Source organism: Chloroflexota bacterium, from assembly GCA_009840355.1.
Classification (GTDB): Bacteria; Chloroflexota; Dehalococcoidia; order Lucifugimonadales; family JADFKI01; genus Bin90.
Map to the genome: position 1 here is coordinate 115,344 of VXNZ01000023.1, position 57,671 is coordinate 173,014.

Below are 57,671 nucleotides of genomic sequence, written 5' to 3' on the forward strand. Positions count from 1 at the left end.
AGCTCATCTTCGTTCTCCTCGACGAGGCTGAAGTAGGTTATGTCCGGGTCGCAGTCGATGTACATCTGTATCGAGCCGATGCCGTATGGTCCGTCGCGCACCAGGGTGTACGGCACTTTGGGCCAGCCTAGCTCGCGGCTGACGAGGAATGTGGCGTGTTCGCGCTGGTAGAGCGTGCCGCTGGGGTAGTCGTAGAGCGGGCGCTCGCCGTCTCGCGGCTTGTATATGGCGCGGATGCACTTGCCATCGCCGGCGTCCAGATGCACCATAAAGGTGTAGTTGGAGCCGTAGGGCATGCGGTATCCGCCGATGACCTCGGCAGATTCCAGCAGTGGGATGGCGTCCGCTTCCGGCAGCTGAATCGGGACTGCATCCGAGCGCTGGGGTGAGGGTTGGCTGCGGCGTCTGCGTCTTCGTGAAGGCAAGGCGGAGCCTAGATGCGCGTCTATTCGATGCTAATGTTGGCGTGCCCGTTGACGCGGGGGCATGTGTGGCCAGTTATGTCTATCGGCCTGTGGCAGAGCGGGCAAATCGGCCTGCCGGACGCGCAGACTTGCAGCGCTTCGTCGGAGAAATCCGTCATCTGCTCGCGGTCCATCCAAATGCGGATAGTTGCTGCTTCCTCATTTGCATCCTCAAAGTCGTAGGCGTCGATGAGGAACATGCCGTTGTTGCCGTCGTGTCCGAGCGCGAGCTTGCCAATTCTAAACTCCAGGCGCGTCAAGCCCGGCGCCTCACGCTCAGGCGAAATGAAGCCGTCCGTGCCGGCATTCTCCGGTAGGTTGGCGATGAGCTGCTGAATGCCCATCGCGAGTTCGTATAGGTGTTCCTTTTCGAGCCACAGCACGGCGGTGCTGCTGTCGCTGTCCGCGAGAATGCGAAAGGTGCGCTGACCCGGCTCGCCGACCGAGTCCGCGTTCAGTCGGCTCAGATTGGTGAATTCCAGTTTAGGTTCTGCCATAGTAGTTCTAATCTTATTCGCTGCGCTAGAATGCCGCAAGGGGTTGACTCACTTGCTGGCAGGATGTGCGTCCCCGGCGCAGATTAGCCCATCTCCAGCAATTCCACCCAATTCCCATCCGGGTCTTGCAAATAGCATCCTTTCTTGCCGTCAACAATCTCGATGGGCGGGTTGAGTTTTCGCGCGCCGTTGGCGATGAGCCGCTCATACGCCGCGTCGATGTCGTCCACGACGAAGGCGATGTGCGACGCGCCGAATGCGTTGCGCTCGTGGACATGCGCGTCCGAGCCCGGCGGATGAACATACTCGATGAGTTCCAGCATATACTCGCCGTGCGTAAACTCGGCAATCTTGATGTGCGTGCCTTCGTAGCCGAGAATCTGCGAAATCGCGCTGCCATCACGCTCACGCCTGGGCAGCGGATTCAGCCCAATCACCTCTTCGTAGAAGCGCGCCGCGACATCAATGTCGCTAACGACAAAGCCGGTGTGGTGCATTTTGAGCAGCATTCTCTTTCCTTTCGCCTGAAGTTTCGGACACCGAGCAATGTAATAGGATGCACAGGATGGGCAGGATACGCCCCTACCCCACATGCCGCAGGTAGCGCTCCATTTCGCAGGCGAACCATAGCGCCATCGCGCCGCCGCGTTCGTCCCAGCCGAATATCGCGGGTCTGTCTAGGTACTCGCGCGTGCTGGACATTACGCCTGTGCCGGTGCACACATCCACCAGCCCGCCTTCGTCGTCGATGCGCTCCGATACGCCCTGCCACGCCAGCGCGAGCGCATCCGAGTACGATTCGTCGAGCCAGCCGAGCCGCATGCCGCGCGCCATCGCGTAGCCGACCATGCAGGTTACCGTCATCTCCTGATACGAGCCGGGGAAGTCGATTATCTGCCGCCACATGCCCGACGGCTGCTGATAGTCCAACAGCGCAGTCAGGTGCCGCCTGTGCTGCGAAACTAGCGCGTCGCGGTCGGCGTGGTCTTCCGGCAGGTATGTCAGCGTCTCGGAGTAGCCGAGCGCCGCGAATCCATTGCCTCTGCCCCAGTACCATGCGGCGTTGTCGCAGTGCCAGAACAGCCCGTCGTCTTGCTGCACAACGGCGTCCAGCAGAAACCGCGTCTGAATGTCGAGGTAGCTCGTATCGCCCCGTCCCAGGTTATTACAAACAGCCTGCGCTCTGCCCAGCACCGCGCCGTTGAAGAACATGTCCTCCACGCGGTAGTCGTCATCAGCGGCTGGCGGTATGCGGCTGGCGTTCACCGGGCGGAAGCGCTCGTCTGCTGCGCGAATCAGCAGGTCGTTGTAGTTCGCGTTGCCCGATGCGGCGGCGAGTTCGTCCGCATACACCAGCCCGGCAAGGTTCGCGCCGCCGCTGTTGTGCCCGAACACATCGGTTACGCTGCTGACGGCGTATCCCCTGACCATGCGCTCGATGTCCGCGACAGGCCCATCCCCGGGGTAATCCCCGTCCGGGTCAAGTTCGAATAGGCGCAGTCTGCCGCTCAGCGCGACGCCCTGCGTGTAGATGACCGGGTTCAGCTTGTGCCCGTATGCGCCGGCGAGAATGCGCGCCGCCTCGATTGGCGAGCGATTGCGCCGCTTGTCCATCTCACGGCGCGCGAGCGACGACGACAGCGCGGATGCCTGCGCGAATATGCGCCATAGCTTGCCTACTTCGGCTTCGACGGCGTCTGCCGGACAGGTCAAAGTGAGTGACGGTATGGGCGCGAGGTTGCTCGGCTTGCCTTCCGACAGAGCGGCGACGAGTGTGCCGTCCTTGCCCATCGGATACGCGCCGAGCGAGTTTGCGATGCGCTCGATAGGACCGGCGTATTCCCAGCGCACGCTGTACGCTTCGCGCACTTCCAGCACGACATCCGGCGCATGGAAAGCGACCCAGCGCCACAGATAGCGCGCCTCCGGGTCGTTATGGTCGTAATAGTAGTTGTCGCGCGGTGGGTAGTCTGTCGAAGGATTGCCACCCGCGCCGTTGCCGAGCAGCGTGCCTTGTTCATAGCCGTCCGGGTTGGCGCAAGGTATCGCGCTCAATGCCACATCGCGCTGCAATGACTCGCCCAAGCCGGCGTAAGACTCCAGCACGCGAAAGCCGTTGTCCACGCCCGCCGTCCTGCCCGTCAGCCCGCTAAGCAGCAGCACGCGGGTTCGGTCGGTGTCCGGCACATACGCATCCGGATGCAGCAGCGCCGGTATCTGCGTATCAGCGCGAGTAACCCCACAAGCGTCAAGAGTCCACAAATCAGGATATTCGCGCGCAAGTGCATCAATTCGTTCGGCAATACTCATCTTTCGGACACTCCGTTTCAGACTAGGACAATCTAAAGCAATAGGGATGTAGGGCAAAATCGCAGCGCAAATCTCAATCTCTAATCTCAATCCCCAACCGGCGGAAGGTGGTTTATCAGGGCGGCTAGGTAGCCGGCGCCGAAGCCGTTGTCGATGTTGACGACGCCAATGCCGGTGGCGCAGCTGTTTAGCATCGCGAGCAGCGCGGCTAGTCCGTCGAAGCTCGCGCCGTAGCCTACGCTCGTCGGCACTGCGATGACCGGCACTTGCACGAGACCGCCCACTACGGACGGCAGCGCGCCTTCCATGCCCGCCACGGCGACGACCACGCGCGCGCGTTGCAGCGACTGCATCTGCGCGAGCAGACGGTGCAGACCGGCGACTCCCACATCGAAGACTTGCTCAACATCGCAGCCCATCATCTCGGCGGTTACGACTGCTTCGCGCGCTACCGGCAGGTCGGCGGTGCCGGCGCCTACCACTAGCACTCCCGGCGTCTGCTTGCGCTCAGACTGATGCCGCCGGTCAACGACGATGCAGCGCGCCATCTCTTCGTAGCGCGCTTGCGGCACCTTGTCGATTACGGCGTCGAACGCCTCCGGAGACGCACGCGTTACCAGCAGGCGGTCGGAGCGCCGCAGCAGCGCCTCGGATATGGACGCGATGTGCTCGGGCGTCTTGCCCTGACCGAATATGACCTCCGGAAAGCCCTTTCGCAGCGCGCGGTGGTGGTCAACCTTGGCGAATTCCAGGTCCTCAAAAGGCAGGTCTATCAGGCGCGATATGACATCGTCTTCGCTGATGCCGTTCGCCTTGAAATCTTGCAGCAAAGCCCGTAGGCGTGTCTCGTCTATGGTTGTCCTCCGGCTATGGTTCGCCTTGTGCTGCGCCTAGCAAGCGACGAACCGTTGTCTCGCAGATGTCAGTGTGAGCATATCTGCGACAGTATTCTAACGCATTATAATGCGCCGCTTGACTGTCAGTAAAGAAACATGGCTGAGACGATTCCACAGAGCCCTAATGTCGTCATTCCAAACGCAGTGAGGAATCTGAAATTGTTGCATGCAAACCTGTTTCCGACTTTAGATTTCTCGCTTCGCTCAAAATGACAGGTATGAATTGCATTTGTGACATCGTCTTAACATGGATGACAGGATACATCCAGTATGTCCTGTTTATCCATATCAGTAAGCCCTACGACCACTTGACATCTACCCATAGTTCTTCCAAGCCGCGCAGGACTACTTGCTCTCTGTACACAGGTTCGGCGACCAGTTCAATGTCCGAGAAGCGATCGAGGACGGCGGAGAAAGCGGCGCGCGCCTCTAGCAAGGCTAACGGTGCCCCGAGGCAGTGGTGGATGCCGCGTCCGAATGCGATGTGGCTCTTTTCGTTGCGCCCGATGTCGAGTTTGTCCGGCTGCGAGAACGCGGCAGGGTCGCGGTTTGCGGCGCCTATCGCGCACAGTACCCGCTGACCGGCGCGGATGGGCTGTCCGGCGATTTCCACATCGTCGTGCACAAGCCTGCCGTCCAGCTGCACAGGGCTGTCGTATCGCAGCAATTCGTTGATTGCGGAATCCAGCATGTCAGGGTTGTCGCGCAGTCTTTGCAGCTGCACCGGGTTCTTCAGCAGCGCGTGCATGCCGTTGCCGATGAGGTTGCGAGTGGTCTCGTTGCCCGCGACGAGCAGCAGCACCAGCGTGCCGAGCATCTCTTCGTGCGTGAGCTTGTCGCCCTCGTCCTCGGCGTTCAGCAGCGCGGTAACCATGTCGTCCTGTGGGTCGCTGCGGCGCTGTTCGATGATAGATTCAAAGTATGCGTAAAACTCGTCGGTGGCGTGCTGAACACGGCGAATTTGGTCATCGTTCAGCGTGGGTTCGATGGTGAGCGATATGTCGTTCGACCAGTCATTGAACCTGTCCATGTCCTGCGCGGGAACGCCCAGCATCTCGGCTATCACGGTTACGGGCAGCGGATAGGCGAAGGCGTCTATCAGATCAAACCTGTCCTTGCCGTCTAGGTCTGCCAGCAGTTCGTCCACGATGCGCTGCACCCTTGGATGCAGCTCTCGCACCGAGCGCGGCGTGAACGCCTTGGACACGAGCGAGCGCAGCCGCGTGTGTTCGGGCGGGTCGTGGTGCAGCATGCTGCGGTATTCGTCCACGACGCCGTCGTTCTTGCGAAAGCGCCGGTGGTCGCGCAGAACCGTGTCCACATCGTCGTATCGGGTCAACACGAAACCGTTAATCAACCGCATGCGGTGAATCGGGTCTTTTTCGCGCAGGCGGTCGTAGGTATCGTATGGGTTGTTGCGAATGCTTGCCGAAGTTGGATCGTAGCTGACTCCGGATTCCATGCGCTCCCAAGCAAGCAGCGCCGGAGACAGCACGGGCTGCAGCGCGCGCCGAACGGGTCGGGGAAGAATAGCCATACAAGCCTCCAACTACAAACAACGGAATCGCCGGCAAGTATAGCACGCGCGCCGCTAAACCGCGCCCATGCCCCGCAAGCACACTAATTCGGGCTTGCTATAGCCCAGCATATCCATGTACACAACGCTATTATGCTGCCCTAGTATTGGCGCGGCAGTGGTATTTGCGCTGCGTTCTCCGTCCACTAGCCAGGGCAGCGTGGGGTGTTCGACTGTGACTGCGTTGGCGTGTTCGACTTGCGCGAAGAAGCTGCGTTCGCGCAGGTGTTCCCAGCTTAGGATGTCTTGCGGCGTTGCAACATAGGCGAACGCCAAGCCGCGGCGTTGCGCGCGCTCGAATATGTCGTGGCGGTCGTGGCTCATCAGCCAAGGCAGCATCAGCGCATCAAGTTCGTCGGCGTTTTCGCCTCTGCCCGCTCTGTCGCCAAAGCGGTCGGCGGCAAGTTCAGCGATGTCCATAAGCTCTGACATTTCGGGCCAGTTGTGGTCGGGACCTGCGATGACGCCGACATAGCCGTCTCGGCACGGATACGGTCCCCACGCGGCGCGTCCGTAACCGCGGTTGCCCGTGCGCCGGAAGTTGCTGCCGGTGTAGCTATACTGGCTGAGCGCGTTCTCCAGGATCGTCGCCAGATACTCAGAGATTGCCACATCTACATGCTGCCCGATGCCGGATATGTCGCGGTGCAGCAGCGCGCCGAGCGTTCCCGCGAATGCGTTCTGTCCCGCGCCGTACTGCGCCAGACGCGCCGCCATGCCCAGCGGTTCGCGCTCTGCGTCGCCAGTGATATACATCAACCCGCCCATAGCGTACAGGTTGATTTCGCGCGCGCCGTAGTTGCGGTATGGACCGGTCTGTCCAAAGTTCGATACGGATGTCATTACAATTCGCGGGTTTATGTCTGAAACGCTGTCGTAGTCCAAGCCCAGCCGCTGCATCACGCCCGGTCGAAAGTTTTCCACCAGCACATCCGCCCATTGCAGCAGGTGGCGCAATATCGGCTTGGACGCGCCGTGTTTCAGGTCGAGAGTGATGGACTTTTTGCCGGTGTTCAGGTACAGATACAGTGCGCTCTTCTCGCGGTGCGGCACATCGTCCGGGAACGGGCCAATGCGGCGCGAAGGATCGCCCACGCCCGGCCGCTCCACCTTGACGACATCCGCGCCTTGCGCCGCCATCAGCCGCGTGGCATACGGACCTGCGACATAGTGCGTTAAGTCCAGCACCTTCAGCCCGTCAAGCATCTTGATCTCCGTGCTGCCTTATCCTACCCATCCTGTCCATCTGTGTTAGTTCAGCATCATCAGTCGAACGCTCTTTCAAGCGCGTCCGCGATGCGGCCGAAGTCGTTCGCGGCGCGTTCGACATCGGTCTGCGCCGTTTCGAGCGTGTTGGCGGCGCGTGTCATGTCTTCGCCGGCGCGTTCTAGCGTTTCCTTTGCGCGGCTGACATCATCGCCCACGCGCTCTATGGTGTTTGTGATGCGCTCTGCGCTGTCGTCGAGTTCGGCGGCTAGGATGTCGAGCGAGTCGGATGTGCGCTTGAGCGATTCGGCGGTCTCACCAGCGCTGTTTATCGTGCGAAGGACGCCGGGCGCATTTATGACGACGATGATGAGCAGCAGATTCGCCAAGAACAACAGGAGCGCCAGCCCCGCCATCATTCCCCACTTCCAGTACAACTCCGGCTGCTCAAAATTCATCGTCGCCTATTCCTGCTCGTCCTGTCTATCCTGTTAAGCCGCATTATGCCGTACTTAGCCGTATTTGGGCAGCTACTGGACGGGTATTACGGCGCGCTTGTGGGACGCCATCGCGACGCGCTTGTCGCCTTCGTGCGCTTCTATCTGATATGTTAGGCGGTTGCGGTCCACTTCGGTCAGCTCGACGCTGATGACCACCGTGTTGCCGACGGGCGTAGGCGCGAGATGGCGCAGCCCGTCCACCGCGTATCCGACTGTCGTGTGTTCGGCGGGCATGTACGGCTCGGACTGCTTAATGCACGCGCCTTCCATCAGCCCGAGCAGTGCCGGTGTGGATAGTACATCCGCGCCCGGCTTGCCCATGCGGTTGGTCGTATGCTCAAGTGTAACCTCAATCTCCTGCTCAAACTTCTGCCCCGCCTCGAACTCTTCCATTGTCATTTTTTCGTTCCTTCCATTTTCAAATTGCCGATTTTCAATCTGTAAAGCGGCAATCTTCTATCCTGTCATATTCGCTTGCACTACCGGCTCGGCACATAGTAGTCGAAGACGGCACTTATTTCCACGCGCAAGCCGGGCAGTAATGGCGTTTCTAGCGCCATGCCTTCGGTGAAGACGCCGATGCGCTCGAATGCGACGGTGCGCGCGCGGAACACCACGATTGTCTTCGCTATCGGGTCGGCGAGCCAGTATTCACCTACTCCGAACTTTTCGTAGCGTTCGCGCTTCAGCGTGCGGTCGATGCGCTCGGTGCCGGGCGACAGCAGCTCAATGACCAAGCCCGGCGCGCCATGCAGCCCGTCGGAGTGGATTATGTGCAGCCGCTCGTTGGATATGAACACTATGTCCGGCTGCACCACATCGCCGTCGGACAAATATACATCAATTGGCGAGGCGACTACTCTGCCCAGCCCGTTCTCACGAACAAAGTCGCGCAGAATGGCAGCCAAATTCAATGAGGATTCCTGATGTTCATACGAAGGCGCCGGCGCCATGTACAACTCCCCATCGATTAGTTGGTAGCGGTTTTCGTCGTCTTCGGGAATGTCTAGGTAATCCCGAACTGTGAGCCGCACTTGCTGGTTTGGAACCATAGCCCGCCCTCTTACTGCACTGCTGCTTATACTGATGTATGGTGTTTTTTCTCGCCCCATTCCGGCCTTCCCCCCATGAATCCCCATGAAGATGGAAGGGACTACTTGGGCAGGAACATTTGTGGAAGAAATTTTAGAAAACTTCGATGCGCTTGAAGGCTTCGGCGTAGGTTACGCCTATGCGCTTGCCGACTTCGGCGTAGCGTGTGCGTGAGCGCACTTCGCGCAGTTCCCAGCCTTGTCCGACTTGGCTACGATGGCGGCTGAGCGCGTCTAGCTTGTCTTCGAATGTGTCCGTAACGTCAAGGTATGTGTCCGGGTCTAGCGAACCCCACATATACACTTCGCGCACCTTGTGCGGCTGCAAGCCTTCTTCGTTATGCTCCGGGAACGCCATCCTGTCGCGCGCGTACGGAAACACGCAGTTGAGCGTTACTCTGCCGCATACATAGTGGTCTTCGTGGCGGATGTACGGGCGGTTCGGATCCATAGTCAGCACGGTGTGCGGCGTGTGTATTTTTATCTGGCGTGAAATCTGCTCTCGCAGCTCGTAGGTATCGCTCAACCACTGGTCCGGATGCCGCAGGAACACGACCTCGGACACGCCCAACACTTTCGCCGCCTCGCGCTGTTCCACCTCGCGTATGGCGGCGAGTTTTGGCGATGTCATCTCCGGGTCGGAGCTGCCCTTGTCGCCGTTCGTGCAGACGACGAGCACAATCTTGCGACCTTGCTTCGCCCACTTGACTATCGTCCCGCCGGCTCCCGTTTCGGCGTCGTCCGGATGCGGCGTAACCACCAGCACAGTCGTCGTGCTGCGCGACAGGTCATGCGATTCGTCAGGGTTGGGATACGCCTGCGAAGCCTGGCTTGCGTTGGGATTAGAACTCGCTTGTGTCATTTGTCTCCTATATCCTCATAACATTGCGATGTGGACAGCGTCTTTTCTGTCGTTTATTGGCAAAGCGGATTGAGTGTCAAACCGTTTCTTTGCGCCGTGAACACTGCCATCTCAACATCTCTGGCGCTCCATCCATGCGTTGTAAGCATCTCACGCTTCTGTCCAAGATTCAGGCATTTCTAGTCCGTCCCTAAGATGTATGGTTTGTTATTCGCCCGAAATGCTGACTGACTGATGGACTGACACACTGACCGACTGAAAAACTAGCTGCCCTTGAACACCGGCGTGCGCTTTTCTTGGAACGCTTTGATGCCTTCAATGGCGTCGTCAGTGCGCTGCAGTCGGCGGTTGACGATGCCCGCGAGCCGCACGCGGTCTTCCAGCCGCATGCTCAAGCCTCTGACCGCCACTTCCTTGATGGCGCGCATCGGCAACGGCGCGTTCTGCAGCAGCTTCTGCACCAGTGCGTCCGTGCGTTCCATCAGTTCGTCGTGCGGCACGACCATGTTCACCATGCCAAGTTCGTATGCGCGGTCTGCGCTTATCAGGTCGCCGGTGAACAGAAACTCCAGAGCGAAGTTGAGCGGCACGCGCTGCGACAGCATGCAGGGGCCGCTGACCGAGCCGATGCCGCGTTTCGCCTGCGGCCAGCCGAACTGCGCCTGATCGGAAGCGATGCGAATGTCGGACGCTAACGCGATGCCGCCACCCTGCGCCAAGCAGAACCCGTTGATGGCTGATATTATGGGCTTGAATATCTCGGACTGATAGACATATAGGTCTTCGGTGGAGATTTCGGTGTCGTACAGCGCATCGCTGCGCCCGGACATTGACACGAGGTCGTGTCCGACCGAGAAGGCGCGGCCATTGCCTGTCAGAACCGCCATCCAAATGTCAGGGTTGTCGTTCACCTCGTGGAGCATCTGCCAGAGCATATCTCGCATCTCCACATCGATAGCGTTCAGCTTGTCGGGCCTATTGAGCGTGATGTAAGCCACTCGCTCCCGCAATTCAAACTCCACGACCGCCATGTTCGTACCTTCCTTTGCAATTCATCAGTCCAAATATCCGTCCAACCATCCGCATGTTCATAGTCAACCCACATGTTAGACTGCCACCTACCCATCCGCAAGTTGAGCCGCATACTGCCGATTCTGTCCATTGATATTTATCCCTCGCAGCCCCGCGACTTAACCTTGATACTGCGGTCAGGCTTCGCTACACTGAAAGGTGCTTATCCCTCGGAGAAAGGCTGGCAGCAAGCTTACATGTCCACCTCCGCATCAATGACAATCGAGCAGCGCAGAGAGGCTGTGCAGCGACTTCAGGTGCGTCTCGTGCGAAGCCTCGTTCTCTACGGAATGCTGCTCGTCGCAGCCGCCACGATAGTCGCCACCATATACTCGCCCGGCATAGACCAAGACCCGCGCCGTCTCATCGGATTGCTCGCGGTTGGCACCGTAACTGGCGGCTGTCTGTTTTCGCTCATCTTCCTGCTGCCCGTACTGCGCTGGATTGGTGCACGTCCGGAAGAGTCACGCATACTCCCAATATGGCTGCTGATAGGCTTTGCATTCGGCGTATGCGCGGTGTTTCTCACAGGCGCGTCTCAGCCGTTCGTCTTCGCCTTCTACACAAACGTCCTAGACTTCCAATCGTTAGGCAGGTTGTTGGACGACCTGATAGACGCCTTCTTCCGCGCGCCGCTGAGTTCGTTCACCTTTGGCGTATTCGCCTTGTATATCGGCGTGCTAATGTCGCCCGTCTTCGGCATCGGCGCGTGGATAATCGACATGTTCAACAGGATGAACTACCCTAACGCCTACTCCGACCCTTGGATAGAATCGCTAGGCGACAGGTTGCCCGCAACCCGCGGGTGGGCAACATCCGCCGCGCCATGGCTGTCCGTCATAGGGCCCTGGGCGCTCGCGGCAGCCGTAGGCGGCGCCGTCCTGCTATTCGCCGCCACCGGTCCCATCGAATTCTTGGCAAGGCTGCGGCTGGGGTAAGACCGATTGCTGGCGTCCGGCGACGCGTTGCCCCCACCATACTGCTAATAATCCTAATTTTCGTCCTTGCGTTCACGAGTGCTGTCTGCGTTAAAATAGTCGGATGAAAACTCACATTATTCGCCAGACTATTACCAAGCAACTTCCTTCCAAACTTCCGCCGCCGGCTGCGCTAATCGTTACCGTCGTCGCCGTGCTTGCGCTGCCCGTGCTTGCTTGCAGCGAGGAGCGCGTGCCGCCTCCGCCGCGCACTACGGTTACGCCGATTACTCGCGTGCTGCCTGCGCCTGCGCCGACTGCCGTTCCTACCGCTGCGCCGATGCAAGCAGCTATTGGTGGTGGCGCAAGTGGCGGCAGTGGTTCGGCCAGTACAGGCGCTGTTGGCAGTACCAACACGGACAGTACAGACACGGGCAATACGGGCACGACCGGCAACGCAACCGGCGCTAGCGGCATTACCGTCAGCGCGGGCAGTATCAGGACTGTCGGCGCGACTGGTGGCAGCGCTGCCGCGCCGTCGGAGGGCGCGGAGATACGGTCGCGGCGTTACCGGCAGCCCGGCTTTATTGGCGTTAGCACGGACGATGTGGCGCCGTTCACGAACATCGCGGAGCGAGCGATGGGCGAGCAATTCGCCGTTGCGAACGATCTGACGGGCGTGGCTATCTTCGACTATGACCGCGACGGCGACCACGACTTCTACATCACGCAGTCGCGCGGCAACCCGAACCTGCTGTTCCGCAATGACGGCGGCGATTCATTCACTGAAGTCGGCGTGCAGGCGGGCGTGTCCGCGAATGCGTCCAACAGCACCGGCGTCGTTACCTGCGACATCGACAACGACGGCTATCAGGACATCTACCTCAGCGCGCAGGGCATCATTGGCGACGGCTTGGACTATGAAGATGCGGTGTACGACTCCGCGCTGCGCGAAGCCGTCAGCGACCGCCTGATGCGCAACAACGGCGACGGCACTTTCACCGACATCACCGCCGGCGCGTTCGGCGACGAGGCGAACTTCCGCACCGGCACAAGCCCCGCCTGCGCCGACATCGACCGCGACGGATGGGTGGATATATTCGTCGCCAACCGATCTGACATGGACTCGGTGCATCCCGGCGTCTTAACGCGCGGCAACGAGAATGTGCTCTACCACAACGACGGCGACGGCACATTCACCGAGATTAGTGTGGATGCGGGTGTGCGGGGCGAACAGGTCGTAACCTGGGCATCGCTGTTCTTTGACTTCGACGACGACGGCGATCCAGACCTGTGGACGGCTGACGACGGCGGACCCGTGCGGATTTACCGCAACGATACCGAGAACAACCGCGTGCGCTTCACGCCGGTCGAGCGCCCGATGGGGCTGGACAAGCGCGGCAACTGGATGGGCTTTGCGCTCGGCGACTACGACGGCGACGCGGACTTGGATGTGTTCGTAACCAACATCGGCTACCATCCCAAGACTCGGCCGCTGCCGTTCGAGGGTGCGAGCGGCGACTGCTCCAGCGAGCAGCTGTATTCCGTTTCCACCTGCGCCCACTACCTACTGCGCAACGACGGCACGATGGTCGTCCCGCGTCTGGGTGAAGTCGGCTTCTTTCCGGATGTCGCGCCGACCGTGCCGATAGAACCGAATCGTGTCATGCCGCCCGATTCAATCGACCCGGGGCGGATATGGCTTGATTGGCGGGTGCCGACCGGTCTAGCGGCGTACGACTTCGGCTTTGGCGCGGTGTTCTTCGACATGGAAAACGACGGTGACCAAGACTTGTATTGGACCGGCGCCGCGCTCGGACGCGGCGAATCGCCGGAAGGTAGGTGGTTTCCATCGGCAGGGCGTATGCTGCGCGGCGACGGCGCGGGTAACTTTCAAGACATCACCGTGGAGGCGCGGCTGCTGAACATCAAGGATGTCGATTACGGCGTGCTAGACCCGCTCAGCGCGCAGTTCGACCGCGAGCGGCAGCGCATCGACACAGCGTACCACGAGAACGGCAAGGGCTTGGCGAAAGGCGACCTTAACGGCGACGGCTATATCGACCTTATCGGCACGAACAGCGCAGGTCCCATCTACCTCGACCCAAGCGCGGGAACTGACAGCGCGCTGGGCTTCGAGAACGGACCAACATTCGTTTGGCTGAACGGCGGCGGCGATAACAACTGGCTCGCGCTGCGCCTGCGCGGACGCATGGTCGAGGACGGCACGGGGAGCAACGCGGATGCCATCGGCGCGCGAGTCTTCGTGTCCACGACGGGCGCGGATGGCAGGCGGCAAGTGCAGACTGACGATGTAACCGCAGGCTCAAGCTTCCTGTCTATGTCCACGCTCGATCTGCACTTCGGCGTGGCAAACGCCAGCATCGCTGACGAGATAACCATCTTTTGGCCCAGCGGCGTCCGCCAAGTAATCCGCAACATCCCCGTCAACCAAGTGTACGAAATCACCGAACCCGCGCTGCCGCAGTAATCGTTGGACAGGATGGGGCGAATCTATTGCAATAGGCGCTCAATCCGCTGCGCTTGGCGCTCTTGGCGCTGGGCGGGTGTCCGTACTGTCTGAACCTTCCACGTCGGGCACTACGGACTCCCAATCGCCTATCAGGCGCTTGGAAGTGTCTTCCAGGGTCATTGTTACCACTGCGCCGGCGATGCTCATCGCCGCGGACACTGCGAATAGTACGTTGTATGAACCCGTCATGTCGAGCATTATCCCCGATACCCAGCTCACGAATGCATGCCCCATCTGCGCGCCGGACATTTGCCAGCCGTACACCGAGCCTATCGGACCGTTACCGTAGTACTGCCTGTTGATGACGAGATAGCCCGTCCATTCGCCGCCGAATCCGATGCCGAACAGTACCGCGAACAGGTAGAAGTGCCACCACTCGGTCGATACGAACAGCATCAAGACCGTCAAGCCCTGAATCATCAGACAGGTCGCCATTATCGGCTTTGTGCCGTACTTCTCCGCTATCATCGGAGTCAGCATTCGGCTTGGTATGCTGACCAGCGACAGGATGCTCAGAGTCAGCGCCGCTTCGGTGAAGGTTAAGCCCTTCATTATGGCGAACGGCACGACGAATAGCAGAATGATGCCGTGTCCCGCGCAGCCAAGACCGTGAATGGCGGGCAGATTCCAGAACGCCTTCGTACGCCGCACATGCTGGTTGAACACCTTGGCGCGCGCTCTTTCCTGTTCCGGCGAAATGCCCGAATCTTCGACGTCGCCAGCGCGCGCACCGTATGCCAGCGCGCCTACATCGGCGGGCTTGCTGCGGAATACCAGAGTCAGCAGCAGGATGAACGCGCCGGCGGCAAGTCCGAAATAAGTGAATGTGGTCTGCCAGTCAACACCTTGCACGAAATTAATGAGCAGCGGCGCCATCACTGCAGGCCCAATGCCCGACGCAGCCCAGAGCAAGCCTGTGGCGAGCCCGAGCCGCTGCCTAAACCAAGCGGACACCGCAGCCATCAGCGGCACCATGAAAATCGCTTGTACCGCGCCGCGCAGGATGCCGAACGACAGCCACAATTCCCATGGTGCGCTGACGAACGCCACCAGCACCATCACACAGCAGTAGCCCAGTGAGGCAACGATCATCATTTTGCGCGGACCGTAGCGCTCACCGAGCCAGCCAGCTACCGGCGACAGCATCGCGCCCGCCAAGAAGAACAGCGTGAACGACAAGCCCACGCTGGACGCGCTGAATCCGAACTCGCCGCGTTCATTCATCAGCGGCTCGACCAGAACACCTCCCGCGAAGTTCACCGACAGCGCGACCATCTGCACTAATGCCAGCGTCCCCACTACAACCCAAGCATAATGGAACGGCGCGCGATTGAGCAGGTTCGATAGAAGGTTGATAGTCAGCACGCTGTTCTGCCTCGATGGCGAGGCTGGTGTGTTGGGCATAGGAGTGTGGCGGCGTTCTTTCGGGAATTCGCTTGAAAAAAACCTTCACCCGCTTACGGGCGAAGGCTCAGCGTGGTGTCATTCCTCGTTCATGTTGGAATGGTAATGCACAGGTATGGTGCAAAGCAACGATAAGCGAGAATTGTCAGTTAGCCCGGCACGCCCGGCAGTTCGATTTCGTCTGCGAAGTGGCAGCTGGCGAACCTGCCCGGCGACACTTCCTTCAGCGGCGGCGCTTGCTCGCGGCAGAGGTCGCGGGCGAACGGGCAGCGCGGGTGGAAGTAGCAGCCGGACGGCGGATTCGCCGGGTCTGCGACTTCTCCTTCTAGCACCATTCCGCGCGACTGCACAGCCGGATTAGGCACCGGAACGGACGACAGCAGCGCCTGAGTGTACGGATGGCGTGGCTGCGTGAACAGGTCTTCCGTTGATGCGACTTCGACGATTTTGCCGACATACATCACTGCGACTCGGTGGCACAGGTACTGTACCACGCTGAGGTCGTGGCTGATGAACAAGTATGTCAGCCGCAGCTCGTCCTGCAAGTCCTGCATAAGGTTGAGGATTTGCGCCTGCACGGACACATCGAGCGCGGACACCGGTTCGTCCGCGATGACTAGGCGCGGGTTGACGACGAGAGCGCGCGCGATGCCGATGCGCTGCCGCTGGCCGCCACTGAAGGCATGCGGATAGCGCCGCGCATAATCGACGGAAAGCCCGACGAGCCGCAGCATCTCCGCGACGCGGTCTTCAAGCTCGGAGCCGCGCGCAAGGCGATTGACCCGCAGCGGGTCCGCGACCACATCGAACACGGTCATACGCGGGTTGAGAGATGCGAACGGGTCTTGGAATATGAGCTGCATCTCTTGGCGCAGCAGCCGCAGCGTCTCGCGGTCCGCGCCTGCGGTGTTAATACGATCGCCGCTCTTCATCGTGAACTGCACTTCGCCATCCGTGGGCTCGATGGCACGCAGGATAGCCCTGCCGGTAGTCGTCTTGCCACAGCCGCTCTCGCCCACAAGCCCGAAGGTCTCGCCTTCGTTCAGGCTGAAGCTAACATCGTCAACCGCCTTCACATTGCCTACGGTGCGCCGCAGAAAGCCTTCAAGTATCGGGAAATATACCTTCAAGCCCTCGACATCGAGTATCTGGCTGCTGCCGTTCTGTTCCGTACTCATCGACTAATCCTGCCGCCCGTTCCACCTAATATCCTGCTCATCCGGCGGAGAAGGTGGGTATGGGCATATTCCTATTAATCCTGTTCGATTGCCCCAGCACCCGTGGCGACAGTATTCGCGTCGTCTTCGTACAGCAGGCAGCGTACGGTGTGCCCTGTTTCGACCTCAATCGTCTGCGGCATTTGCACATCGCACACGCCCGGCATCGCCTGCGGGCAGCGTGGGTGGAACGGGCAGCCCGACGGTCGTATAAACGGCGGCGGCACGGTGCCGCTGATAGCCGTCAGGCGCGTTGTCTGTCGTTCTCGCCGCATCTGCGGGATGGACTTTAGCAACTCCTGCGTGTACGGATGCCTCGGGTCTCGGAATAGCGTTGCGGTGTCCGCGCGTTCCACGATTTTGCCCAGATACATCACGATGATTTCTTCCGCCATCTGCGCCACAACGCCGAGGTTGTGTGTGATGAGCATCATCGCCATGCCGAGTTCGCGCTGCAACGACGCCATCAGTTCTAGAATCTGCGCCTGCGTAGTTACATCCAGCGCGGTCGTGGGTTCGTCCGCGATAAGCAGCGACGGGTTGGACGACAGCGCCATCGCAATCATCGCGCGCTGCCGCATGCCGCCGCTCAGGTTGAACGGGTACGAATCGACTCGCTGCTCCGGATTGGGGATGCCGACCTTGCGCAGCGTGTCCGCGACAATCTCGCGCGCCTCTTCCTTCGTAACTTCCTGGTGCAGCAATATACCTTCTATAATCTGGTCGCCGACGGTGTGCACCGGGCTGAACGAGACCATAGGCTCTTGGAAGACCATCGTGATGTCGGCGCCGCGAATACGCCGCATGACATCGCCGTCTTGCGGAAGCTGCTGCAAGTCTATCTCTTCGTAGCCGCCGTCGCCGTTTTGCGTGGGACGATGGTAGATAATCTCGCCGTCAACGGTTCTGCCCGGCGGGCGGACGATACGCATAATAGACCGCGCGAGCACGCTCTTGCCGCAGCCGCTCTCGCCGACCACGCCCAGCACCTTACCCCGGTCGATACGCACGGTTACATCGTCAACCGCCCTCACCTCGCCCTCATCAAGGTAGAAGTAAGTCTTCAGGTTTCGTATATCCAGCAGCGTGTCGTCCATCGAATATCGCCCAGTCAAGAACACCGATCATCCGAAATAGGCCCGAAATATAGATAGACAATGCCGCGTTAGATTGCAGTCGCGGAATAGCCGGCAATTCAACCGGCAACCCTGTCTATATCGGTGAAACGGTGTTCGGTAAAATTACCCTTCTCGTATTGCGTATGGGTCGGCGGCGTCGCGTAGGCCGTCGCCCATGAAGTTTAGCGCCATTACGGCTATCAGCACGAAGACGCCCGGCAGCAGCAGCCAAGAAGCCTCGGCGACCGCCTGCAATGTCTGCGCTTCCTGAAGCAGCACGCCCCAGCTTATCGCCGGCTCGCGCAGCCCCAGTCCCAAGAAGCTCAGCGATGTCTCCGCTATGATGATGCCCGGTATCGCCAGCGTCGTTGCCGCGATGATGTGGCTCAGGAACGAGGGCAGCATGTGCCGGAAGACGATGCGTATCTCGTTCGTGCCATACAGCCGCGCCGCCAGCACGAAGTCCTCTTCTCGCATCGCCAGGAAGCGACCGCGCACCTCGCGCGCAAGGCGCGTCCACTCGATGAGCGAGATGATTATCGTGATGGCGAAATAGACCCGTATGATTGACCAGTCGCGCGGCACGGCAGCCGATAGCGCAAGCCAGAGCGGTATCGTCGGTATCGCGCGCACGAATTCAATGATGCGCTGTATCACGGCATCAGTTAATCCGCCGCGCAGCCCGGACAAGCCCCCAAGCATAGAGCCGAGGAATATGTTCAGCGCCACGCCCACCAGACCGATGGACATGGACACGCGCGTGCCGTACATCAGGCGCGAGAACATGTCGCGCCCCATCCTGTCCGTGCCGAGTGGATAGAACGGCTGCGGCTCCGTGCTGGTATCCACATTTAGCCCCATCAAGTGCCAGTCCGTTTCTATGAAACCGAACAGTTTATACTCGTGGCCGCGCACGAAGTAGTTGATGGTGTGCTTCGTTTCTTCGTCGGTCACCCACTCCATGCCAAGCGTTTCGGGGTTGCGCTCGCCCTTCAGCCCATTGACATAGGGCATCTGCGGAGTAAAGCCGTCGAAGAAGTGAATGCCTTGCGGCGGGATGAATGTGCGCGTTGCGAACTCTTGGCGCGGATCGTGTATCGCCAAGAACTCCGGGAACAATGCCACAAAGTAGAAGAGCAGTACCACGACCGTGGATGCCATTGCGACGCGGTGTCGGATGAACCGCCACCAAATCAGCTTCCACTGGGATGCAATGTATATCTGCTCGTCTTCAGATGGTCTCTGAATTGGGAGCGATTCCGTCTGTGCAGCCATCTCTTTTTCCCGTCATTCCTGCGAAAGCAGGAATCTAGGCTCCAATACGAATGCGCGGGTCCATCGCTGCCAGAACGATGTCCGATATAAGGACGCCGATGAGCGTCAGCGTCGTCAGTATTAGCACGATAGAGCCTGCCATGTACATGTCCTGCGACAGCAGGGCGCGCAGCAGCAGGGGACCAATCGTGGGCAGGCTCATAACGGTCGCCACGATAAGTTGGCCGGAAATCAGGCGCGGCAACTCAAGCCCCGCCGTGCTGACGAACGGGTTCAGCGCTATACGCACCGGGTACTTCAGCACTACCTTCCATTCCGGCAAGCCCTTCGCGCGCGCCGTCTCCACATAAGGCTTGTTCATCTCGTCCAGCAGGTTCGCGCGCACAATGCGGGTGAAGCGCGCCGTGCCGTCCGTGCCAAGTATAAGCATCGGCAGCCACAAGTGCTTGATCAAGTCTATGAACTTGCCTACACTCCAAGGCGCGGTGATGTACTCGTCCGAGAACAGCCCGGTCGCCTTGACGCCGAACCAGCTGAACGCGAACCACATGGCGACAAGCGCAATCATGAAGTTCGGCGTTCCCACTCCAAAGTACGATAAGAATGTGAAGAAATAGTCTATCACCGTGTACTTCTTCACGGCGGACAAGATACCGATGGGAATAGCAAGCGTCCAGGTGAACAGGATAGTGGCGACTCCGAGCAAGACGGTCATCGCCAGCCTTTCGTTGACAAGCTCCTTGACGGGACGCCTCCACTCGATAGACAGCCCCAAGTCCCACTGGATGATGCCATAGACCCACTTGAGGTACTGCACATATATGGGCTGGTTCAGCCCGTACTGCGCGCGCAACGCCTCGACCTCGCTCTCGTCGGCGAGTTCGCCCGTCGCCTGAAGCTGCGCGATGTAGTCGGTCAGGAAGTCGCCCGGCGGCGCCTGAATGATGGCGAACGCCACCACCGACATCAGAAACAGCATCGGTATGAATATGAGAAACCGGCGGACTATGAACTGTATCATGGGAGTGTGCCAGTTGAGGCTTTAACATGGATTAACAGGATAGACAGGATGAGAAGCCTATCCATCCTGTCTATCCTCTTTAGTTTCGGTTATTGATTATCGAGCGTAGAACCACTGCTCCGGGAAGCCCGTGTTGGGCGTTCGCAGAGGCCAGTCGTTGCCGGCCGCGTCGGGCACGTTACGCAGGTCGTTGTTCGTTACGATGACGCCCTGCACCATCGGGGACAAGCCCACGATGCCGATGTTGTACTGGTTCTCAACGATGGTCTTGTAGATTTCCTTGCCCAGCGCGTTGCGCTCTGCCGGCGGCAGACCGGGACCGCGCTTGTGCATCTCAAGCAATGCGACCGACTCGTCGGCGCATGGGTAGCTGTTAGGTCCGTCCGGATCTTGCAGCCACAGCGCGCAGCCCGGCCCGTGGAAGTTGCCTGCCGCGCCCTCTCTGGGCGATCGCTTGTCTATGGAGCTGAAGGTGAAGCCCGCCGTGTCCTCGTTCCACACCATAACCGCCCATTCGTTGGTCTGCCAGCGCGTGAAGTGCTGGCTGCGCGTGGTTACATTCACATCAGCCTTGACGCCTACGGCTTCCCAAGCGCGACCGACAACCTGCGCCGCGTCGGGCCAAGTGCCGAATGCGTCCGTAACGGTAACACTCATCACGATGCGCTCGCCGTTGCTGAGGCGGAAGCCCTCGCCGTCCTTGTCAGGGAACACACTGTCAAGCAATGCATTCGCCGCGTCCGGATCATATTCGGTGCGGAGTTGCGCGATGTCGTCGCCCGGATAGTGCGGGTGCGCCGGACCGGGTACGCCCTGACGGATCGTGCCAAGCCCAAGGAACTGAATCTCTTGGATTGCCTTCCTGTCGATTGCCAGCGAGAGCGCCTGACGGAACTCCTTCGTCCTTATCGCCTCGCCGGTGGGTCCGGGCAGGCTCATGTTAAAGAAGAACGCCACATCGGAGCCTGCGAAGGTCGGCCAGGTTCGCACCGTGTAGCCGCCCTGCTCTTCACCCTGCTTGAGCGTGGTGAACTGGTCGAGCTGGATGTGCCGACCCTGCATGTCGATGTCGCCCTGCACTGCCATCAGCGTGCCGACTTCCGTGCCACCCTCGGAGAGGGTCAGCTGGATGCCGTCAAGGTACGGGAGCTGGTTGCCCGCCGGGTCAACTGCCCAGAAGTACGGGTTGCGCTCGGACATCACCACCTGGTCGCCCAGTGGGTTCGTGAACTTCCACGGCGCGATGGTGGGCTTTTCAGGGTTCAGATTGTACTGCGTCTGGGAGTCGTAATACTGCGTCCAGCTCTCGAACTCGGCTGCTTCGGCGTTCGCCTGCGCGTCCGGGTTGTGGTCTGCGTGGAACTGCATCATATAGTGAGAAGGCGCCCAAGGAACATTCCTGGTCGAGCCGTAGCAAGCCTCGTCAGCCTGCGCCACTATCTCCAAGAACAGGAAGTTCGGCACGGGGAAGGTGAACTTGACTGTAACATCATCAACTTTGGAGATGACGCCTATCTCGTTGCCAATCCTCAGGAAAGGCGGGGAAGTCGGCGTCAGGTCTTCGTTCATAATGACATCTTCGTACTGGTACACGAAGTCGTCCGCAGTGAAGTCGTCACCGTCAGACCACTTCATGCCCTCACGCAGGAAGAAAGTCCATTCTGTGCCGTCGTCCGAGACTTCCCAGCCACGCGCGATGGACGGGACGAACGACAAGCCGTCCTGCGAGAAACGCGCCAGCGATGCGCGGGACAGGCGGAAGAAGTTGCAGCCGTCCGCAGGTCCGAGGTAGAAGCGCCTTACAACGCCGCCGTACTCACCGATGCCGTCCTGCAGGGTGGGGATAATCATCGGCTGCGAGGGGATGCGCTCCCAGACCGGGGGAAGCGTGCCAGCGGCTACTGCCGCCGCGAGGTCAGGGGATTCGCCGAGGTTCGACCGAACTACTTCGACTTCCTTCTCAACGATCTTCTGCACTTCGACGACCTTTTCGACAGGTACCTCGATGCGCTCGACCTTTACGACCTCTTTCTCGACCTCGACTTCGACTTCCTTGATTACCTCAATCTCTTCGGTGACGACCTTCTCGACTTCCTTCACCACTTCGACAGGAACTTCGACCTGTTCCGTCACCACTTTTTCGACTTCGACGACCTTTTCAACTTCGACAATCTTCTCCACGACTTGTGGTTCCGCAGCGGGCTGCGAGCTACAAGCCGCGAGGATTGCTCCCAATACGAACATTGCCGCCAAGAGCAACACTGACCGTTTCATCTCTGACCCCTCTCTCGTTTAGACTTGGCAACTCTGTTGCCGCCATCAATAAATATATCGGCCGCGCACATGCACGACCAATCACGCCGCCTTTTGAGACGATTGTGATAATTTGCCGTAGATATTAGGTATCACATCCCCAAATGTCAAGCATTCTGCCCCAAAATCACCTTGAAATGGCAGGATCGGGGCAAAATACGCCGCTACTCCTGATTCAGAGTAGGCGACCGCATCGGCGGGCCGTACTGCTCCGGCGTTAGGTGGATGACTTCCTTCCGGTACACCTGCACGCGGTAGGACAAGTTGTCGGAGATGTACAACCGTCCGTCGCCGGACACGGTTACGGACTTCGGCCGGCGCAGGTATTTTTGCTGTTCGATGTTGGACATGTCGCGCAGGCGGTTGGGCATCGCGTTCGTCAGCATATAGTCGCGCGCGACCTGAGAGAGCGTCGCATCGCCGAGGAACTTTTGCACATAGCGCGTCTCGGAGTTGAACAGCTGCACGCGGTCGTTGCCCCAGTCCGCCACATATATGTCCCCGTCGTCGTCCACAGCGACATCGGTCGGGCGGTTGAATTCGCCGTCGCCGCAGCCGGAGCCGCCGAACTTCGTGATGAACTCGCCGTCCGTGGAGAATACCTGCACACGATCGTTGCGCCAATCCGCGACATACACCGCGTCTTCGTCGTCAACATCGATGCCCCAGGGCATGTTCAGCTGCCCTTTGCCGCTGCCGAACTCGCCGAACGCGGTGATGAACTCGCCGTCCTTCGAGAACTTCTGAACGCGGTGGTTCATCGAATCGGAGACATACACATTCTCTTCAGAGTCGAACGCTATGCCGCATGCGCGGTCGAGCTGACCCGGCTCGCTGCCGGATTCGCCCCAGCACTTGACGAACTGCCCGTCCTTGTCGAACACGGTGATGCGGTTCAGGTATTCGTCCGAGATATAGATATTCTCGTCCGAGTCGGTGATGATGGATACGGGCCACATAAACTGCCCCTCATCCTTGCCTACCGAGCCGAACTGCCCGAGATCTTCGTCCGCGTAGTTATAGCGCCGCACCAGCGAAGCGTTATCCGCGCGGCACAGGACATACAGGCGGTTTTCATCGCCCAGCGCCACATCGATGGGATAATTCGTCAGTCTGCGCATTCCGAGCGTCTTATCAAAAGGAAACCCGCAGCGCAGCAATCCGTATGGTCGTGTTGTCATAGTGGTGCCTCCAAGTGGTGTCAAGCGTTTGCAGCTTGCAGTCGTCAGTTTGGGGCTACTTTAGCGTTGCGGGGGCGGGTTCGTCAACCGGAGGTGATAGAGAAGGAAGTATTGAGGAATTGGTGTTGAAACTAGAGTCAGACTATATGTTGCATAGGTCGTTCCGGCGCAATAGATTTCGATGACTGGAACGAACATCTCTATACTCGATGGTCGTGTACACCCGTCCTCGAATGCCGGGGATTATCTGGCGATCCCTGAAATCGTCCTGAAGTGCTCTGTCGTTTGTGAAGAGCAACCGTGCTCCGCTCACTATCGCAAGACCAAGAACATGCTCATCGTCGGACCTGCAATCGACTTGAGTCATCAACCTTTCAGTTTCCGCATTCACGTCTGAGTCGTCGATATAAATGGCAATCCCTGAATTCACCGCTTGTTGAAGCCACTGAGCGAAACGCCTATATCCACCAAGTTCACATAGTAGCGCGCCTCCAACTACTAACTTGCCATTACCACTACTCAGCCAGTCGAAGAAGTATTTTCCTGCTTCCGACTGGTTCTCGCCGAAGACTTCATCTCTAACATTGTTGTCGAGTATGGCACACATTTACAGTCCGATTGAGCGGCGAGTCTCTTCCATAAAGAACCGACGATAACTAGGCGGCGCGTCCAGTACATTACCGTTTTCGTCCAGCCTGATCGAGTGGATATGAACGTCCAGTTCGCCTTCTTCAAAAAAGAGTATGGACACATCCTCTGGTTTCAATCTGGTTTTTTCGTCACGCACGTCCATACGCACGCGGTCCAGAAGATGATCACTGTGAGTCTCAACTACCAACTGACGTCTTCCTTCGGCTACGATATTACAGAAGAGACTGCCCAACGCGGCTTGAGCACTAGGATGCAAGTGTACTTCCGGTTGCTGCAGCAGGAAAATCTGGGGCGAGTCTCTACGCATCAACTCCGTAATTACAGGCAAGGCTTGGCTAACTCCGTATCCCATATCAATCAAGTTCTTGTAAGGCCCCTTTAGCCTTCTGCTGCCAGATTTTCTGATCTGTACCTGAAAGGGTTCTCCTTCGCTTCTACCCAAAGACTTAATGTTTATTTCGTCAAACAATCCCGAAGATTGTCCGAATTCCTCAAGATTAGTTTTCAGACGGTTCCATTCGCTAGGACTGCGACGTGAGGTATTAGCAAGGTATGTGGGGATATACTCACCTTCTGGATCGCTCGAAGGTCGAACAGGATCGTAAGTACGGCGTGGACGAGAGCGAACTGGTGCACTTGCGAAAGGAAAAATTGTGGAATCAGGCGTTACCCATACCGGATTTAATGAGTCCGCCAACTCCTCAATTTGCTTCCTTTCCGAAGCTTCTATCTCGATAGATTCTTCGTCTTCAACCCGCCAAAAGCGAATCGCATCGAACGGTAACAAGTGAACTTCGTCCTGTGACCGAAAACGGTATTCGAAAAGGTGCTCTCCCTCTGTTTTTGGTGTGCTGTACCGGAAATGATACTGACCACGTTCGTGAAGGTGTACCTCTAGGTTTGCGTTTCCCTGAGTAATGCACCGCTTGATTGGAAAAGGTACCGCTCGAACCTCCTCAAATCGAGCGGAAAAAGACAGGCTTTCTTCGCTTTTCCTCTTTGATCGACGCCTTTGTGCATGAGGGCTATACTCAAATCCAGCTTCGAACGCTCTGACTCGCCCACCTCTTCCCCCGCGGTTGTGAGCAATGTCTCGGAATGTACCGAGATCGTAAGGGTCCTTCTGAAAATCGGGGGATTCGCTAAGAAACGCAACTTCCCAAAGAGCACGAATCAGCGCCAGAAATGAAGTTTTGCCGGTGCTGTTGTTCCCCACAAGAAGCGTCAGTGGAGCCAATCGCGCTGACTGGCGTTCTCTGAAACACCTATATCCTTCTACCGTTATCTTATCCATACACGGATTGTACCAATCTCTTAACCGTCTTGCATGCGAAAGGGCGGTCCCAAGACCGCCCCTCACTGACTTCTGATAACTAACCGATGAAAATAAGCACCCCTACGCCATCTGGTATTCCCGTGTGGACACGATTAGTTGCAACATGCGGCCTATGTGTTCGGCGCTGGATTGGCGGGCGATGTCGGTGTCGAAGCGCAGTTCGCCGGCGGCTTCGGCGTAGCGCAGAAGGCCCGCGCGCGTGTCGTCGCCGACTTCGACGGGACCGGCGAGTTCCAGCGAGCGCTCGACTAGCTCGGCGGGCAGGCAGGCGTCCCCGTCCGCGCCCATGCGCTCCACCAAGTCGTTGATGCCGGGCTTGCTGAGGTCGCCCACCTCGTTGACCGCGAAGTTCACCCGCTCGTTCAGCGTGCCGCCGTCAATCCATTCGTGCCCGGTGTGCCAGCCTTCTACCGTCGGTGGGTCGAGCAGCTGCTGTCCCATCAGCTTTGCCGTGCCGGAGTAGGAGACCAGACCCGGCGCAGGCTCGCGGTATGTGCCGACTAGCTTTATCACGCCGGTTATCAGCTCGATTGGGCTTTTTACCTTCTTGAAGCGCGCCTCTTTGAAGAAATCCGAGTTGAACATGGCGCTGAGCATCGCGCGGATGTCGCCGTTGGATTGCAGGTATGCGGCGACGAGCGTGTTGATTGCGTCTTGGTCGCGCGGCGGCACGGTGTTCCACGATGGCACTTGCGGCTCGTCCGCGACGAAGAAGTTGTACATGTGCCGCGCGATGAACCTCGCCGTCGCGGGCTGCTGCACGATGATGTCGATGATGTCCTCGCCGTTGAGGTTGCCGGACTGCCCCAGGAAAGTCTTGTCGCCTTCGTCGTGGTCTTCTTCGATGTACTTGAACGGCGCGGGGTAGTAGCCGTGCGGGTACAGCGGTATCGGCTGCTCGAATGTCCAGCCGGTGAACGCGCGTGAGGCGTCTTTGATGTCATGCTCGGTGTAGTTGCCCACACCCATCGAGAACAGTTCAAGCAGTTCGCGTCCCCAGTTTTCGTTCGGCTCGCCGTTATGGTTCTCGTTGTTGTCCAGCCAGAAAATCATCGCCGGGTCTTTGGCGAGTTCCAGCAATATGGTGCGCATGTCGGTCATGCCCACGCGCCGGAAGGTGTTTATCTGGTTCACGGCGGACATGACATGCTGGTTTTTGGTGATGCCTGTGGCGAAGACATGATGCCAGAACAGCGCGGTCTTCTCTTGCAGCGGGCGCTGCGAGTTGAGCATACGGAACATCCAGATACTCGCGTGGATAGGGTATCCTTCGCCGCCGAAGTATCTGTCGAGAATGTCTTCGTCCATGTCCGGCAGGCGTTCCGGGTTCACTAGGTCGTCCACGACGGCTTCGTAGCCCTTCGCCAAGAGCGCGTCCAATTCGCCGCGACTCGCGCCGAAGCCCGCGCGCCGCATCAGGTGTGCCATCTGTGCAAGTTCGTTGTTGGTCGTGACCGCTGTACCGTTGGCTTCCATCGCCCGCTCCTTCGCATAGTGTAATTGGCATGCCGATTATGTCAGTTGGCAGTATATCATGGGACAACCGGCAAGTAGGTCTTGAACTATCTGCCCACAGCCACCACCCAAACGTCCACGCCTCGCTTGGGGTTGCCGCGTGTTAGCACGTCGAACGCGGTGTCATTGACGAATATGAGGCTGTCGCCCTGTCTGATGCTGATCTGCAGGCCGTAGATCGCCCGAGAGTCGATGTCATCCGGTTCGTATGGCACTGAGAAGTCTATTGGAAAGCGCCCAGGATTTTCGATTGACTGAGAGGCGATCAGCGTCGAAGCGGCGTCCTGATAGGAAACATCACGCACTTGCACTGTCACTACTGCACCATCCGGTATTACGGGATCGCCGTCGTAAGTTATCGTGCCACTTACAGCGCTGCTCAGCAAACCACATCCCAACAGGCAGAGCATTGCCGCCACAACTAGGACAATGGCTATGACACCTCGCACGTCGCCACCCTCTCTATTTGGCGCTCTTGCCTGCCCCAGGCCATCCCCTCAATCTCAACTACTGCCTCAACTACCGCTCTACTTGTACGCCTGCCGCCTGCCTAAGTCGCTGTCAATCCGCCGTCCACGACAAGCTCTGCACCAGTGATGTAGGACGCCTCGTCGGAAGCCAAGAACAGCACCGCGTTGCCGACCTCTGATGTCAGCCCGACACGCCGCATCGGAACATGGTCCAGCAGAGGGCTTGGCGCGTCCGGGTTTCGCGCCGCACTTGATGAACGCATCGGCGGCATGACGCCCGGATGCACGGAGTTCACACGGATACCGTCTTGCGCGTACTGCACCGCCGCCGATTTGGTGACGATGCGCACCGCACCCTTAGACGCATTGTACCCCATGTGATTGCCTTGCTGCCCGACGATGCCGCTGATGGACGATATGTTCACGATAGAGCCGCCGCCCGCGTTCTTCATCTTGGGTATGGCGCACTTCATGCCCAGAAACACGCCCTTCGCGTTGATGTCCATGAAGGTGTCCCACGCCTCGGTGCTCATAGTGTCAGGATTGTGCGAGCCGCTGATGCCCGCGTTGTTCACCAGAATGTCCAGCTTGTCGAAGCGCGCGACCGTATCGGCGACGACTGTGTTCCAGTTGTCTTCGTCCGTAACATCCAACCGCATGAACACGGCATCGCCGCCTGACTCGGCAATCTCCGCCTCGACCTGCCGCCCTTCGTCTTCCATTACATCCGCGATGACGACTTTAGCGCCTTCGCGCGAGAGAATGCGGCACTCTTCGGCGCCCATCCCATTCGCGCCGCCCGTAATAATCGCAACCTTGCCCTCAAGCCGCATAGCGCACCTCAACTCACTTTACATCGATGGAGGGGATGGACAGGATAGTATCCCGTTAATCCTGTATATACATGTCAATTGCTTATGTCGCAGTCCAGCCGCCATCTACGACCAGTTCTGCGCCGGTGATGTACGACGCCTCGTCGGACGCCAAGAACAGCACGGCGTAGCCCACTTCTTCGCGCTCGCCGGTTCTGCCCATCGGTATGCCGGCGAGCATTTCGCTGCGGATGCCCGGCGTGTTCGCCGCTGATGTGAGCATAGGCGGCATTAAGCCCGGATGCACGGAGTTCACGCGGATGCCGTCTTGCGCGTATTGCACCGCCGCCGACTTGGTGACGATACGCACCGCGCCCTTGGATGCGTTGTAGCCCATGTGAACCTGCTTCTGCCCGACGATGCCGCTGATGGACGATATGTTCACTATGGAGCCGCCGCCCGCGTTCTTCATCGCGGGTATGGCGTGCTTCATGCCGAGGAACACGCCTTTGGCGTTGATGTTCATCAGCGCGTCCCAAGCGTCCACGCTCAAAGGATCGGGGCCGCTGCCTCTGCCAATGCCTGCGTTGTTCACCAGAATGTCGAGCTTGCCGTAGCGCGCCACAGAATCGGCGACGACCGCGTTCCAGTTGTCTTCGTCCGTAACATCGAGCCGCGCGAACACAGCATCACCGCCGGACTCGGCAATCTCCGCTTCGAGCTGCCGCCCTTCGTCTTCGAGTATGTCCGCGATGACGACTTTAGCGCCTTCACGCGCAAAAATGCGGCACTCTTCCGCGCCCATGCCGTTAGCGCCGCCCGTAATAATCGCAACCTTGCCTTCAAGCCTCATGAACGCACCTCAACTTACTTTACATCGATGGAAGGGATGGAGGAGATGGACAGGATAGTATCCCGCTAATCCTTTATATCCATGTCAGCTCCCGCTCGTCACCATGTCGGCTATGCGCTCGCCTATCATCATGGTTGTTACGTTTGTGTTGGCACGGATGCAGTCGGGCATTATGGATGCGTCCACTACGCGCAAGCCCGCTATGCCGTGCACTCGGCCGTTCTGTCCCACGACCGCCATCGGGTCGGACGCGGGGCCCATCTTGCAAGTGCCGGATATGTGCTGACCCGTCGTCGCCTCGCGCATCATGTACTGGTCCAGCGCGTCGTTCGATTCCAAGTCCGCATCCAGCGGTTCTATGCGCTCTTCGATGATGTCGTTGAAGTCCGGATGCTCTATCAGCTTCAGCGCCATGCGGATGCCCTCGCGCGAGCGCTGCCGGTCGAATTCTTCGGCGAAGTAGTTGTAGAACAGCGAAGGCTGCACATTGGCGTCCGCAGAGGCGAGTTTCAGCTCGCCCGAGCCTACGGCGAGGTCTAGGATGATGGACATTCGCACGCCGACCGGCACCATGCGATGCCCGCCTCTATCGACGCGCGCTGTGGCAAAGTTCGACATCGTGATTTTCATGTCGTTGCGCAGGTCGGAGCCGGTCGCGGTGTAGCGCAGCATCAGTTGGCTGCGCGGTGCGAGCGCCAGGCTTTCCAAGTCGATTTCGGGCTTGGTGCGCCATGTAACCCAGACGACGGGATGATCGCGCAGGTTCTGCCCAACGCCGGGCGCGTCGTGCACCACGGGGATGCCCATCTCGGTCAGATGCTCGGCGGGACCGATGCCGGACAACATTAGTATCTGTGGAGACGCGATCGCGCCGGTGCTCAGAACAATCTCGTCGCCGGTTACTACAAACCGCTCGCCGCCGCTTTCAACATCGACGCCTGTCGCGCGACCGTTCTCCACGATGATGCGATGCGTGGTGCAGTTCGGGCGAATCGTCAGGTTCAGCCGATGCCGAGACATGCCTAGATAGCCGATGTTCGTGCTCCAGCGAATGCCGTTCGGGTTGTTGTACGGCGTGGGGCCTATGCCTGTAACATCGGGGTTGTTCTGGTCCGGCCCGTCCGGGAAGCCCTCTGCCTTTGCCGCGTTGTAGAACGCAGTCTGCATGGGTGGCCAGGTCGTCGGATCCTTGAAGCGGTGCGCGATAATCGGGCCCTCCGTGCCGTGGAAGTCGTCGGAGAAGTCCATGTCCGTTTCGAGCTTGCGGAAGAATGGCAGAATCTTCTCATAAGACCACTGGTCGTTGCCGAGCGACGCCCAGGAGTCGTAGTCTTCGGGCATGCCGCGCAGGAACACTTGCCCGTTGATGGCGCTAGAGCCGCCGGTGACCTTGCCGCGCGGCACCATCATCTGGTCCGCGATGGGCGTGGGCTGCCCCCAGAACTGCCAATTGTGGTCGCTGGTCATCACATCGATGCCGGTTGCATAGCCGTTGCGCACTTCGTCGGGAAGCTGGTCTATCTCCGCGTAGTCGGGTCCTGCTTCCAGCAGCAGCACCGACTTGCTCGGGTCTTCCGATAGCCTGGTCGCCATAATCGAACCCGCCGACCCTGCGCCTATAACGATATAGTCGTACTGCATCGCATTTTCCTCCTATGCGTCGCGCCGCTTGCCGCCCGATTTGCTAGTAATTCGCCATCTGATTTGATGGCGAATATGAGCGGAGTACATGCGGGCGATAATATGTCAGGCGCAACACACTGTCAACCGCGTTTGCGCCCATGACGGGGCTACTTAACGGGGCTACTTAATAGGATGGACAGGATGGGTAGGATCGGAGGCAGGGGATTGAAAAATATGTTGTCAGCCACTCGTGTTTCAGGGATAATGCGGGCGTGGTATTATTAGGGTATAAAGCATATATTGCCACTAATGACAGTCTCGGAAGATGTGCAATCATTAATCGCGCGTTCAGCGCAATTGGGAGGATGCTTAATGTTGGCGAAGCACAAGCGATTCACGGCTCTTGCAATGCTCATCGGCGCTATCGCGCTGCTGGCTATGGCTTGCAGTCAGCCCGCTCCGGCGGCTCCGGCGGCGCCTGCGGGTCCGTCTGCTGACGAGATTCGTGCAATCATTCAAGAAGAAGTGGCGAATGTACCGGCTCCCGAGCCTATGATGATGCCTGAGCCGGCGCCCGCCGGACCGTCTGCAGAAGAGATTGCTATGATGGTGCAAGAGGCGGTCGAGGACGCTGTCCCCGAAGGCGCGGACGCTGCCGAAATCGGCGAAATGGTCGAGAGCGCGGTTATGATGGCGCAGGAAGACTCGCTGTCCGGCGACGACATCGAAGATTTGGTGTCGATGGCGGTGATGGATGCGGTTGAGTCGCAGCCCGAGCCGCTCAGCGCCAGTGAAGTCGAGGCTATCGTGGCGGCTGCCATATCCGCCATTCCTACGCCTGAACCTATGATGATGCCAGAACCCATGATGATGGGTCCGTCCGGCGATCCCATCAAGATTGGCACCCTGTTCTCCTACACCGGCGGTCTCGCGCCTTACGGACCCGCAATCCGCAACGGCTCCGACCTCGCAGCCGAGCTCATCAACGACGCAGGCGGCGTTCTTGGCAGGCCCGTAGAGCCTGTGCATCGCGACAGCGGCAGCTCGGCGCAGGTCGCGACTGACTCCGCTCGCGGTCTCATCACGACAGAAGGCGTGCAGGCTATCGTTGGTGCGCTATCCAGCGGCGTTACCATCCCTGTAGCGCAGTCCGTTACCATCCCCAACAACACCATACTAATGTCGCCGGCGAGCACATCGCCCGCCATCAGCGTGTTGGAAGACGGCGACTACGTGTTCCGCACCGCGCCGTCAGACGCGGCGCAGGGCGTCATTCTGGCGCGGCTGGCGCACGAACTTGGCTACGAATCTGCGGCGACTATTTACATCAACAACCCGTACGGCGAAGGTCTGTCGCGCGTGTTCACCGAGCACTTCGAGGCTGCGGGCGGCACGGTTACCGCGCAGGTACCGCACGAAGACGAACTGCCTACATACTTGTCCGAACTCGAGAACGCCACCGCAGACAGCCCCGATGTGCTGGTAGCCATGAGCTACCCAATAGCGGCTGAGGTGTATCTGCGCGAGGCAATCGAAGGCGGACTAATCGACACATTCCTGTTCGTGGACGGCACGAAAAACCAGGACATGTTCGACAACCTGGCTCAGGAAGGGCTGAACGGCATGTACGGCACCGCACCCGGCGGCGAGGAGAGCGATTCCAAGGCGCTGTACAACTACCTGTCGCAAGAACGCTTCGGCGAAGAGCCGGGCTTGTTCAGCGGCGAGGCGTTCGATGCGATGGCAATCATCGCGCTCGCGGTGGAGAAGGCAGGCACTTACGAGTCCGAAGCCGTGCGAGACGCGCTGCGTGAGGTCGCAGCGCCGCCCGGCATTATCGTCGGACCGGGCGAGTTCGCCTACGCCATCGAGCTGATACAGGCTGGCGAGGACATCAACTACGAAGGCGTCTCCGGTTCGCACGACTTCGACGCGAACGGCGATGTGTTCAACACCATCGAAATCTGGATGATCGAAGATGGCACGATAACCTCAACCGGCCGCTTCGAGACGCCATAATCTATAACATGTCAGGCAAATAAATAGCCTGTCAGACGGACTAGGCGCACACTGGCGCACATAATATGGGTACTGGGGGCTGTTCTTCCGAGAGCAGTCCCCAAGTGCTATACTGCGAAACAATCCCATCCTCCCCATCCTGTCCATCGATGTAAATTACATAGAAAGGAAGCAAACCATGACACTCACAGCCCTGCCCGAAAACCCAGCCGACCTGCGCCGTATGATGCGCGACGGCGACTTAGTCCAGCCCACGAGCGGCATGGCGCCCGGTCATGTGCAGGCGAATCTCGCCATCTTGCCGCGCGATCTCGCCTTCGACTTCCTGCTGTTCTGCCAGCGCAACCCGCGTCCCTGCCCACTGCTCGAAGTGGTGGAAGCGGGCGAAGTCGAGCCGCGCGAGTTTGCCCCCGGCGCGGACATCCGCACCGACCTGCCGCTCTACCGCGTCTATGAGCACGGCGAGCTGACCGCCGAAATCACCGATTTGCGCGAGTTCTGGCGCGACGACCTCGTGTCGTTCCTGCTCGGCTGCAGCTTCTCGTTCGAGACGGCGCTGATGCGAGTCGGCATGGAGATGCGCCACATGACCTGCGGCACGAATGTCCCGATGTTCATCACCAACATCGACGCGGCATCGGCGGGCGCGTTCAGCGGGCCGATGGTCGTGTCGATGCGCCCCATCCCGCAGGAGCAGGTCGTGCGCGCGGTGCAGGTAACGTCGCGCTTCCCCGCAGTGCATGGCGCGCCGGTGCATGTCGGCGAGCCGGCAGCTATCGGCATCGGCGACATCTACGCGCCCGACTTCGGCGAGCCGGTCGAGTTCAAAGACGGCGAGGTGCCTGTGTTCTGGGCATGCGGCGTAACCCCGCAAGCCGTCGCCATGAACGCCAAGCCGCCCCTGATGATTACGCACGCGCCGGGGCACATGTTCATCACTGATAAGATGGATGAGGATTTGGCGGTGATTTAGGCTTACATCTGAATTCACACTGGTGAACAGCAGAGCATATCAGGAAACAACAATGTCGAAATGGACAAAGAATGTCGGAACGCCTGAGCACCCCGTGTCGTACCTGCACGAATATGCCGTAGCGCTCATTTGGGATAGGCTCAGTGCAGGAGGATGCTTCCTGAAAACAACATCATCCAATGAGTACGAACACATAAGTGTTCCCGAAGGCGGGCGCATCGCCATTCCCGATGAGTTGACGCCGATTGCCGGAATGGTGCCGGACATAGCGGTTTATGATTCCGACCATCGCCCCGTCACCGTAGTCGAGGTGCAGGTAACCAGAGCTCCGAGTGAGAATAAGAGGGAGAGGCTGGAACGGTTAGGTGTGAAAATGATTGTTGTGCCAGTTCCTAACGAAGAGGCACTACTCACGATGTTTCGTCCAGTATCTGTGGAGGAACTTTTTCACGGCATTCAAATACCTCGTAGGTTCAGCGGGCATAGCAATCTCGTCAAAAAGCAACTTATGCCAGGCTACGCTGATTCGTCCGCGCTTGCGAGAGTCAAGATAGATGGAACGCTCACCAATATAAACGAAGCCAACAAAGCCGTGGAGAATTTGATCCTATCTATAAGACAGTGTGATCCTTCGTTGCGCCAAGAGTTACGCGCCGTGTTGGACGAACTCGACAGCATAGAATCGCAACACCCGATTCTATCCGGCAACCCAAAACTTCCGGTATTACAGCAAGACGACAAAGCTGATGAAGTGGAGTAAAACGCCATGACCATCGAAGACATCATCCTCGACAACGACCGCAGGGGCATCTCCCACCTGCGCCCTTATGTGCCGGCGGACTTCTGCGACCGCGCCGCGCAGTTTGTGCTGGATAACCCCGGCACTGCTTTCATCGTAACCGGCTTCTACATCCTCGACGCCGGGCTAATCGAGACCGACGGGCCGCCCGGCGCAATCGCCATCGGCAACGCGCTCGAGCAGCTCGGCTACAATGTCGCCTATGTTACCGACTCATACGGCACGGCGGTGATGGAAGGCACGAAGAGCAACGCGGCGAGTGTCATCGACTTCCCCATCGCGGGCGACGCGGAGAGCGAGGCGTTCGCGCAGCAACTCATATCCGAGCACGACCCGTCCGTCATCATCGCCATAGAACGCTGCGGCTTCACGCACGACCGCAAGTATCGCAACATGCGCGGGCGCGACATCTCGCAGTACACCGCGCGCGCTGACTACTTGTTCCGCCATCACGAGCGCACGGTGGGCATCGGCGACGGCGGCAACGAGATAGGCATGGGCAATGTCGCCAATGAGGTAACGACCGTCGAATCGCTGGTGAAAGAGCCGTGCGTAACGGAGGTGTCCGAGCTAGTGCTGGCGAGCGTGTCCAACTGGGGCGGCTACGGCTTGGCGGCGTCGCTTTCCAAGCTAAGCGGCAAGAACCTGCTGCCGACAGTCGAAGAAGACATGGCGACAATCCGCCGGACCGCCGACATCGGTGCGGTGGACGGAATGAGCGGCATACAAGAGTATAAGGCGGACGGCTTCACGCTAGAAGAAAACGCCGAGACCCTGCGCGCGCTACACGCTCTGCTCTGACGCAGAAGGATGGACTTGCAATTCCGTATGACGCGCCAGCGTTTCAAAGTCTGCGTCGCTGTGCAGAATCGGCAAGCCTGCGCGTATAGCTACGGCGCCAATGAGACAGTCAATCAACTTACGGACGGTCTCGCCTTGCCTTCGGCAGCGACGATACAGGACGGCGGCGGCATCATAATCCGTAGACTGTGTTGGTATAGTTTTCGCGCGCGCCAACAGCCGCCGTAGGCTCGTCAGGTGTGACTCGTCTCGCGCACCTGCCAACACCTCCATCCTTACAGCGTCGCATATTGCGATTTCGTTTGCCAGCAGTTCATCGACAAGATCGCATACAGGGGAACCCGCATCCCTAAGAAACTCCACCCAGGCTGAAGTGTCGATGAAAATCATAGCGAACGACTGGAGCGCATGGCGTCGAGGTCGCCGTCCCAACCACTTCCTCGAAGTGAGCGAGCATCCTGTACCGATAGGGTTTCGGCTGCAAGCGTTCGCAGCGCGAAGTTTATCGCCTCGCGTTTGGTGGCGAGGTGATAACGCCGCATTACTTCGGCGCACGCCTGATCGTCAATGTCCACATTTGTGCGAGTCATACACCTAACATACACTAAGTAGCCAAGAGGGGCAATTTCTATACATCCACTCTGTCCTGTACATCGATGTCAGTTCTTACTCTAGCGCGTACAGCGTTCCGTCTTCGGACGTGAAATACAGCATATCGTTCGCGGCTACGGGCGTTGAGCCAATGGGCGCGCCGGTTTTGTAGCGCCATAGTTCTTCGCCGGTGTCGGCGCTTATGGCGTACAGCGTGCCGAACCGGTCGCCGATGAACAGCCCTTCGCCTACCAGCGTCATCGCGGACAGGAAGTAGCCGTCCGCCTCGAATGTCCACAGCACATCGCCTGTCTCCCTGTCAAGCGCATACACCTCCCCCTCCGCCGCCGCGACATACAGCCTATCCTCCGTAACGATTGGCGAAGCTACCATGCTGCCCGGCACGAACGCCGCCCACGCCAAGCCTTTCAGCGGCGGCAGTTCGCGCAGCGCACCCCACGCCCAGAGCTGCGTCCGGAACCAGCGCACATTCTTCTCGAACGGCACCTCGCGCTTGTGCCAATCTATCGCCGTAACAAGCCCTATCTGGTCTGCCGTGTACACCCAATCGCCGCTCAGCGCAGGCGAGCCGCGCGCGAACTTGGTGTGGTAGTCTAGCCGCTTTCTGCCAGTGTGCTTGTCCACGATGTGCAGGTAGCTATCTTGCGACAGCACCGCAACGATGTCGTCGTTTATCGCCGGGTCGGACGCGATGTGCCCGTTCGTCTGGTATTCCCAGCGCACCTGCCCGGTCTGCGCGTCCAGCGTGTACAGTTTGCCGTCGCCGCTGCCGATGTACAAGATGCCCTCCAGCACCACCGGCGAGGTGGCGAATATGCCGCCCGTGGGGAACTCCCACTGCCGCGCGCCGGTGTCCTTGTGCAGCGACAGTACGCGGCCGTCGCGCAGCCCGATGAACACACTGTCGCCCGCCACCGCCGGCGACGAATCGACAGGTCCGGTTACGGGATGCTCCCATAGCAGCGCGCCCGTGTCGGCGTCCAGCGCGATCACGCGGCCGTCGCCGGAGCCGAGATACAGCCGACCGTCCACGACCGCCGGGGACGAGAACATCGGCATGTCGGTGTCGAACCGCCACTTCAGCGCGCCTTGCGGCGTTGTGGAGACATCTGCGGCGGCAGAGTGAAGCGGGTCTCGCAGGAACATCGGCCAGTCGTCCGCGCCGGCGATCGCGCTGATGCCGGATGACGGCGGAGGCAGAGGACGCTCGAATGCGCCGTAGTAGTTCGCAATGCCGGCGCACAGGGCAACGAACAGCGCGGCGGCAACACTCCAACGCGCCCATCGCAGCATCCGACGGCGGCGCATCCATTGCAGAACGGACGCCTCCGCCTCATCGCGGCTGACGGCGCTGCTGCCCGACAGGCGACGCCAACACCTATCGCAAAACTCGCTATCCGGCGAGTTCAAGTGCCTGCAAGTAGGGCAAAGAATAACCGCCTGCAAGGAAGACCTGCTTTCGAGTTGGAGAATGCGCTAATTCAATCGTCCCTTCCCCTTGATTGGGGAAGACTAGTATGGGAGTGAGTCAGGATATTACGGCCCATTTCGATGAATAAGTGATAAGTAAGGCTTAAGCGTAGTGGTCGGATATTTCGATTACGTTCACCGTATTGACAAGCGTATCCACTTCGTTACGACAGCAGTCTATCGGATTGTTGTCCTGGAAGCCGTCCCTGCGGCACTCTTCGTAGACATTGAAAATCAGCCGCCACTGGTTCACAAGCACGGCGGAGCGCAATCCACTGAAGTCATGCCGCAATCGCTCCGAGCGAGCGGCAGCATAGGGATCGGTGGATAGCATATCCAGCACCAGCCTGAACCGTCGTTGCAAACGCGGGTGTCTGCGCCGCCAAAATCGCGGGTTGTCGATGTCAGCTTGCAGTGAATCGATTATCCTGATGGCGTAGGATTGGCGTGTGCTGTTCAAATTGCCGGAACCGCCTGAAACCGTGCGCCAAACGCCAATGCCATGGCGAAGCTGTCCAGCAGTCCTCTGTCTATTTCTATTATTGCAGTTGCCTCTTCTTCGTCCACGACGGCGGTCAAATCCAAGTGCAGTGGCAGTTCGTCTAATTGCTCTGTCTCGTGCCAACCGATGGGCGTGATGTTCATCGCGCGGCTGTAATCCACCAGCGTCTGCGTGGAATTGCGAGAGAATCTATCGACAATCGCATCCATTGTCTCCACAATCTCACAGTTGTAGGGGGCACCTCCGAGTGCGTCGTAGATGGACTGTCCCCACTTCACACCCGTCTCAGTCAGCGAGAATACCCGCCCCTCTCGGTGCATGAGATCGGCCTGCTCGAAGTCCGCTTCGGCTTCGTACAAGTCTTTCGTGAAGGGTCCCCACCTATATGTGAAGAAGATATAGTTCAACGCCTTGATTCTCTGTTTGAATAGTTCGTGGCAAAACAGGAATGTGAGCTTCTGCATTTTCAAACGGTCGCCAAGCACACCGTCATTGCGAGACCCTACGCGATACAAAAATCCAAGGAGCACAGCCTTGTCCGTCAAGGCTTCCTCTACAATCCTATACTGCCGCATCGGTGAACTCCCTTACCGCATATCGCCTGAATGTAAGTGACACCGCAGGCTCTGACGTAACTTTCCGTCTCACAACCTGCCGTCTCGCAACTGCTGCGCACCGCCATTGTAGAGCATACGTCAGCACTTGAGAATGTCAAAGCCCATTCGCCCGCTGATTGACGGCGCAGGCCTGAAAATTTGTGGTCATTATTTGGGTTCGCCTGCCATTCTTGTGAATCGCAATCCCTCAAGCCTGCCGGTGTCAAGTGTAGAATTTGACACCGGCAGGCTCATACATACAGAAACACCTATACACCCGCTCCCCGTTGCCATTACCATATAATGCATGTCTAAACACACATACACATCGCCGCTACCACTATCCGCTGCGCGCGCCGTTGTGCTGCATGCGCAGCAGCTTGATGCGCCGTTGGCGGATGGCGCGCCGGATGCCGATGCGATTTACGATACGGTCGAGCGCGTGGGATGGGTGCAGCTCGATACGCTGCAGATGGTGCGCCGCAGCCAGTATGTCGCGCTGTGGAGCAGGCTCGGCGCGTACGATACCGCAGAATTCGACAGGCTGATTTTCGGCGAGGGCACGATAAACTCCGACACGGACGGCGGCGACAACGGCAATGAGCGCCGCTTGTTCGAGTATTGGATGCACGCGGCCTGCGTGATTCCACTGACGCTGTACCGCTTCGCCATCCCTACGATGCGCCGGCACGCCAATCCGCTAGGCAAGCGGCGGCGCGAGTGGCTGGAAGACCCGGCTAATATCGAGACGCTGGACGCCGTGATGCAGCATGTGCGAGAGCATGGGCTGGCGCGGTCCGCCGATTTCGAGCGCACGGACGGCAGACGCGGCACATGGTGGGATTGGAAGCCCGCGAAAGTCGCGCTGGAGCATCTGTACAACACCGGCGAACTCACCATCGCCAATCGTGTCAACTTCCAGCGCATCTACGGCATCACGGAAACCGTATTGCCGTGCTGGGTGGACACCACGCCGCCAAGCGAGGAAGAGGCGTACCTGACGCTGCTTGACAAGTCCGCGCGGGCGCTCGGCGTCTGCTCGCCGATGCAGATTCCGGACTACTTTCACATGAAGCGCACGCCCGCCAAGCCGCTTGTGCAGCGCATGTTAGACGAGGGCACGCTGGTCGGCGTGGATGTGCATATGCCCGATGGCACGGTCGCCGCACAGGTCGTACATCGCGCGAATCTGTCTCTGCTAGAGCGCGCCGCAGACGGCGAAATGTCACCGCAGCGCACGACATTCCTGTCGCCGTTCGACAGTCTATTCTGGGCGAAGGGACGCGATGTGCAATTCTGGGGATTCCGCCAAATCCTCGAGGCGTACAAGCCTGCACCAATCCGCGAGTGGGGCTATTTCTGCCTGCCGATACTGCGCAACGGCGAGCTTATCGGCCGCTTCGACCCGAAGCTAGAGCGCAAGGACGCTACGCTGCGCCTCAAGCACATCTACCTCGAGCCGGGCATCAAGCCCGACGACGCCATAGTAGCCGACATCGCCGTCGCAATGCGCAGCTTCCTATCATTCCACGCCGCCACAGACCTAGTCATCGAACAAAGCACACCGCGCGGATTGCGGCGCAAGGTGCTGGCGGCGATGCGGTAGGCGCGTGTTTCGGCGGACGGGACAGCCTGCGCCATCATAGCCTGCGCCATCATAATGATGTATAGCAATGATGCATAGCGGACGAACCATTTCAAGAAGCGTATCCAAGCGACGCAAGGAGATTCTATCCGACCATCGAGCAGCGCTTACGGGCACGCGAATTCAAGCGACGGCTGCTACCGTCAATACTGGGACGCGATGTACTAAACGGCTGGCGCATCATCTACGACCAACCCGCCAATCGCCTCGAATGCGCATACACACCATGCCATGCATGCGCACCACATAGAGCCACCGTCGTGGGAGTGCACATTCGCCCTGTGCTATAATCTACATACATCGGGCTACATACATCAGGCGCGCAGCCGCCTGTACCCTCTCCTCCGTGGGGAAGTGTCGGAATTGGCAGACGAGCATGACTTAGGATCATGTGCCGCAAGGCGTGGGAGTTCGAGTCTCCCCTTCCCCACCAGAACGTACTGAACTGCGAACTCCGCCATTTAGGGCCAACTCGGCGGAGTCCGCTCCCACCATAGGACTATCATCAGGGGTGGGTATGGTGTAGACGATTGCTGCCCTGCCGGGTCTGACCGCGACCTCCTTGACGAAGGAGTGGACGAAGGCTTTGGTCTCGGTCAGCTCGCTGGTCTTGAGGAACTCGCTCATCTCCTCTGCGAAGGTGGCGATGACATCGGCGCTGTCGAGCATCACCCGACGCTCGGCAAGCAGCGCCCTCGCCTTCTCAGCGGCGCTCTCCAGCTTCTCCCTGCGCTCCCGGTGTTCCTTGATGCGGTCAGAGGCGTCAGCAATCTCTATGTCCGTCGTCTCTATAACGTGCCAGATGCGACCCAGCCTCCGCTTCACGTCCTCAAGCTCCTCCTCGATGCCCTCCAGCCTCTCACGCTGCTCTCGCGCCACCCCATCCATCTCCTCGTCAAGCAGTTTCACCAGCCCACGGATGTTGGATTCGGTGAGGATGTTGGCGCGAAGCTCGTCAATGATGACCTTCTCGATCTTCCTTGCGTTGAGCCTGGGCGTCTCACAGACGGCCTTGCCGCGCTTGAGCAAGGATTGGCAGACATAGTAGGTGTACTTGCCGCTCTTGGCCTCAGATGCGGTCATCGCCTTACCGCAGGTCTCGCACTTGAGAATACCGCTGAGCAGGTAGGGGCTGGATGCACGGCGGGGGTTCACCTTCCTAGGTGCGCGGGAACCGAGCATCTTCTTTATCCTGTGGAACTCCCGCTTGGATATGATGGCGGGGTGAGCGTCTTCTACCCGCACGGGCGGCGCGCCGTCCTTGGCGTTGATTCCCCAGACCACAGCTCCGGCGTACGCTTCGTTTTGGAGCATGGAATAGATTGTGGTCTTGACCCACTTCTTGCCGTTGACCGTGGGTATGCCCTCGGCATTGAGGGTTCTGGCGATGTCCAGGGTGCTCTTTCCCTGTAGCGCCATGTCGAAGATGCGTCGCGCCATGGCGTCATAGGGCGGATTCAATTCCAGCTTGGGGCGCTTCTTGACCCCATCCTGGACGTGGACTCTCTTGTATCCGTAGGGGGCATAGGTCGTCATCCAGAATCCCCTGGATGACGCCTCCCGCAACCCTCTTGTAACCTCCTGCGCGAGATTCTCGCTGTAGAATTCATCGACAGACTCGATGATGGCCTCAAGGAGCTTTCCGGTGGGGGTGTCGTCCGCCTGCTCGGTGATGGATACGACGCGGACGCCTCTGCGCCTCAGCATGGACTTGAAGGCGACGGCGTGCTCCCTCTTGCGGGTGAAGCGGGAGAATTTCCAGACGAGAATCTCTTTGAACGGTGCCTCTGGCTTGCCGGCCTCGTCCAGCATCTTTCGAAACTAAGGCCTGTCCGCTATGCGTCCGCTCTCGGCCTCGTCCACGTACTCGCGTGCGACCAGGTAGCCGTTCTTCTCGGCGTACTCCCTGAGCGCTCGAAGCTGCGCGGACACCGACAGGTCAACGTCCTGCCTGTCGCTGGACACCCTTGCATACAGGGCCACTGGGGTGAGGTCGGTCATATCGTTCATACGAATCTCCTCTCTGTTCACTCCTGTTCCTGTCCCTTCTGCCGGGACCTGAGCCTTTCCATTCTTTCCCGTATTCGCCACTCGCGTTCCTCCATGTAGAGGCGGATGGCCTCGCGGAGAAGCTCGCTTACGGTGCGGTCTTCCTCCTTGACCACCTCCCTCAGCTCCTGCGCCATTTCCGGTGAGAGCGAGAAGGTGATGGTGGCGGTGTTCCTGCGCTTGGTGGGCATGATCTCTCTTTTTGCCTGTTGTAGTAGTACGCTGTCTTACTCTTGATATTACCACACCATGCCCTCGACTACCAGGGTGCCGAAGCCGCAAGCCCACGTATCGAATTGCCGAATCCGGGTGTGGGCCTCTGCGGGTCGAGCGCGGCTCTGTGCCGATAGGGGACGGCTACGACCGCCACCTTCGCAAGCCTGCCTTTCCATATCACCGGCCTCGCAATGGCGGCAAGCGCGCCGTCCTCGTCATACTCGGCCCTGCCTGAGCCGGCCACGCGGTCGGCCAGGGAGCCGGACGTAGGTCGCCTTCCCCTAAGCGGAACGCCGCCTCGCGACCCGCGCAGCAACTCAGAGTGGGGTGTTCCGAAGCCCCGCGTCCGGCGCACGACCGTCGCCCGCAGCTCGGGCGGCTCAGTCCATCCCTCGGGGTCCGGTCCGTCGTCGCGGTGTCTCTCGTACAGGACCGTCATCAGCGGGAACTCGCTCACCACTTCTGCAAGTCTCAGCGTCACCGATGCGTATGAGCAGCGGTACGCCCGTTGTAGGGCCAGCACGTCCAGCCCCGACGCCTCCGCCATGAGGGAGAACGTTCCGGGCTGCATCAGCACCGCCGCGGCGAAGCGGTCCGCCTGCCTACACACCCTCCTCCTCAACGGCGTGCCCGTTACCTGCTCGCACAGCGTCTCGCAGATGATCTCATAGGTCTCGTGGAGTATCGTGTGCTCCTTAGCACCGTCCCACATGTCCTGGCAGTAGTAGATCTCGTAGCCCCCACCCCGCGTGCCGAAGTGGACGCCCTTCATCGAGTCCAGGTGCGCACCGGACACGGCGCCGAAACCGGCCTCCTGAAGCAGCGCCTTCAGCACGGGCATGGTTGGCCTGCCCGGTACTCCGAAGTGGCTCACGAACCGGGCGGCCACGCCCTCCGGGTCGATTGCGCCGCGGCCGTGGTCATCGTCCAGCAACTCGCGGCAGAAGTCATCTCTGGTTGCACTCATTCCAGCAGCCTCTTTCCGGTGAATCGTTCATACATCTCCACTATGAACCGCTTGGAGTTCGTGGACAGCGGCCCGTCGGGCCTGGTGCCCACGCGGAAGTCGGGGTCCGCCAGCACGTACTGGAAGGCACGCTCGACGTCCAGGGTCTCCCTGCTGTTTGGGGCCGGCTGGCCCGTGTGCCCTGCGCGCTTCAGCAGCTCTTCGCCGTCCACGTCGTATGCTTTGGCCAGCTTGAGTACGAGGTTGCGCCCCGGCATCCTCTGTCCACGCTCGATCTGCGACAGGTACGAGCCTGAGACGCCGCAGAGCCGGTTCGCGTCCCGCAGGCTAAGCTCTCCCCTCAGCCGCTTGAGCAGAGTTCCGAAATCCTCGTTGCCTCCCATATCCCCATGCTCGGCGACATCCCTATCGTCATGCTCGACCATGATGCTCTCCCCCTGCCGTCATACCTGCGCGCAGTTCCGCGCACGGCTCGTCTGTTACAACACAGCTACATTGCCGCCATATTATTGTTACATCAAAGCAAGCAATATGTCAATAAAAGGCGAATACGGGCTTCAGAGCATTGTCGATAGCTGGGTACTGTTGATACGATAGTGATTACAGAACACATTATCTAACACTGTGTTGAGTATACAACACCGGCGCGCCGAAGGCTATCCCCTCACAGTGCGCCAGACACCATTAGAGGGACAGGATCGCGTGAGTAAGAAGCGGAAGCGAAAGCTGACAGCCAGGCAGGAGCGGCAGCGCATCGACGGGCTAAGGATACTCGCCCGGATCATCGCTCGCCACTACCTGGACAATCCCCACCTCTACCACAAAGACGAGGCAGGGGACGGCTCCCAGGCGGCCCAGAGGGAGGGCGCGGCGTGAAACGCAGACAGCCTTCATCGCGGGTGAAGCTCAGGCCCGACAGGGTGTGGGAGCTTCTGAACCGTCTCAACATGACGCAGAACGAACTGGCCTGTCTCGCCGGCATCTCGTCGGGCTACCTCTCTCAGCTGATGAGCGGCACGCGCTGCCCGTCGGCTGAGGTTCGCAGGAAACTCATGGAGGTCCTCCGCATCACGAGCTTCGATGACCTGTTCATACTGGAGGTCGTATCGTGAGGCGCACCTCGCTTCCTCCAGCCCACCTGATGTTCGCCGCGACCTTTCTGCCGGAGGACTTCCCCCGGCGCCTGGAGTGGTTCAAGGAGGTCAGCGGACTGACGTGGGACGGTCTGGCCGGTTGTCTTGCCGTGGACTCACGCCAGCTTCAGCGCTGGCGCAACGGCACGAAGCCGAGCTCGGACGGACTGTGCGCGCTTATCAAGCTGGCAGCCCATATCCCCGGCGGACTCTACATCCTGCTGGATATTTACGAGGTCCTGCCGCCGGTCGGGACGCTTCAGCAGCCCCTGGCGGCGGGATTCGGCCCGGGCCACCGGGGGGGCTAGTACGTGGGAACGCAGCGCATGGTCCACCGTCCTTTCGAGTTCGAGTTCCCGCCGGACTTTGCCGACCGGTTGACACGCTTCAAGGAGGCGAGCGGTCTGAGTTGGAGGGCGATTGCGCGTATGCTCGGCGTCAGCCCGTCACGGCTCAGGCAATGGCGCAACAAGGGCGTTCTTCCCAGCCTCGACCACCTGTTCCTCCTGCTGCTCATCGCCGAGCGCATGGGGCTTCGCGAGATCCTGATGTGGCACGAACGGGACCTGCCCAGTGGTTTCGACCCGAAGGAGATGAGGTAGCGAGGCGGGTGACCGTCATGGGCCTCAATGGAGACACATAGTCTTAGGTCTCCTCATTAAGAGAGACAGGCCGCAGGAATACCTGATGGCGAGATTGCAGGAAACCGCAGTCTAAGGACACCATAGGGTTCCCGGCAGTAATCCGCGCGAGCCCCACGTCGCAGTGAACGCGGTTCTGGATGCACTGCCAGACGCCCTAGGTGACCCACTCTGGTATCCATCATGGTGTTATCTCCGCGCGATACCCCGTCAAGTTGAAGAGGCTTAGCCATAGACAGGTGGCCTCGATTAGACTATCGGCGTTAATTCCAACCATTCCTGCTCCCCTGCCGGAGAGTTCGGCCTGATGAATTTCCTTGCCAAAATGCTCCTCGTTTGTACTTCCCTCTCCCCAGTACTCTGGGTTATGGGAGTGCAGCAATATGAGCAGGGTGTGTATTGGCTATGTTGGGTTCCATGGATTCTTGTTGGTGTGCTGTTGGTCGTCATCTGCGGTACGTTGCTGAAGTACATGTCTAGAAAGGCTACACCAGTTTTACATTGGGGAATTTGAACGCCGCGACCAAGAGTTGCTGACGTATCTGTTCATTTATCTCTTGCCATTTCTCAGATCAGTGAGTCCGACATTTTCTAGCGGTTGGCTTACCAGCGGTCTCGTTCTAGCTATCATCATCATAGCCATCGCGCAGACCGGAGCCTTTCACTTTAACCCGATAATGCGCCTGTTCTTGGGATACCGTTTCTACTCCGTACGGAGCAGTCTTGGAGTGTCCTATCTTCTGATCAGCAAGAGAAACCTGCGCCGACCTGGGCAGGAGATTCAAACAGTTAGCCTATCTCAAGGCGTCCGTCTGCACATAGGAGACACGAATGCTTGAAAACTTCCACCTAAGCGCTATCGTCAAACGGAGGCGAGAGGAGCCGTGCTTGATGCACATCCCTCTCAGAATGGACTTACAGAATGAACTCGCCGAAGGCTGGACTGGGCAGTTAGATGGTTTCCTCAATGGAATCGAGGTCGTCGAGTTCGACCCGGGGTACAATCCTGAAAGACATGAGCGGTTTCGTATATCGGGCTACGAACTCCCAGTTTGGTTGCAAGGAGAAACTAGCCTGACCGTTACGCAACTAGAGCGGGTGGACAACAACTTGGCGTCAGTCAACTCCATCAAGGGAACCGTAGGATTGGCCCGCGACGATCAAGGCGATGATCTCTTGCTGTTCCAGAACTTCACCCCTTCAAAAGTGATCCGTCCCGGTGGGCTTCACCTGTTTCTCGACGGGAGCGATTACGTTAGCAACAAGCAACCAGGATTGACACTTGACTCTAGCTTGCAGGCTGTTTATCGAGATTCTACAGGCGAGCTTATGTTCCGAAATTTTCGTACAGTTAATACTTTCCTGCCACTGGCCGATTTCTACGAAGAGGCATCTGAACAGGCAATCCTAGAAATAATGGATCATGACAGCCTCGCAGTTGAAAGACCAGAGGCCCTGGCAACCAAGGCTGACCAGTGGTTCCGCAAGCGATTCGCCCTGCTCAGAGATTCCGATGTGCTCAGCCAGTTCTCACCCCAATATCTCAAATTGCTCTCCCAAGGACATGAGGCTGCGATAGAGTTAGACCAGAGCGGGAAGATCATATTCCCCTCCGAAAAAGTGGAGGCGAAGAGGTTGCTACAGTTCCTAGTTGAGGAGCGATTCCTGGGTCCAATTACTCAGACACTCTATGAGACAAATTCAAAACGCCCTGCGACATAGACCCTTTGGTTCATGAGATTGACCGTTCATCAAACTAGCCACCCTCACTCTGGGTCATGTCCCCACCTGAGAATCAGACTCGTTGCCCATTCGTTGCCACTTCAGCCTTGAGAGAATCTGTTGTGGTTCGACCTTAGGGGTGAGGTTCCTACTTTTCGGGCAAAGCCGGAATCAGGTCGTTTTCATGTAATCCCCCGCTGCGATAACCCGGGTTCAGCGTGGGTTATCCACATAGCATTTTGAGGAAAAGCACCGTCAACCGAGTTTTGCACTTCCTTCCAAGCCTGAGTTGTATGGCTTTTGATACTTGGCGCTGGTAAGATGAGGCTTGGTGGCGCTCGCCCAAAATTCTCAGGCTTTACAAGAGTGAGGCTGTATGAATCCGACGCTGGCGCGGGCAGAATCCATACCCAAGATACACTAACGGAGGGCACCATCTTGCAGATTCGGCGAGCCTCAATGATATGCTCATGAACGAAACATTTGCCACGACTTACTTGGACCGGGAGTCTATCCCCCAGAGCAGCTTGGACATCGCCAATCGGGTGCGCACCAACATGCTTCCGTGGGCTGGTCAATTCTCACCGCAATTGGTTGAGGAGTTGCTGTTAGCCTATGGCCAGCAGACGGGGATCGTCATGGATCCTTTCGTCGGAAGCGGCACTTCGCTTGTTGAATCAGCGCGGCTAGGGAAGTCGGCGTGGGGAAGCGACATTAATCCAGCAGCCGCTATCCTCGCGCGAGTCTATGCCTTAGTCAGTGTCAGCCTGAAAAATAGGGAATCGGCGCTAAACTCACTGGGTAGTCGTCTCAACGAGGCATTCGGGCCAGGCAATGGTCCATTGTTCGTGGAACCGGATTCAGCGGAAATGAGTCGACCAGAGCAGGAGTCTGCTCTCACAAAGCTATGGGACGAATCCAGTCCAGGAGTTTCCCGTATTTTGGCGGCGGCACTCATTGTACTATGCGACTTCCATCAGAGGGACTTGAGCCCGGATAAGATCTTTAGGATTTGGCTTCGCCTAGCAGAAACGGCGCGGTCGCTACCCGTGTCAAGTGGATCAGTTGTTGTATATCAGGCGGATGCAAGGGCATTACCTGCCGAAACGAATTCGGTCGATATGGTACTGACGTCGCCACCTTACATAAATGTTCACAATTACCACCAAAAATACCGTCGATCCGTGGAGGCTCTCGGCTGGAATGTATTGAGCCTTGCCCCTTCAGAAATTGGATCGAACCGTCAGAACCGAGGAAACCGATTCCTTACCGTTATTCAGTACGCGCTAGACATGGTTCTGGCGATTCGTGAAATGGCGCGAGTTACGAAGCCAGAATCCCGCTTGATCCTCGTGCTTGGGCGAGAATCCACAGTGCGCGGCGTGCCCTTCTTCAACGGGGAGCTAGTTGCCGAACTGGCTGTCCGAGGCGTCGGGCTGGAAAACGACCGACGTCAGGAGCGCAAGTTCGTCAATCGCTACGGCAATAGGATCCGAGAAGACATCCTGCATTTCCGCACGTCCTCGGAAATACCAGACGAAGGAATCTGTTTGGCCGCCGCCCGCGATATTGCGAGTAAGACACTTTCGGTAACCCGTCAATTGACCGAGACCGATGCACGGGACGGTATTGACGACGCTTTGGAGCGAATTGATCTCGTGTCACCCTCTCCGTTTCCGACGGATGAGATCCTTTCTCAGGTGTCGTCATGACTAAGCCCCTCCCTACACCACACGCAGATAAGCTCCAAGCTCTGTTGGGGAACCGAAACCTGCCGGATGCTGACAAGCCTCGCGTCGGTGAAGCCGTCGATAGATACAATCACTGGATAGAAGAGATCAAGCAAGTCAAGGGTGAGGGTGACGGGTTAGTAGAGCCCTTGGTAGACTCTCTCAATCGCTACCGTAAATGGCTTGATCTAGACCTAATATTCGACAGCTCAGAAAACTTCCTGCACCGTCAACGGGGTCAACTGAAGCTCGACAACTCGGTTCTTGAAGAATTCTTGCCTTGGCTGGTAAAGCGGAGATTCGCTGACCAGACCGCTGATACCGGCCTGAGTTTGGGGCCGACGAATGCCTTCTCCCAGTTGAGTTTCGACTCCGACCCGTTGAACCGGACAAATGGGGGCGGGATGACTATCCGCTCCAAGGACCATGATTTCGCTGTGGCACTCCCATTGTTCCTCAAGGCCTCACATAGCGAAGACTTCAGGGACTCTCGGCAGGCGAGGACGAATTTGGCGTACTTTGCCGTTGAAATCAAGACTAATCTTGACAAGACAATGTTCCAGGAAGCGAGTGCGACTGCCTACGACCTCAAGCTCGCGTTGCCTAGTTCAAAGTACTTTCTCCTGTGCGAGTGGCTGGACATGACTCCTATTAGTACCGCCGTGACTGCCATCGAGGAAGTCGTCGTTTTACGCAAGGCCAAACGCTTGTCTGCGAATATCCGGGGCAACTTTGCGTCGGCAAGAGGCAGAGCGGAGAACAGAGTTACATTCGAGCGACACTTAGACGATCATCCCTTCGCACTAGATGCCTTCAGACGCTTCTTGTGGCATCTCGATCAACTCTTGAGCAGTGGAAGCGGTGATGAACAGCAAGCTCTCGAGCGGGGTTGGTTCTGATTCCTTTCTAAGTGTATCGCTTGGCGATTAAGTGGAAACCGGTACAAGTCGAGCCGATCACGTTTCTTGCTAGCTCTCATCGCCTGACGATGCCCTATGGCCCTCCGGCGCCATTTGCTGCTGTGGATCGTTGGGTGGGACCCGCTTGTTGAACTTGACGAAGACGAGCATGGTGGGGTGTGTATGGCGCCGGCCTATCATGGGACGTTCTCCTGGACGGTTGAACTGGTGAGTCCACTGTATCGCGCCAACATGGGAAACGAGGCCTTAAGCCGCTTTCTCGGCAGCCTGTTAGGTATGTGCGGATTATGCCGGTGCGATGGGCCTGACGGGTAGGCGTCACAGCCCGCGTGCTAAAATGACTTGATGAGCTGTTCTGGGTCAAGCGAAGGGCAAACTTAAGCTCATGCTTGGCTTTGGTCAAGATAGGTATTACAGGAATTACTCTTGTAAAGGTGGAAGTCATGAGTCTACTAGATGAGATTCGTTCCGACCTGGTAAACGAATCAGCGGACATTTCAAATACACTCAGAAAGGCAAAGATACTCGCAAGTGCCATGGGGCTACCGGAATTTCGTGAGTGGGTGGATAGCGAGCTTAGCGGATACACGGACATGGATAAGGTTCCAAGCTACAGGAGGGTTCGCCCGACCAATCTGGGGACGTTCTCTGGCCCTTTTCAAGGTGGGGTGAAGAACATGGTGCTTCCTACCTACAATTTGCCAGACGAAATTAGGGAGTTCGCGGAGAACCTCATCTTCTTTGATGGTGTGGGTGCGCTGGAGGCTCAAGGAACAAGCACGCATCAACGGAAGTGGCCACAGGAGATGGTGATGCTCGCCCAGGATAGCATACAGATGACAGGAGGTATGGTTCTTGTAGATGCACACCAACCGGTCCCTGCTTACGTCATCTCCGGGGTTCTTGACCAAGTCAAGAATAGGCTCCTAGATTTTGTACTGGGACTTCAGGAAAGCAATGTGACTTCTGAGGACCTGGATAATCGCTCCGTTGAGCGTGAAGTCGCTCGGAATCTCTTCAACATAAACATCTACGGTGACCGAAATATCGTAGCGAGCGGCGAACAGGTGAATCAGCGAGTCGAGACTGTGCAAGAGGGTGACATTGACTCCCTAGTAAGTGTGCTCCGCGAGTTCAACATCAACGATAAAGACCTCAGTGAACTAAAGAGCGCTATTTCCGCAGACCCTAGTGCCCCCGGAAGTAATTATGGTCCGAAGGTGCGAGAGTGGCTGGGAGGAATGATTTCGAAGGCGGCGTCGAGCACTTGGAACGTCGGGCTACAAACCGCCTCCAAAGTGTTGACGGAAGCCCTCAACGGCTATTACGGTCTCTGAGATCGAGCGGGTTTGCCTAACTCCTTATTGATGACTTACTTTGGCGGATAACCCATTATCCGTCGTCCCATCACCTTCTCACCACACCCTGGGGATCCCGTCTCGACGCCCTTCGGTTGAAGGTCTTGTCGAGGATGCCGAAGGCGTGTGCGATGCCCTGTCGCCCCACTCTGGGGGAGGGCTCCTCCTCCTGCTTTAGCAGCGCGTGGGCGATCAGGCCTGCCATCTGAAGGAGTTGGTCTGACGCCGAGTCTCTGAAGGACGGGCCGCCGATTACGCTCTCTATGGGGATGTTCTTCGTCTTCTCTCCGTCCTCCCAGACGTCGTACCGGCTTGGCACGTGGTTGCGTCCCCTGAGCCTTCGGTGGAGCTGGGCTATCATCCGCTCGCGTCCCTCGTCGAAAATGAGGAAGGCGTGGCGGTCGGCGGAAGTGACGGAGGTGTTGATGCGGTTGAGCAGCCTGTCGAGGCAGACGCGCTCGTGGCCCCTCACGTCCGGCTTGTGCAGGCAGACGTTTATCACCTCGACGACGCCTATGGTGCGCGCTGCGTCCTCGATGCGGCGCAGCCCCTCGGTGAAGACTTCGGCTCCGTGTACAGGTGCGAGCCTCACGTCGTTCCCGTCCATGCGGGCCAGCTTGCCGCGTCCTGCCAGCAGATCGCAGGCGTGCAGCTCGCGCTCGATGGGTATGCCGTAACGGTCTCTCAGCCCCTCCCGCCATTCCCGGATGTCGTGTGCGAGATCGTTCCAGCGCTCGGCGTGCACGCCCAGGGATGAGCGGAAGTGGTAGCGTGATCCCTCCGACTCGTCGATCTAGTACAGCCTTATGGCTTCAGCCCTATCGGTTGGAGTTCGCCTTCACGGGGCGCGGAACGCCTGCACAGGTTCGAGCACGCCGGGCGTGAGCCACGCTCGTCCGAGCGGACCCTCCTGCTCCAACAGTTTGCGGTGGGAGACCAGCAGTGGGACGCTGACGCCGGTGCGCGCCATCTCCTCCCTTGCCACTCTCAGGAAGTGGGTCTGCGCGATGTCGTCGTCGAAGACGATCAGCACGTCGGGCTGCGCGCCGTGATCGTCCGTGGGTCTGTGGGTGGAGTAGTAGCGTAGGTACGGCGCAAGGCGGGCGGCCATCGTGACCGGGCGCACGGCGCGCCGCTCCCACTCCAGGAAGAAGGGCCTCACAGCATTGCCCCTGTGCAGCATGCCGAATGCGTCGGGCTGTACCGAGCGCATCCGGTCGTTGTGGTGGAAGTACCTCGAAGCGCGGCGCGGGGGGTCGAGCTGCACGATCTCCCGTGAGCGCGAGCGCGCCTGCCGTGCGAGCGCAGCGACGAAGCCGTGTACCGCTGCGGTGTGCTCGACGTTCCTAAGCAGCTGCCTGCTTCGCGTGCCGGATACGTTGCGCCAGGTCATCAGCTTTCCGTCGTCTACGGGCGTGACACTCCATCGTTTTCTCGCTGCGCCCACGGAGGCGCGGTCCCTTCGCGCGAGCATCGCCAGCGCCCTGTCGGTGACGGCGAGACGGCGCCGTCCCTCGATGGGGACATCTACGGCGAGACCCAGCTCGCGGAGCCTCACAACGACCTCCGACAGCCTCGACCGCTTCAATCCGATGAGCGCGCCCATGTGGGCATGGCTCATCCAAGGCCAGTCCGAGATTAGGTCGATAGCGCGCTTGTCCACGGGCCTGAGCACGGACGGCAGCATCCAATCCTCATCCGTGTTCTCATCGATGGCTTCGGGTAGAGATGCCCGTGCCGGCGTCTCATCGCCGGGCCATGGGCCTCGCGACCCAGTGTGCTCCAGCGCGGTCCTGAGGTCGAGGAGCGCCGCCCCTGACGGTGTTCGCCAGATCGCGGCTCCTGCCCCGGCGGACGCTGCATCGCTCTCCAGCGCGAGGTAGGCGATGGATGGCGCTCCGGCGACCAGCCTGCGCGCGTGCCTGAGCCGCGCCTCATCGGGCATGAGCATCAGCACGGCGGCTGGGCGCTCCTCCTGCCCGAGCCGCCACAGCCTCTTGGAGAATCCCGTGCGGTCGGTGGCAGTTCCCTGTCTGACGACGGCGATCACGCGCCCGTCGCGGAGCGCGACCGCGGCGTCCATCGGCATCGCCCTGAACCAGCGGAAGCGGATGGGATGCTCGATGCCGGATATGGCGGAGGCCAGCCGGTAGATAACCGCCAAGGCGTCTAGTCGCTCCATCAGGACGCGCAGCCACTGTGCGGACACGGGACGGTTGCGGAGCATGTCTTCCACCGGGAATCCTTCCTCCTCCGCAAGCCTGTGCAGGCCGTCGGCGGTGGGGAAGTACCGGCGTATGGATGGTATCAGATCAGACGCGTGGGGCACGGATGCCGCAAGGCCGTCGCGCTCAAGTGCGTCGAAGGCATTGTAGACTGCGCTCCTGGAGCGGCCGGAGACGGCTACCGCCTCAAGCCTGTCGATGAGGGGCATGCGCGAAATAAGTCTCAGCGTGTCCGCCTCTATCGGTCTCATTCGCCTGCCTCTTCTTCATTCGACTTCTGCCCGTTCTCGTCCTTCTCCTTCCGTTCGCTCTCGTCACTGTTCCTGCCGGTGGGCGGCTGGAAGTGCTTGCTGCGCTGGTTCTTGCGCCCGAGTTCCTCGGGGGAGTCGCCGTCCGCCTTCTCCGAGGGCTTCCTGCCCTCCCTGATGTCCTTCACCGCCTTGCGGTACTCGTCGGCGCGCTTTGCGATCTCAGCCTGCTGCGCCGCGATCTCCTCGGCGGACAGGACGTAGTCGCCTGACTCGGCGCGGATGCGCTCCGCGACTTCGGCGTCCCCGTCCTCCGGCTTTCTGACCATCATGGAGAACGCGGGCATCCGCTCCTTTCCCACGGTGGCTCGAACGTAGCAGTTGTGCACCGCAAGCGACACGATGTCGTCCTCGGTCACGCGGCCCTTGCCCAGCTCCCACACGAGCTGCCGGGCGTCGCTGCCCGCCACCTGGAAGACGGCAAGACAGCCGACGTTGGCTAGCAGGGTGTCTCGCATCGTGCGCGAGAGGTTGTCCAGCTTGGCGAGGCTCTGCGTGGCCAGAATGAACGACGCGCCGAACTTGCCCAGCTCGGACAACATGCTCTCGTAGTCCACGCCCGGCATCGACTGCATCTCGTCCACGACCACAAGCGCGCCGCGCCGCTTCTCCGGCGGCAGGCTGCCCTGCTCCCGTATCACGGCGTCCACCAGGTTGAGCAGCGACGCGCCCACCAGCGCGGCCACGTCTCTGCCCACACTCCCCTGCGCGGTGGATACCAGCAGTATTCCGCCGTCGTGTATGGTGCGGCGCAGGTCTATGGTGGAGCGGGGCTGTCCGAGGATGGCCCGCGCACGCTTGGACGAGGCGTAGTACGACAGCCTGGTCTGCACCGGGGCGAGAGCGTCGGCGCGGGTCTCGCGCCGCCACTTGCCGAAGTCCCTCGCCCACCATTGGAGAAGGAACGGGTCGGTCACCTTCGCCAGCACGCCTTCCTTGAACTTGTCGTCCGAGATCAGCGTCAGACCGTCCAGTATGGTCAGCTGCTCGTCGTCTCCGGTGGAGGGATGCTCGTTCGCCTCGTGGAGCGTCTTCACCGTCTGCTCCAGGATGGACTGCATCCTCGGCCCCCACTGGTCCCACAGTCCCTTGGCGACGCGCACCACCGAGTCGGCGGTGCGGTCGCGGTCTGCGAAGACGCGCGTGTCGAGCACGTTGATGCCGGGCGCTCCGCGCGGGTCGGCGAGGTCTATGAGCCTGACGCTCGACGCGAGCGACTCGGGCACCTGTCTGAGCAGCCCATCCACCAGGTCCGCGTGCGGATCGACGACCACTATGGCGTCACCGTCCCTTCCCGCGGCCTTCTCCTTCAGCTTGTGGGCGACGATGTTGTGCATCAGCGTGGACTTGCCCATGCGGGTGCGCGCGACGTAGAGGTGATGACGCCTGAGCAGGTCGTCGGGGAAGTGTATAGGCCTGGGCCTGCCCGCCGTGGTGTCTCCCACGGGGGCGCCGCCCCTGACGCCCCTCGCCGACGGCATCAGCACCCTTGATCCCGTGCGCTCCACCAGCGGCGTCTCGTCCCTCGCTCCCGGTGGGTGCCAGAGCGCCGCCGCCTCGCGCACTCCCAGCACGCTGCGGCTACCGAACAGCCCGGGGCCTGACGGGTGTATCATCGAAGGGCCCGGGACCGTGGGCCGCACGCGACTCACATTGAACCTCGCGCCCGCCGGGTGGTCGTAGTGGCGGTACGCGGCGGCAACCGGCTCAAGCAGCTTACGCGCCCGCTCGCGATCCTGCTTCGGCTCGCCGGTCCCGGGAAGCACTGCAACCACCTGGACCTCGGCGTCGAAGGCGATGCGCGCGACCTTCTCTCTTATGAGGATCGGGTCGAACACGCGGTTGCGCTTCTTCCAGCGGTGCCATGCCCAGCCGCCGACCGCCAGCGCGACTGCGATCCCCGCGCCCATCAGCACGGCCTTCCAGGTCTCTCCTGACTGCACCCAGAGGTAGCCTCTCAGCGCCGCAAGCGCCGCCAAGCCCAGCACGGCCATCGTCGCCCCGTCGGTCTGGAGCGGCCTGGTCTGGTAGGTGTAGGACCCATCCCGCCTGTCTTCCACGGCGCGCTTATGGGCCCTCTTCTGGTGGGACTGGGACCAGTCGGGGCCCATGGAGCGCAGCATCAGCCGCGCCACTATGCGCTCGCCGGCGTTGAGGTTGGAGAGCGCGCCCAGCACCGCTATGAGGGGATCGGAGCCGGGGTCGAGCAGGTCGTCGTCGCGGAACACCCTCAGCGGCACGAACTCGGGTCCGCTCGCCCGGAGAGTGATGCTCCACGCCGCCTCGCCCTCTCTCAGACGCAGCGGGTCATCGTCCGCGGGGACCTCGCCGATGACGGCCTGTGGGTAGTGGGCGGAGACCTGCCCGCGCACCACCTGGTCGTCAAGGCAGCGCGCCATCAGCGTCACGCCGTCGATGTCCCCGGCAAGCTCCAGGGAGAACGGCTCTGGCACGGCGATGGACTGGAGCATGTTCTCCACGCCCAGCATCGTGCGCTCTCCGGTCCTGGGCGGAGTCACCGCCAGCAGCACCGGTCGCCTGGGTTGGGATTTTCCGAGTATCTTCGATAGGTTGAGTTTCATTTGGTTCGCTCCGTTCTCTACTGGTTCCCGCACTTCATTCCTGTCTTGTCGCTTGGTCAGCGCCTGCCCGGAGTCCACTCGATCACCTCGGTCTCCTCCGGCGTGGCCTCGATGCGCACCGGGAAGCGGTGTCCCTTCGACAGCAGTAGCCCGTCCCCGCGCGGGCAGGACAGCAGCCAGCGCTGCAGCTCCTCCGGCAGGTCGAAGGCGTCTCCGACCGTGCTGATCGCCGCCGCGTCCTGCTGGAGAAGCAGCTTGAAGGCGGCGTTCTGCAGCAGCGCCCGGCCGGAGTGGCCGGTAATGGCCCTGGACGAGTCCTCCGAGAGAAGGTCCTGCACGTCCTTGGTGATGAACTGGAGACCGAGGCGGTGCTTGCGGGCGCGCTTGGCCATGGACACCATGAAGGCTGCGCCCTCCGGGTGCTGCATGATGGACCACACCTCGTCGACGACCAGCAGGCGGGGCTTGGGATCCTGCGCCGCCGCTGCCCACACCGTCTCGGTGCATACCATCGCGGCGGCGGGCCTGAGCTCGGGTTCGAGCAGCCGCAGGTCGAATACGGTCACCAGCGCCTCGTTGCCCAGCAGGTCGTCTCCCTCGTCGGAGAGCAGGTTGCGCAGGCTGCCGGTGGCGAATGGCCTCAGCAGTCTGGAGAGATCTTCGGCCTCTCCTTCGAGGTAGGCGTAGAAGTCTCTGAAGCCGGTGCGCTCCCTGGACTGTGCGTAGTAGCCCGCCAGCGCGTGGTCGAGGGTGGCGCGGCGGTCTGCCGACAGCCGCTCTCCGATCATCACCTCGATTAGCCGTCTGAGGCTGCCGATGCGCTGGAGGAGCTCCTCCGAGTCGCCCCTGTCGATCACGAACGGGTTCATGCCCTGTCCGGGTACTCCGGGCGACAGCACCCGTCCTCCGGCTGCGCGCGCCATGTCCGCGTATTCACCCTCGGGATCGATGACGTAGGCGGTCACTCCTCTGCACAGGCCTCTGAGCACTCCCAGCTTGGTGGCGAACGACTTGCCGCTTCCCGACCTTGCAAGCACCGCTGTGTTCGCGTTCAGGTGCGTTCCGTCCCAGGGGTCGTACACGACCGGGGCGCAGGCGCGCATGTCGATGCCGTACAGGGTGCCGCTGCGCGTGTCGAGGTCGGGCGGCGAGAAGGGGAACAGCCTCGCTAGGCTGGACGTGTCCAGCGTGCGCCAGGCCGCGACCGCGTTCATCGCCAGGGGCATAGTCGAAAGCAGGCCCACGCGCTGGCGGAAGGTCAGGTTGTCGAGTTTGCCCAGCGTGGCGGCGAAGTGTCCCTTCGCGCGCTGGGTCATCTCCTTGAGCGCATCGGCGTCGCTCGCGTGCAACGTCACCGACAACGACGAGTGGAACAACCGCTCCCTGCCGCGCTGCACCTCGTCCCTGAGCCGGGTCACGTCCTCCAGGGCGATCTCCGCCTCCGGCGACAGCGTGCGCCCGCGCTTGAGCGAAAGGCTCTGCGCCGACTCGAATCTCACCTTCTGCCACTCGAGGGTTCTCGCCGCCTGCTCAGCCGGTATCGGCCCCAAATGGATGGACAGGTCCATCGGCGCGCCCGCCGCCATCAGCCCCTGGAGGAAGCCGGGGGCGAGCGAGCGCGGCCACTTGCCCAGGTGCAGCGAGCGCACGAGCCGGTCTCCGACGCGCGCGTTGCGGCGGTTAATCCCCAC

54 protein-coding genes, 1 tRNA gene and 1 pseudogene (2 of these 56 cut by a window edge) are annotated in these 57,671 nt (G+C 59.5%); 15 read left to right on the top strand and 41 right to left on the bottom strand.

The features are described 5' to 3' along the window. The 12 genes from F4X57_06185 to F4X57_06240 all read right to left on the bottom strand — a co-directional run. Nucleotides 1-425 carry the 5' portion of an SCO1664 family protein gene (locus F4X57_06185; GenBank protein MYC06743.1) on the bottom strand. It extends 364 nt beyond the left edge of the window, so 425 of the gene's 789 nt are visible here — the first part of the coding sequence; the start codon lies at nt 423-425; its stop codon lies off the left edge, out of view. Nucleotides 426-445: 20 nt separating this feature from the next. Beyond that, nucleotides 446-961, bottom strand: coding sequence for a DUF3090 family protein (locus F4X57_06190; GenBank protein ID MYC06744.1), 516 nt, complete (start codon nt 959-961; stop codon nt 446-448). Nucleotides 962-1,044: 83 nt separating this feature from the next. Next, nucleotides 1,045-1,554, bottom strand: a complete 510-nt coding sequence (locus F4X57_06195; protein MYC06745.1) for a VOC family protein — start codon at nt 1,552-1,554, stop codon at nt 1,045-1,047. Then, on the bottom strand, nt 1,544-3,271 hold the full coding sequence (locus tag F4X57_06200; protein MYC06746.1) for a hypothetical protein: 1,728 nt from the start codon (nt 3,269-3,271) through the stop codon (nt 1,544-1,546). The genes F4X57_06195 and F4X57_06200 overlap by 11 nt, the downstream gene beginning before the upstream one ends. A gap of 86 nt (nt 3,272-3,357) precedes the next feature. After that, nucleotides 3,358-4,125 carry a nickel pincer cofactor biosynthesis protein LarB gene (gene larB / locus F4X57_06205; protein ID MYC06747.1) on the bottom strand — a complete coding sequence of 256 codons (768 nt, stop codon included), beginning with the start codon at nt 4,123-4,125 and terminating at the stop codon, nt 3,358-3,360. 340 nt (nt 4,126-4,465) lie between these two features. Further along, complete coding sequence (locus tag F4X57_06210) at nt 4,466-5,629, bottom strand: cytochrome P450 (protein MYC06748.1); 1,164 nt, start codon at nt 5,627-5,629, stop codon at nt 4,466-4,468. 129 nt (nt 5,630-5,758) lie between these two features. Next, nucleotides 5,759-6,949 (bottom strand): CoA transferase, encoded by a 1,191-nt coding sequence (locus tag F4X57_06215; GenBank protein MYC06749.1) that lies wholly within the window; start codon nt 6,947-6,949, stop codon nt 5,759-5,761. Nucleotides 6,950-7,008: 59 nt separating this feature from the next. Next, a complete protein-coding gene (locus F4X57_06220; GenBank protein MYC06750.1) occupies nt 7,009-7,407 on the bottom strand; it encodes a hypothetical protein in 399 nt (132 codons plus the stop codon). 72 nt (nt 7,408-7,479) lie between these two features. Beyond that, nucleotides 7,480-7,848 carry a hypothetical protein gene (locus F4X57_06225; GenBank protein ID MYC06751.1) on the bottom strand — a complete coding sequence of 123 codons (369 nt, stop codon included), beginning with the start codon at nt 7,846-7,848 and terminating at the stop codon, nt 7,480-7,482. Between the two features lie 80 nt (nt 7,849-7,928). Next, entirely contained in the window at nt 7,929-8,588 is a 660-nt protein-coding gene (locus tag F4X57_06230; protein MYC06752.1) for a Uma2 family endonuclease, read from the bottom strand. A 46-nt stretch (nt 8,589-8,634) separates the two neighbouring features. After that, nucleotides 8,635-9,402 (bottom strand): PIG-L family deacetylase, encoded by a 768-nt coding sequence (locus F4X57_06235; protein MYC06753.1) that lies wholly within the window; start codon nt 9,400-9,402, stop codon nt 8,635-8,637. Nucleotides 9,403-9,665: 263 nt separating this feature from the next. Beyond that, nucleotides 9,666-10,433, bottom strand: coding sequence for an enoyl-CoA hydratase/isomerase family protein (locus tag F4X57_06240; GenBank protein MYC06754.1), 768 nt, complete (start codon nt 10,431-10,433; stop codon nt 9,666-9,668). 237 nt (nt 10,434-10,670) lie between these two features. Here F4X57_06240 and F4X57_06245 point away from each other — a divergent pair, with 237 nt between their 5' ends. Both F4X57_06245 and F4X57_06250 read left to right on the top strand, forming a co-directional pair. Beyond that, on the top strand, nt 10,671-11,411 hold the full coding sequence (locus F4X57_06245) for a hypothetical protein (GenBank protein ID MYC06755.1): 741 nt from the start codon (nt 10,671-10,673) through the stop codon (nt 11,409-11,411). A gap of 103 nt (nt 11,412-11,514) precedes the next feature. Continuing rightward, nucleotides 11,515-13,881 (top strand): CRTAC1 family protein, encoded by a 2,367-nt coding sequence (locus tag F4X57_06250; protein ID MYC06756.1) that lies wholly within the window; start codon nt 11,515-11,517, stop codon nt 13,879-13,881. A 39-nt stretch (nt 13,882-13,920) separates the two neighbouring features. Here F4X57_06250 and F4X57_06255 read toward each other — a convergent pair whose 3' ends face one another. The 14 genes from F4X57_06255 to mftG form a co-directional block, all read right to left on the bottom strand. Beyond that, nucleotides 13,921-15,327: an MFS transporter gene (locus F4X57_06255; protein ID MYC06757.1), complete on the bottom strand. Its 1,407-nt coding sequence runs from the start codon at nt 15,325-15,327 to the stop codon at nt 13,921-13,923. A 149-nt stretch (nt 15,328-15,476) separates the two neighbouring features. Further along, nucleotides 15,477-16,505, bottom strand: a complete 1,029-nt coding sequence (locus F4X57_06260; protein MYC06758.1) for an ABC transporter ATP-binding protein — start codon at nt 16,503-16,505, stop codon at nt 15,477-15,479. Nucleotides 16,506-16,579: 74 nt separating this feature from the next. Then, on the bottom strand, nt 16,580-17,641 hold the full coding sequence (locus F4X57_06265; protein ID MYC06759.1) for an ABC transporter ATP-binding protein: 1,062 nt from the start codon (nt 17,639-17,641) through the stop codon (nt 16,580-16,582). A gap of 144 nt (nt 17,642-17,785) precedes the next feature. Then, a complete protein-coding gene (locus F4X57_06270) occupies nt 17,786-18,937 on the bottom strand; it encodes an ABC transporter permease (protein MYC06760.1) in 1,152 nt (383 codons plus the stop codon). A 34-nt stretch (nt 18,938-18,971) separates the two neighbouring features. Further along, complete coding sequence (locus F4X57_06275; GenBank protein MYC06761.1) at nt 18,972-19,958, bottom strand: ABC transporter permease; 987 nt, start codon at nt 19,956-19,958, stop codon at nt 18,972-18,974. A gap of 96 nt (nt 19,959-20,054) precedes the next feature. Continuing rightward, a complete protein-coding gene (locus F4X57_06280) occupies nt 20,055-22,232 on the bottom strand; it encodes an ABC transporter substrate-binding protein (protein MYC06762.1) in 2,178 nt (725 codons plus the stop codon). 203 nt (nt 22,233-22,435) lie between these two features. Beyond that, on the bottom strand, nt 22,436-23,452 hold the full coding sequence (locus tag F4X57_06285) for a 6-bladed beta-propeller (protein ID MYC06763.1): 1,017 nt from the start codon (nt 23,450-23,452) through the stop codon (nt 22,436-22,438). A 142-nt stretch (nt 23,453-23,594) separates the two neighbouring features. Then, the gene (locus F4X57_06290; GenBank protein MYC06764.1) at nt 23,595-24,059 is read right to left on the bottom strand and encodes a hypothetical protein; all 465 of its coding nucleotides are present in this window, start codon (nt 24,057-24,059) and stop codon (nt 23,595-23,597) included. Then, nucleotides 24,060-25,397: an AAA family ATPase gene (locus F4X57_06295; protein MYC06765.1), complete on the bottom strand. Its 1,338-nt coding sequence runs from the start codon at nt 25,395-25,397 to the stop codon at nt 24,060-24,062. A gap of 102 nt (nt 25,398-25,499) precedes the next feature. Beyond that, nucleotides 25,500-26,915: a DUF1800 domain-containing protein gene (locus F4X57_06300; protein MYC06766.1), complete on the bottom strand. Its 1,416-nt coding sequence runs from the start codon at nt 26,913-26,915 to the stop codon at nt 25,500-25,502. Between the two features lie 86 nt (nt 26,916-27,001). Next, nucleotides 27,002-27,403, bottom strand: coding sequence for a hypothetical protein (locus F4X57_06305; protein MYC06767.1), 402 nt, complete (start codon nt 27,401-27,403; stop codon nt 27,002-27,004). A gap of 101 nt (nt 27,404-27,504) precedes the next feature. Continuing rightward, on the bottom strand, nt 27,505-28,257 hold the full coding sequence (locus tag F4X57_06310) for a glucose 1-dehydrogenase (protein MYC06768.1): 753 nt from the start codon (nt 28,255-28,257) through the stop codon (nt 27,505-27,507). Between the two features lie 82 nt (nt 28,258-28,339). After that, nucleotides 28,340-29,089 carry a glucose 1-dehydrogenase gene (locus F4X57_06315; protein ID MYC06769.1) on the bottom strand — a complete coding sequence of 250 codons (750 nt, stop codon included), beginning with the start codon at nt 29,087-29,089 and terminating at the stop codon, nt 28,340-28,342. Between the two features lie 84 nt (nt 29,090-29,173). Next, nucleotides 29,174-30,730 (bottom strand): mycofactocin system GMC family oxidoreductase MftG, encoded by a 1,557-nt coding sequence (mftG, locus tag F4X57_06320; protein ID MYC06770.1) that lies wholly within the window; start codon nt 30,728-30,730, stop codon nt 29,174-29,176. Between the two features lie 291 nt (nt 30,731-31,021). On the opposite strand from mftG, the gene F4X57_06325 reads away from it, so the two are divergent. The 4 genes from F4X57_06325 to F4X57_06340 all read left to right on the top strand — a co-directional run bounded on the left by F4X57_06325 (nt 31,022) and on the right by F4X57_06340 (nt 35,304). Further along, the gene (locus tag F4X57_06325; GenBank protein ID MYC06771.1) at nt 31,022-32,731 is read left to right on the top strand and encodes an ABC transporter substrate-binding protein; all 1,710 of its coding nucleotides are present in this window, start codon (nt 31,022-31,024) and stop codon (nt 32,729-32,731) included. Nucleotides 32,732-32,909: 178 nt separating this feature from the next. Next, nucleotides 32,910-33,704 carry a putative hydro-lyase gene (locus F4X57_06330; protein ID MYC06772.1) on the top strand — a complete coding sequence of 265 codons (795 nt, stop codon included), beginning with the start codon at nt 32,910-32,912 and terminating at the stop codon, nt 33,702-33,704. Nucleotides 33,705-33,756: 52 nt separating this feature from the next. Beyond that, nucleotides 33,757-34,464: a hypothetical protein gene (locus F4X57_06335; protein MYC06773.1), complete on the top strand. Its 708-nt coding sequence runs from the start codon at nt 33,757-33,759 to the stop codon at nt 34,462-34,464. A 6-nt stretch (nt 34,465-34,470) separates the two neighbouring features. Continuing rightward, a complete protein-coding gene (locus F4X57_06340) occupies nt 34,471-35,304 on the top strand; it encodes a DUF4392 domain-containing protein (protein ID MYC06774.1) in 834 nt (277 codons plus the stop codon). Here the strand turns inward: F4X57_06340 and F4X57_06345 are convergent. The 5 genes from F4X57_06345 to F4X57_06365 form a co-directional block, all read right to left on the bottom strand. Beyond that, nucleotides 35,287-35,694 (bottom strand): PIN domain nuclease, encoded by a 408-nt coding sequence (locus F4X57_06345; protein MYC06775.1) that lies wholly within the window; start codon nt 35,692-35,694, stop codon nt 35,287-35,289. The genes F4X57_06340 and F4X57_06345 overlap by 18 nt on opposite strands. Further along, nucleotides 35,691-35,894, bottom strand: coding sequence for a type II toxin-antitoxin system VapB family antitoxin (locus F4X57_06350; protein MYC06776.1), 204 nt, complete (start codon nt 35,892-35,894; stop codon nt 35,691-35,693). Before F4X57_06350 ends, F4X57_06345 begins: the two co-directional genes overlap by 4 nt. A gap of 76 nt (nt 35,895-35,970) precedes the next feature. After that, a complete protein-coding gene (locus F4X57_06355; protein ID MYC06777.1) occupies nt 35,971-37,326 on the bottom strand; it encodes a PQQ-binding-like beta-propeller repeat protein in 1,356 nt (451 codons plus the stop codon). Between the two features lie 163 nt (nt 37,327-37,489). After that, nucleotides 37,490-37,846, bottom strand: coding sequence for a hypothetical protein (locus F4X57_06360; protein MYC06778.1), 357 nt, complete (start codon nt 37,844-37,846; stop codon nt 37,490-37,492). After that, nucleotides 37,843-38,463, bottom strand: coding sequence for a hypothetical protein (locus F4X57_06365; GenBank protein ID MYC06779.1), 621 nt, complete (start codon nt 38,461-38,463; stop codon nt 37,843-37,845). The genes F4X57_06360 and F4X57_06365 overlap by 4 nt, the downstream gene beginning before the upstream one ends. 328 nt (nt 38,464-38,791) lie before the next feature. Between F4X57_06365 and F4X57_06370 the strand changes: the two genes are divergently transcribed. Beyond that, on the top strand, nt 38,792-40,090 hold the full coding sequence (locus F4X57_06370; GenBank protein MYC06780.1) for a winged helix-turn-helix domain-containing protein: 1,299 nt from the start codon (nt 38,792-38,794) through the stop codon (nt 40,088-40,090). 387 nt (nt 40,091-40,477) lie between these two features. Further along, a tRNA-Leu gene (locus F4X57_06375) sits at nt 40,478-40,562 on the top strand. On the opposite strand, the gene F4X57_06380 is transcribed toward F4X57_06375, so the two are convergent. From F4X57_06380 to F4X57_06405, 6 genes and pseudogenes are all read right to left on the bottom strand, one after another. Continuing rightward, a complete protein-coding gene (locus F4X57_06380) occupies nt 40,517-41,311 on the bottom strand; it encodes a hypothetical protein (protein ID MYC06781.1) in 795 nt (264 codons plus the stop codon). The two genes, F4X57_06375 and F4X57_06380, sit on opposite strands and share 46 nt — an antisense overlap. 360 nt (nt 41,312-41,671) lie before the next feature. Then, nucleotides 41,672-41,941: pseudogene (locus F4X57_06385) on the bottom strand (recombinase family protein). Between the two features lie 9 nt (nt 41,942-41,950). Continuing rightward, nucleotides 41,951-42,139, bottom strand: coding sequence for a recombinase family protein (locus tag F4X57_06390; protein ID MYC06782.1), 189 nt, complete (start codon nt 42,137-42,139; stop codon nt 41,951-41,953). A gap of 17 nt (nt 42,140-42,156) precedes the next feature. Next, on the bottom strand, nt 42,157-42,369 hold the full coding sequence (locus F4X57_06395) for a ribbon-helix-helix protein, CopG family (GenBank protein MYC06783.1): 213 nt from the start codon (nt 42,367-42,369) through the stop codon (nt 42,157-42,159). 68 nt (nt 42,370-42,437) lie between these two features. Further along, nucleotides 42,438-43,361, bottom strand: a complete 924-nt coding sequence (locus F4X57_06400; protein MYC06784.1) for an ImmA/IrrE family metallo-endopeptidase — start codon at nt 43,359-43,361, stop codon at nt 42,438-42,440. Then, nucleotides 43,358-43,744, bottom strand: a complete 387-nt coding sequence (locus F4X57_06405; protein ID MYC06785.1) for a helix-turn-helix domain-containing protein — start codon at nt 43,742-43,744, stop codon at nt 43,358-43,360. The genes F4X57_06400 and F4X57_06405 overlap by 4 nt, the downstream gene beginning before the upstream one ends. A 489-nt stretch (nt 43,745-44,233) precedes the next feature. Here F4X57_06405 and F4X57_06410 point away from each other — a divergent pair, with 489 nt between their 5' ends. The 7 genes from F4X57_06410 to F4X57_06440 all read left to right on the top strand — a co-directional run bounded on the left by F4X57_06410 (nt 44,234) and on the right by F4X57_06440 (nt 50,844). Then, on the top strand, nt 44,234-44,473 hold the full coding sequence (locus F4X57_06410; GenBank protein ID MYC06786.1) for a helix-turn-helix transcriptional regulator: 240 nt from the start codon (nt 44,234-44,236) through the stop codon (nt 44,471-44,473). Beyond that, nucleotides 44,470-44,802, top strand: a complete 333-nt coding sequence (locus F4X57_06415; GenBank protein ID MYC06787.1) for a hypothetical protein — start codon at nt 44,470-44,472, stop codon at nt 44,800-44,802. Before F4X57_06410 ends, F4X57_06415 begins: the two co-directional genes overlap by 4 nt. A gap of 18 nt (nt 44,803-44,820) precedes the next feature. Beyond that, on the top strand, nt 44,821-45,096 hold the full coding sequence (locus F4X57_06420) for a helix-turn-helix transcriptional regulator (GenBank protein MYC06788.1): 276 nt from the start codon (nt 44,821-44,823) through the stop codon (nt 45,094-45,096). Nucleotides 45,097-45,966: 870 nt separating this feature from the next. Continuing rightward, nucleotides 45,967-46,857, top strand: a complete 891-nt coding sequence (locus tag F4X57_06425) for a hypothetical protein (GenBank protein ID MYC06789.1) — start codon at nt 45,967-45,969, stop codon at nt 46,855-46,857. A 464-nt stretch (nt 46,858-47,321) separates the two neighbouring features. Further along, entirely contained in the window at nt 47,322-48,569 is a 1,248-nt protein-coding gene (locus F4X57_06430; GenBank protein MYC06790.1) for a site-specific DNA-methyltransferase, read from the top strand. Next, on the top strand, nt 48,566-49,486 hold the full coding sequence (locus tag F4X57_06435) for a Bpu10I family restriction endonuclease (protein MYC06791.1): 921 nt from the start codon (nt 48,566-48,568) through the stop codon (nt 49,484-49,486). The genes F4X57_06430 and F4X57_06435 overlap by 4 nt, the downstream gene beginning before the upstream one ends. A 464-nt stretch (nt 49,487-49,950) precedes the next feature. After that, the gene (locus tag F4X57_06440; GenBank protein ID MYC06792.1) at nt 49,951-50,844 is read left to right on the top strand and encodes a hypothetical protein; all 894 of its coding nucleotides are present in this window, start codon (nt 49,951-49,953) and stop codon (nt 50,842-50,844) included. Nucleotides 50,845-50,914: 70 nt separating this feature from the next. On the opposite strand, the gene F4X57_06445 is transcribed toward F4X57_06440, so the two are convergent. The 4 genes in view from F4X57_06445 to F4X57_06460 are tightly spaced (at most 56 nt apart) and all read right to left on the bottom strand, a layout consistent with a single transcriptional unit that may run on beyond the window. Beyond that, the gene (locus F4X57_06445) at nt 50,915-51,658 is read right to left on the bottom strand and encodes a DUF3800 domain-containing protein (GenBank protein ID MYC06793.1); all 744 of its coding nucleotides are present in this window, start codon (nt 51,656-51,658) and stop codon (nt 50,915-50,917) included. A 45-nt stretch (nt 51,659-51,703) separates the two neighbouring features. Then, on the bottom strand, nt 51,704-53,341 hold the full coding sequence (locus F4X57_06450) for a hypothetical protein (protein MYC06794.1): 1,638 nt from the start codon (nt 53,339-53,341) through the stop codon (nt 51,704-51,706). Beyond that, nucleotides 53,338-55,980, bottom strand: a complete 2,643-nt coding sequence (locus F4X57_06455) for a type IV secretion system DNA-binding domain-containing protein (GenBank protein MYC06795.1) — start codon at nt 55,978-55,980, stop codon at nt 53,338-53,340. The genes F4X57_06450 and F4X57_06455 overlap by 4 nt, the downstream gene beginning before the upstream one ends. A 56-nt stretch (nt 55,981-56,036) precedes the next feature. Further along, nucleotides 56,037-57,671, bottom strand: the 3' portion of a protein-coding gene (locus F4X57_06460; protein MYC06796.1) for a DUF87 domain-containing protein. The gene runs 432 nt beyond the window's last position; 1,635 of the gene's 2,067 nt are visible here — the last part of the coding sequence; its start codon lies off the right edge, out of view — the gene reads right to left on this strand; it ends in the stop codon at nt 56,037-56,039.

Bases quoted from the DNA above. Each gene is read 5' to 3' on its own strand.
- F4X57_06190 (MYC06744.1), bottom strand. From the start codon at position 961: ATGGCAGAACCTAAACTGGAATTCACCAATCTGAGCCGACTGAACGCG.
- F4X57_06195 (MYC06745.1), bottom strand. From the start codon at position 1,554: ATGTGGGGTAGGGGCGTATCCTGCCCATCCTGTGCATCCTATTACATT.
- F4X57_06200 (MYC06746.1), bottom strand. From the start codon at position 3,271: ATGAGTATTGCCGAACGAATTGATGCACTTGCGCGCGAATATCCTGAT.
- F4X57_06210 (MYC06748.1), bottom strand. From the start codon at position 5,629: ATGGAATCCGGAGTCAGCTACGATCCAACTTCGGCAAGCATTCGCAAC.
- F4X57_06215 (MYC06749.1), bottom strand. From the start codon at position 6,949: ATGCTTGACGGGCTGAAGGTGCTGGACTTAACGCACTATGTCGCAGGT.
- F4X57_06220 (MYC06750.1), bottom strand. From the start codon at position 7,407: ATGAATTTTGAGCAGCCGGAGTTGTACTGGAAGTGGGGAATGATGGCG.
- F4X57_06225 (MYC06751.1), bottom strand. From the start codon at position 7,848: ATGACAATGGAAGAGTTCGAGGCGGGGCAGAAGTTTGAGCAGGAGATT.
- F4X57_06230 (MYC06752.1), bottom strand. From the start codon at position 8,588: ATGGGGATTCATGGGGGGAAGGCCGGAATGGGGCGAGAAAAAACACCA.
- F4X57_06235 (MYC06753.1), bottom strand. From the start codon at position 9,402: ATGACACAAGCGAGTTCTAATCCCAACGCAAGCCAGGCTTCGCAGGCG.
- F4X57_06240 (MYC06754.1), bottom strand. From the start codon at position 10,433: ATGGCGGTCGTGGAGTTTGAATTGCGGGAGCGAGTGGCTTACATCACG.
- F4X57_06245 (MYC06755.1), top strand. From the start codon at position 10,671: ATGTCCACCTCCGCATCAATGACAATCGAGCAGCGCAGAGAGGCTGTG.
- F4X57_06250 (MYC06756.1), top strand. From the start codon at position 11,515: ATGAAAACTCACATTATTCGCCAGACTATTACCAAGCAACTTCCTTCC.
- F4X57_06255 (MYC06757.1), bottom strand. From the start codon at position 15,327: ATGCCCAACACACCAGCCTCGCCATCGAGGCAGAACAGCGTGCTGACT.
- F4X57_06260 (MYC06758.1), bottom strand. From the start codon at position 16,505: ATGAGTACGGAACAGAACGGCAGCAGCCAGATACTCGATGTCGAGGGC.
- F4X57_06265 (MYC06759.1), bottom strand. From the start codon at position 17,641: ATGGACGACACGCTGCTGGATATACGAAACCTGAAGACTTACTTCTAC.
- F4X57_06270 (MYC06760.1), bottom strand. From the start codon at position 18,937: ATGGCTGCACAGACGGAATCGCTCCCAATTCAGAGACCATCTGAAGAC.
- F4X57_06275 (MYC06761.1), bottom strand. From the start codon at position 19,958: ATGATACAGTTCATAGTCCGCCGGTTTCTCATATTCATACCGATGCTG.
- F4X57_06280 (MYC06762.1), bottom strand. From the start codon at position 22,232: ATGAAACGGTCAGTGTTGCTCTTGGCGGCAATGTTCGTATTGGGAGCA.
- F4X57_06285 (MYC06763.1), bottom strand. From the start codon at position 23,452: ATGACAACACGACCATACGGATTGCTGCGCTGCGGGTTTCCTTTTGAT.
- F4X57_06290 (MYC06764.1), bottom strand. From the start codon at position 24,059: ATGTGTGCCATACTCGACAACAATGTTAGAGATGAAGTCTTCGGCGAG.
- F4X57_06295 (MYC06765.1), bottom strand. From the start codon at position 25,397: ATGGATAAGATAACGGTAGAAGGATATAGGTGTTTCAGAGAACGCCAG.
- F4X57_06300 (MYC06766.1), bottom strand. From the start codon at position 26,915: ATGGAAGCCAACGGTACAGCGGTCACGACCAACAACGAACTTGCACAG.
- F4X57_06310 (MYC06768.1), bottom strand. From the start codon at position 28,257: ATGCGGCTTGAGGGCAAGGTTGCGATTATTACGGGCGGCGCGAATGGG.
- F4X57_06315 (MYC06769.1), bottom strand. From the start codon at position 29,089: ATGAGGCTTGAAGGCAAGGTTGCGATTATTACGGGCGGCGCTAACGGC.
- mftG (MYC06770.1), bottom strand. From the start codon at position 30,730: ATGCAGTACGACTATATCGTTATAGGCGCAGGGTCGGCGGGTTCGATT.
- F4X57_06325 (MYC06771.1), top strand. From the start codon at position 31,022: ATGACAGTCTCGGAAGATGTGCAATCATTAATCGCGCGTTCAGCGCAA.
- F4X57_06330 (MYC06772.1), top strand. From the start codon at position 32,910: ATGACACTCACAGCCCTGCCCGAAAACCCAGCCGACCTGCGCCGTATG.
- F4X57_06335 (MYC06773.1), top strand. From the start codon at position 33,757: ATGTCGAAATGGACAAAGAATGTCGGAACGCCTGAGCACCCCGTGTCG.
- F4X57_06340 (MYC06774.1), top strand. From the start codon at position 34,471: ATGACCATCGAAGACATCATCCTCGACAACGACCGCAGGGGCATCTCC.
- F4X57_06345 (MYC06775.1), bottom strand. From the start codon at position 35,694: ATGATTTTCATCGACACTTCAGCCTGGGTGGAGTTTCTTAGGGATGCG.
- F4X57_06350 (MYC06776.1), bottom strand. From the start codon at position 35,894: ATGACTCGCACAAATGTGGACATTGACGATCAGGCGTGCGCCGAAGTA.
- F4X57_06365 (MYC06779.1), bottom strand. From the start codon at position 38,463: ATGCGGCAGTATAGGATTGTAGAGGAAGCCTTGACGGACAAGGCTGTG.
- F4X57_06370 (MYC06780.1), top strand. From the start codon at position 38,792: ATGTCTAAACACACATACACATCGCCGCTACCACTATCCGCTGCGCGC.
- F4X57_06380 (MYC06781.1), bottom strand. From the start codon at position 41,311: ATGCTCGGTTCCCGCGCACCTAGGAAGGTGAACCCCCGCCGTGCATCC.
- F4X57_06390 (MYC06782.1), bottom strand. From the start codon at position 42,139: ATGAACGATATGACCGACCTCACCCCAGTGGCCCTGTATGCAAGGGTG.
- F4X57_06395 (MYC06783.1), bottom strand. From the start codon at position 42,369: ATGCCCACCAAGCGCAGGAACACCGCCACCATCACCTTCTCGCTCTCA.
- F4X57_06400 (MYC06784.1), bottom strand. From the start codon at position 43,361: ATGAGTGCAACCAGAGATGACTTCTGCCGCGAGTTGCTGGACGATGAC.
- F4X57_06405 (MYC06785.1), bottom strand. From the start codon at position 43,744: ATGGGAGGCAACGAGGATTTCGGAACTCTGCTCAAGCGGCTGAGGGGA.
- F4X57_06420 (MYC06788.1), top strand. From the start codon at position 44,821: ATGGTCCACCGTCCTTTCGAGTTCGAGTTCCCGCCGGACTTTGCCGAC.
- F4X57_06425 (MYC06789.1), top strand. From the start codon at position 45,967: ATGCTTGAAAACTTCCACCTAAGCGCTATCGTCAAACGGAGGCGAGAG.
- F4X57_06430 (MYC06790.1), top strand. From the start codon at position 47,322: ATGCTCATGAACGAAACATTTGCCACGACTTACTTGGACCGGGAGTCT.
- F4X57_06435 (MYC06791.1), top strand. From the start codon at position 48,566: ATGACTAAGCCCCTCCCTACACCACACGCAGATAAGCTCCAAGCTCTG.
- F4X57_06440 (MYC06792.1), top strand. From the start codon at position 49,951: ATGAGTCTACTAGATGAGATTCGTTCCGACCTGGTAAACGAATCAGCG.
- F4X57_06450 (MYC06794.1), bottom strand. From the start codon at position 53,341: ATGAGACCGATAGAGGCGGACACGCTGAGACTTATTTCGCGCATGCCC.
- F4X57_06455 (MYC06795.1), bottom strand. From the start codon at position 55,980: ATGAAACTCAACCTATCGAAGATACTCGGAAAATCCCAACCCAGGCGA.